A 57671-nucleotide genomic window follows, 5' to 3' on the forward strand; every position below is an offset into this window, starting at 1 on the left:
TTTATTAGTGATTTTTGTAAATCCTAAACCATTATAATAATCTTTAATGGCAGCTAATTTTAATTCTTTAGAAAACATAAAAGAACCCCTTAAGTTAGATTTCTCCAACTCAAGGGGTTCAGTTCAATCATCGAAATGATGATTCTTTTTTTATATACTTGACTTAGAGTTAACTCTAAATAGTACATTTATTCTTGAAGTTAGTAGAAAGGACCTTTTTTATGAGTAAATACAGCATTGGTGACTTTGCCAACAAAGTCGGTTTGACCACATACACATTGAGATACTATGAGAAACAAAAGTTAATTATCCCTAAGCGTGATGAAAACGATCGTCGCTATTACGATGATCAGGACGTAAAGTGGATTGGATTCATATTGCATCTTAAGGGAACAGGTATGTTAATGACTGAGATTCAGGAATATGTCGAGTTGCGTAAACAGGGTGATTCCACCATTGACCAACGAAAGCGATTACTGCAATCAGTCAGAAAGAGAAGTTTGGCTGAAATTAATGAACGCAAGTCCCATCTAAATATCTTATCTCATAAGATTGATTGGTATGACGGCAAACTAAATCATAAGGTCGACGAAAGCTTCGAAGAATATCTTAAACGATTTAGATAGGAGTTATCGCTAATGAACGAAGAAGTAAAGAACGGAATTATTTTTAATCGCGGACCTAAGAACGATGCATACGCACAATACTTCACTGGTCAAAGCTACTTACAAGGATTGATTAGTCCGGAAGAAGAAGTCAACGTTGGTGTGGGAAACGTGACCTTTGAACCAGGATGTCGTAACAATTGGCATATTCATCATGATGGATACCAACTACTATTGGTGATCGGAGGAAAGGGTTTATACCAAGAAGAAGGCAAACCAGCTAGATTATTACAACCTGGGGATGTCGTAGTCACTCATGATGGTGTCAAACACTGGCACGGAGCAACTGCCGACAGTTGGTTCTCACATGTCGCAATCACCGCTGGGACTCCGGAATGGTTAGAAGCTGTCAGTGATGAACAATACAGCCAAGCTAATAATGAAGGAAAGCGTGATTAATATGAAGAAACAAACAGCAGGAAGAGATAATCTAGGTGAATTTGCTCCTAAGTTTGCTGAAATTAACGATGATGTTTTATTCGGCCAGGTGTGGAGCAGAGAATCACAGTTATCTTTAAAACAACGAAGCATGATTACCATCAGTAGCTTAATTGCTGCTGGTAACTTTGAACAATTGGAAGCTCATCTTAAGATGGGAAAACAAAATGGAATTACTGAGGATGAAATTGCAGAAATGATCACACATTTATCCTTTTATGTCGGTTGGCCCAAAGCGTGGTCAGCGTTCAATATTGCTAAACAAGTATTCTAATAACTTTCGTGAATTACGGAATGATTATGAAAAAATAAATGCTAATATGAATTGATAACCGGTATGAAGCCGGTTATTTTTTTATTCTCATTTTTGCCGCTAAAAATATAAATAGTTATATCTTGATAATTTTAACGTTATTAATTAAGAGAAAAATTAGGGGATGCTCTTATTTGTATTAATTATAAATTAATCATTATTAAAAGATAATAAAACATTTAACATACTTAATTTTTTTAAAAAAGAAAATGCTAGTATGAAAATATTCGTATTATTTTCATTTATATTTTAGGGAGGATTTTTTCAAAATGAACAAACGGTTCAAAAATATGGCATTAGCAATTATTCCACTTTCGGTTATGGTAATGTCATATGCTTCAAATGATTATGCGAAAGCAGCAGTAAATAACAGTAATCATGGTTCAAAGAAGGATGATGTGAATAAGTCATCTAAGGATATTATTGGTGCAGCGGCCAAAATCCAATCAGAACTATCAAATTACTACAATGGAACATTAAGTTATGTTAAGGGTGACTTTATTAATGACTTAGCCCAAGCTATCAACTATGATCCAGAAACACAAGATGAATTTGCTAAGGAAATTCAAGCAGCTAAGGATTCTGTGACATTCGAACAGTCAACAGATAATTTTGATAAGAATTTGAATTATTTGGAATACATTTCTAAGTCACTTGATGAAGCAGCTAAGATGCTAAACGATGCCAAAGACGATGCTGTATACAATGAATTGAAAAATTCAATTGATGATGATTTAAACCAATTAAATGATTCTATTAACAATGCAGTTAAGAAGGCACAAGCAAATAACAACAAAGAAGCAGTAAAAATTATCGATTCAGAAGAACAAGATATCGATGGATACCTTGATAATCTTGATAAGGCAATTGAAGCTGCTGGACGTGTTCAAAAGGAATTTACTGATAAGGGTTACGACAAAGCGGAAATCAGCGCTTTGAGCGAATCCATTAATAACCATTTAGAAGTTTTGAACCATGTTATCGATGAAGCACAATTTGTAGCTGTTGGTACAGATGTTAAAGTAATTAATGATCAAGTTAACACTATTAAGGAAGCTATTAAGGATGCTGAAAAGCAAACAAATGACACAATGGCAAATGTTAGCTTTGACGACTTTAAGGATAAGCTAGATGAATTAAGTAATGAACTTAAGAAGGCTGAAGATAACACTAATGGCACAGTTGCTGAAAGTAGCTTGAAGGACTTTCAAGATACACTTAACGAATTAAATGATGCTCTTAAAAAGGCTGAAGATAACACTAACGGCACCATTGCTAAAGTAAGTCTAGATGACTTCAAAGATAAACTAAGCGAATTAAGCGATGGACTAAAAAAAGCTGAAGACAATACCAATGGCACAATAGCTCAAGTTAGTCTAGATGACTTTAAGGACAAACTAGATGAATTAAGCAATGCGCTAAAGAAGGCCGAAGATAGAACTAACGACACAGTAGCTCAAGTTAGTTTAGACGATTTCAAAGACAAATTAGATGAACTAAGTAATGCACTAAAGAAGGCTGAAGATAGAACTAACGAAACAGCAGCTCAAGTAAGTCTAGATGACTTTAAGGACAATTTAGATGAATTGAGCAATGCGCTAAAGAAGGCCGAAGACGACACTAACGACACTCTTGCTCAAGTTAGTTTAGATAACTTTAAAGACAAGTTAGATGAATTAAACAATGCACTTAAAGATGCTGAAAAGAAAACAAAAGAAACCATTAATGGTGTTGTAAACGCTGATCTTCAAGACGAAATGAATGACCAAATGGATGAGCTAAATAATTCAGTAAATGCATTGGCAGATGCCGTTCAAAAATATCAAGAACAAAATGATGCCAACCAAGCTAAGATGAACGATGCATTAATCCAAGATATTAATGATAATTTGGATCGTCTAAAGCGTATATTTGATCAAGACATTCAAACATCCAAAGAAATTAATGAAAAAAACGATGCCAAGATTTACGCATCTAACGTTGATGACATCAATGATGGATTGAACGCACTAATTGATGCTCAAGCTAAATCAAATAATGTAAACAGTAAGAATGATTCATTGTTAATTGACGGTGATGTTAAATCTATTAATGATTCCGCTGCTAATTTAGTTAACGTATTTAATGAAGTTAAACGCTCAAACCAAAAAGACTACAGTGCTCTAAGCAAGGGACAATTAAGTGATATTAATGCTAAAGTTAGCGAACTAGGTAAGGAAATTGCCAAAGTTGCTAAGGAAAATGACAAGAACACATCACACATGAGCAAGTCACACGTTAAATTGATTGACAAACATCTAAAGGCGCTAAGTAAGGCGGTCAAAGGATTCAAGATCGATAACAAGAATGATGTTCAAGACGGTTTAATTGCTATTGGTAAGCAAACAGCTAACTTTGAAAGCACATTAAATAACTACAAGGGTCATAGTAAGAAGGCTGACAAGCGAATTGATTCATTTGTACGAAGAATTAGTAATGCTACATCATCAATTGATGATGCTTTCTATGGCGCTATCAGTGACAATAACACTATTAAAGTTGATAACGATAAGCAAAACCAAACTAAGATTGCAAATGCTTTAAATGACTTATTACAAAAACTAACTGCTGCTAAATCAAATAATACTGATGTATTTGCGGTAATGAATGCTAATGGTATCAACAATGCATTGGATTCACTAAACAACACAGTTATTAATTTGAGTAACAACTCAAGCAGAAACGACAATAGTGTTATTGATGATAACCAAAGCTCAATTAGCAATGGTCTAAAAGCATTGAACGATTTAGTTTCACAAGCTGATGCTAATAACAAATCACACAACAGTGAAATGAAAAAAGATGCACAAAGCAACGTTAATGATGAATTAGATGCTCTAATTAGTAGTGTTGATGAATTCAAGAGCAATGATAGCAAGCATAATTACGATGCTTTATCAGACGCACTTGCTGGTTTGAAGAAGGCCGGATTAAGCGATGCTAAGGCAGTACAAAATGTTCAAAACATTGTTAAATCAATGAATGATAAGGTATCTAATGATGCCAAAATTGACTTAACTGGTGCTTCTGACGTTGATAACGACATCAAGGCATACCACGACACATTTGGCGATGCTGTTGAAAATGAATTAGATAAATTAGCAGCAGAAGAAGATGCCAAATTTGATCAAGGTATGTCAGAATTTGATAAGAAGCTTAATGAACAACAATCCGCTAAAGATAATTCAAATGATGGTAAGAAATTATCATTAAGAATGACAGCTTCAGATGACGATTCTGATGATTACCAAGAACGTCCATTAACTGGAATTCCAAGTGGTTACGAAAAACAATTCAACAAATACTTGATTGAAAACATTAAGAAGTCACCAGTAATTCAAAACATTGTTAAGAATCTTGAAACTAAGTTAGCAAATGTTAACTCAATGAAAGATAAGTTAGCTATTTTGGATAAGATGGATGCTGATAAAGTTATTTCATCAAAGGAATTAAGCGATGATTTATCACAATTATATGGATACGCCGATACACTTAAGAATGATGATGCTAACCAAAATTACACCACTACAACTGACTTTAGTGATTTAACTAAGCAAATTAATCAATTAAAGGCTGACTATGCTCAAGCATTACTTGAAGATGCAATGAACAACCAACCATCAGATGATTCAAAGGCAAACGATGACAAAAAGCCATCAGATGACCAAAAGGCCAACGATGACAAGAAGCCATCAGATGCTTCAAAGGCCAACGATGACAAGAAGCCATCAGACGATTCAAAGGCCAACGATGACAAGAAGCCATCAGATGACCAAAAGAACAATGATGACAAGAAACCATCAGATGATTCAAAGGCCAACGATGACAAGAAGCCATCAGATGACCAAAAGACCAACGATGACAAGAAGCCATCAGACGATTCAAAGGCCAACGATGACAAGAAGCCATCAGATGACCAAAAAGCCAATGATGACAAGAAGCCATCAGATGACCAAAAAGCTAACGATGACAAGAAGCCATCAGACGATTCAAAGGCCAACGATGACAAGAAGCCATCAGAAGATCAAAAGGCCAATGATGACAAGAAACCATCAGATGACCAAAAAGCTAACGATGACAAGAAACCATCAGATGACCAAAAGGCCAATGATGACAAGAAGCCATCAGATGACCAAAAAGCCAATGATGACAAGAAGCCATCAGACGACCAAAAGGGCAATGATGACAAGAAGCCATCAGATAATTCAAAGGCCAATGATGACAAGAAGCCATCAGATGACCAAAAGGCTAACGATGACAAGAAACCATCAGACAATCAAAAGAACAACGATGACAATACTGCTTCATCTACTAAGATTGATGGTGACAAGGGCAATGATTCAACTCTTACACCTGATGTAAAACCTGATCAACCTGCGGTTAACCCATCAACCAAGAACAATGCTGGTCAACCTAAGAAGCCAGGTAAGAAACCTGCCAAGAAGGCTCCTAAGGCTAAGAAAGTTTCAATTAAGAAATCAAAGAAGTCACTTGCTAAGCTAAACAAGAAGCTAAAGCACAAGAAGATGACTAAACGTGCTAAGAAGGCGCTATTAAAGAAGATTCACGCACTAAAGAACAAGATTAAGCGCGCCATCGTAAGCCGTGACAAGAAGAAACTTGCTAAGATCAACAAGAAGTTACACAGCAAGAAGATTTCTAAGAAGACTAGAAAACGTCTTCACAAGCAAGCAGCAGCTCTTCGTAAAGAAATTAAGAAGAACTACGTAAAGCCTGCTAAGAAGAGAGTTGCTAAAAAGACTGTTAAGAAACACGTTAAGAAGTCTTCAAAGAAGAGCAAAAAGACAACTAAGAAGTCAAAAAAAGTTTCAAAGAAGTCATCTAAGAAATCAAAAAAAGCTGCTAAAAAAGCTAAGAAGCACCAAAAGAAGTTAACAAAACGTGCTGCTAAAAAAGTAAAAGCCGACAAAAAGGCAATTGCTAAAATCAGCAAACAGTTAAAGAAAAAACACTTAACTAAGAAGCACAGACGTAGCTTAATCGCTAAACGTGCCCAACTAAGAAAAGCTGTTCGTAAGTTAACTAAGTAATCTAAAAAAGACACTATCAAACGATAGTGTCTTTTTTTGTATTCTTTTATTAACAACTTAATTTGACATTTTGGTTAACAATAGATATTATATTTAATTGTTAACTTGTTATAAATAAATGGTTAACAATAAGGAGAGAGATATGAAAACGAGAGACGTTACACAAATCGCGCTGATGACAGCGCTAATTATCGCACTGGCATTTGTACCAGCGATTCCAGTTGCAATTATTCCGGTGCCAATCGTGCTACAAAATTTTGGAATCATGTTAGCCGGCTTACTATTAGGTGGTAAGAAGGGGACCATTTCTGTCGCTATTCTAATGGTGATGGTTGCTGTTGGTTTACCTGTTTTAACTGGAGGTCACGGTGGTGCCGTTATTTTCATCGGACCATCCGGTGGATACTTATTATCATGGCTATTAATGCCTTCGTTAATGGCTCTATTTAACCAACTACTTAGCAGGGTTATTGATAAGAATAGTTTCTGGAATGTTTTAATTTCTACTATTATAGTAAGTATCATTATTTCATACACAATTGCGATTGTATGGATCAGTGTGCAAATGCACATCACATTGAAACAATCATTACTTGCTAACATGGTATTTATTCCGGGAGACATTATCAAGGCAGTTATTGCTGCGTTTGTTGCCAAACGATTATTACCAATCATTAATAAAAATGCTTAATATTTTTCCTTTCATGTGTTCACGTATATAATGGTGACAAAAGCAAAGGGGGATGTTTTCATGGATACATCAAAAATGATTAATCCTATGTTAGGTTGGAAGTTACGTCCACTTGTTGAACAAGTAACTTCAACTGATGATATTGAAGATATCAAGTTTAACTACATGTTAATGCCAAAGCCCGATACACCAGAACACGTAGCTGAATGGAAAAAAGTTTTAGCTGAATATGAAAATAAATAAAAGCAGTAGGCGAAATGCCTGCTGCTTTTATTAATATTATTTTGAATATTATTCTTTATTTGTTTATCAAGTACTTATAAATAATTAATAAAACAATCAATACTATAAACAAAATTGACATATATAGCGGTTTAATATTTCCAAACAAAGATTTGTAAATTGTTTTCTTGTTATTCATAAATATTATGATTGCTGGAATCAAAAGTGAAAAATATTCATAATCGTTACTGGCAAATAGTACTAAAATAAATATGAAAAATAAAACCAAAGAGATATTTTCTTTATTAAGACGTTTGATAATAAACAGCTCCTTTGAAAGTACAAATTATTTTAAACACCTATATTATAGTAGAAAAAAGTTTATAATAGATACATTAATTATTGAAAACGGAGGAAAATGAGGAAAATATGGATCCCGTATTAATTGTGCTTAGGGGAAACGCGGCGACTGGTAAGACCAGCGTCGCCTCATCTCTACAAGAAAGATTAGGAACCACCGACGTAATGTTGGTTCAACAAGATATCACTGAAGAACATGCCGATACGCAAATTCAAATGATTCAAAAGTTGATTAACTATGGTAAAAAGCATTTCCATTATGTCATCCTAGATGGGGTATTATCCAAGGATACTTATGGCGAAATGCTAAACGGATTAATTGAGGACTTCGGTAGTCAACAATTAGTTTATTACTTTAACGATTCCTTCGAACAAACAGTGAAGTATAACGAACAAAAAATTCAGCCACACGATATCGATAAACTAAAATCATGGTGGATTGATTCTGATTTGCTTTCCGATGAAGATGTTAAATTAGAAAACGGTGGCATTGAACAGTATAGTGATCAAATCATCGATGATATCAACGATTTACCGTTATTCTAGGGTTATATTAGATTGGATTTAAAAGAGAGGTATATTTGTAAATAATTAATATCTAATTAAAAATTATATAAATATGTTATATACCCTTGCTTATGGTTCGTTTTTATTTTATATTAATTCTTGTGTTTTTTTAGATCGTCATATATAATAAGAACAGTTGTTCGCATAAAGGCGATCAGTTAACTCATATTTATTATGTTAATGAGACCTCTCATCTCGTTAATAAATTTATATTTTCTTATCTCTCTCAAAAAAGACCGCGCTCTCTCAAGAAGGTCTTTTTTATTTTACATATTTATCTGGTAACGGGATGTTTAACGACTAGGTCATGCACTTGTTGCTTCGCATCGTCTAAGATGTTTTGATGACCAGGGTGGTTTAAGACATCCACAATGATGGTTGCTACCTTAGCAGCTTCTTCTTCATTGAAGTTACGGCTGGTGATGGTAGGGGTACCGATACGGATTCCTTCCATAGTATCACCATCTTCTAGTGGTAGTAGTTCTTTATTAGTAGCGATACCAACTGAGTAAAGTAGTTCGGCTGCTTGATCACCGGTTAAACCAACAGCATTTAAGTCCAATGTCATTTCATGGTTTTCGGTATCACCTGATACAACACGAATCTTTTCGTCTTGGTTGAAAACCTTAGCCATGGCCTTAGCGTTTTTGACTACGTTTTTGGCGTAGTAATGAAATTCTGGTTTTAATGCTTCACCTAATGCAACCGCCTTAGCAGCAATAACATGTTCCAAAGCACCGCTTTGTGAGATAGGAAAGACTGCGTAGTCTAACTTATCTGAATACTTGGCTTTGGCTAGGATCATACCACCACGTGGTCCACGTAATGTCTTGTGGGTAGTGGTAGTGACCACGTCGGCAACTTCAACTGGATTAGGGTGAACACCGGCAGCGACTAGACCGGCAATGTGGGCCATGTCGACCATTAGGATGGCACCGACTTCATCAGCAATCTTTCTAAATTCGTCCCAATAAATGATGTGACTGTATGCTGATGCACCAGCAATGATTAGTTTTGGTTTTACTTCTAGAGCAATTTGGCGAATGTTTTCAAAATCTAGTAATTCTGTTTTAGGGTCAACGCCATAGAAATGTGATTCGTAAAGTTGACCGGAGAAGTTATGTTTTTGACCGTGAGTGAAATGACCACCAGCATGTTCGCTCATTGCAAGAATTCTATCGCCTGGTTGTAAGAAGGCAGCATAGACAGCTTGGTTAGCTTGGCTTCCTGAGTGAGGGTGAACATTTGCATATTCTGCATGGAATAATTCTTCCGCACGTTTCTTGGCAATCTTGTCGATTTCATCGATTGCTTCGTTCCCGGTGTAGACACGTTTTCCGGGATATCCTACTGCGTATTTATTAGTTAATACAGAACCTTGAGCCGCGCAAACAGCCTTGGATGCAATGTTTTCTGATGCAATTAATTCAATTACGTTATCTTGGCGATCGTTTTCGTGTTCAATCGCTTTGAAAATTTCTGGATCTTCTTTTGAAAAATCGTACATAATTCATTCTCCTTTTTGGTAAATAAAAAACGCCCTTGTACTTTCGTACAAGGGCGTCGTAACACTGTTCCACCTTAGTTTTATATCAAGTTCACACTTGATACCTCTGGTTCTTAATGCGCATTAAGATTTCGATTCAATTGATAAATCTTGACTGCCTTCATTCAAGGACAAGGTATCTCGTTTCACTAAATCAGATACTCGCTTAACATGTCGATTTGAATTACTACTTTCAAGTTGCTTTTAAGAATAGACCAAAAAAATTTGACTGTCAACAATAAAATTTGAACTTTTTTCAAGGAACTACAAAAAAATGTTCGTATCAAGGGGAGTTAAATGCAAAGAAAAAAGGCGCCATTTGGGCGTCTTTTTTGTGTATGTGTTGGTTATTGATTTTTATTTTGACTGCGGGCAATTTCCTCTCGCTTGCGTTGATTTTCTGCCTTTAGTTGTTCTGTTCTTTGACGCATTTCTTCGTTTTGAACTCGGATTTGTTCAGTCATTTGACGAAATCTTTCGGTGCTTCTTTTTGTTTCTTCATTTGCTCTTCTGCGTTCATCACGATCGAAGAACAAGCTGATTAGCCAAATGATGAATAGACAACCGTAGACAATCATGTAACCGAATCCGAGAAAAATTCCCATTGCTAGCAAAGCGACAATTATATAACCCATAACCAAAACTCCTTAATATGTATTGTTAGCAAGTAATTGTACTAAGTGTATAATTACTTGCTGATTTTTTACTTGTGACGAGGGTATTGGTGTTCGATTTCGTAAACTACTTCTGGATCGTCACCAGTACGGAAGTCTTGATTTAAGTCGTCAATTAACTTCATTTCATGGTCTGATAATTCAAAATCATACAAGTCAGCATTTTCAGCAACTCTTTGTGGAGTACTGGACTTAGGAATGATTGTTACACCGTTTTGTAAGTGCCATCTCAAGATGATTTGAGCACTGGACTTGCCATGTGCTCTAGCGATTTCTTGGATGGTGTCATCGTTTAGCGTAGCACCACGACCCATTGGACTCCATGCTTGGGTAACGATTCCTTCGTCTTCGTTTGCCTTTAGCATTGATTTTTGGCTTAGGTAAGGGTGAACTTCGATTTGGTTTACGACTGGCATTTCGGTAGCCTTTGTCTTTAGTAAATCCAAGTGAGTTTGGTGGTAGTTACTTACCCCAATTGACTTGACCTTACCGGCTTTCTTGGCGTCTTCGAATGCACGCCAAGTTTCAAAGAAGTGTGAACGAACTGGCCAGTGAACTAGTAATAAGTCGATGTAGTCAGTTTGTAGTTTGGTAAGTGATTCATCAATCGCGTCTAAAGTTGATTGGTAACCTTGCTTTGGTTCTGGGATTTTAGTGGTAATAAATATTTCATTTCTGTTAATTTGTAGCTTTTTAATTGAATTACCTAGTAGTTCTTCATTATTATAGAATTGTGCAGTATCGAATAATCGATATCCAGCTTCATATGCGGACTTAATTGCTGCATCCATACTATCTTGATCAGCTAGTTTGTAGGTTCCAAAGCCTTCTACAGGCATTTGGTTTCCATCTCTTAGCTTGACGGTATCTTTAATTGAGTTAGGCATAACAATGGCCTCCTTTGATTATTTAAGTACCACGATTAATGATAGTCCATAAAAACAAGATAAATCAAATTTTTTACATGTTAGGGGTGTCTTTTTGCAATCACGAATTGACAGTCAAAAGGGACTGACTACCAAACAAGCCAAACGTCTATATGATCAAGGCTTGCATAACACCAAACGGAAGGGGTTTACCAAGACCATTCCACAAATTTTACAGGGAAATGCATTCACATTATTTAACTTTATCAATATCGTTTTGGCGGCAATGGTTTTCTATACCGGCGACTACAAAAATCTATTGTTCTTAGTGATTGCAGTTTCTAACACCATCATCGGAAGTATCCAAGAAATCAGATCCAAACGCCAACTAGATAAGATGGCCATTTTATCTCAAGGATTGATTAGAGTCGTGCGCGACGGCCAAATCAAAGAAGTCGAAGATGACCACATCGTCTTGGGGGACGTCTTATTAATCGGACACGGGGACCAAATTCCAATCGATGGGAAGGTCTTAACATCAGATTCTCTTCAAGTCGACGAATCTCAAATCACTGGTGAAACCAATTCGATTGAAAAGAATCACGGTGATTCAGTTACATCCGGTAGTGTCGTTTTAAGCGGTAGTGCTAGAATTGTGGCGACCGAAGTTGGTGAGGATACATTCGTTAATAGAATGGAATTCGAAGTTAGTCGTACCAAGAAGGATTCCGATAGCAAGATGTTAAAGACCATCAACAAGATTATTAAGTGGTTAACCTTTGTGATTGTGCCACTTGGTGCATTGTTGTTGTACACCAAGATTATGCGTGGGGATGACATCGACCAAGCGATGCTAGGAACCGTTGCTGCGATGATTGGAATGATTCCGGAAGGGCTTGTTCTATTGTCATCAGTGACATTGGCGGTTTCAGCTGCTAAGTTGGCACGCCACAAGGTCTTAGTGCGTGAACTACCAGCGATTGAAACTTTGGCGCGTGTTGATACCATCTGTTTGGATAAGACTGGGACCATTACTTCTGGAAAACTAAAGTTTGAAGATGTATTGCCTTTCAACAATCACTCCAAGGATGAATTAAAGCACGTCTTAGGTAGCTTGGTATATGCGTTTGAAGACGATAACGAAACATCTTCAGCTATCAAACAAGCAATCGCAAATCCTAACGTGAATGTCGTAAAGAGTTTTCCATTTTCTTCTGACAAGAAGTGGAGTGGGGTCGACACCGATGAAGGTAACTTCATCATGGGTGCTCCTCAGTTCATTATCGAAAACATGAGTAAAGAAGTCTCAGACACCATTAGCGATTATGCCAACCAAGGATACCGTGTCTTGGCATTGCTACAAAGTCACAAGGACTTAACTGAGGATTTAGATGATGCCCAATTACTAGGTTTAATCCTAATCAGTGATGAAATTAGACCGGACGCTAAGAGTACTCTTCAATATTTCGTTGAACAGGGAGTTAGTTTGAAGGTGATTTCAGGTGACGATCCCAAGACCGTTAGCGCAATTGCCAAACGAGTAGGGTTAAAGGACAGCGACAAGATTGTCGACATGACTGAAGTTCCGTTTGACGCCGACTACCAAGAATTGGTAAAGGACAACGCGGTCTTTGGTCGTGTGACACCACAACAAAAGAAACGCCTCATTCGTTCATATCAATTAAACGGTAATACCGTTGCGATGACCGGAGACGGGGTTAACGATATGTTGGCGATGAAACAAGCCAACTGTGGAATTGCGATGGCTTCCGGTAGTGAAAGCACCAAGGGAATTGCCGACTTCGTTTTGATTAATTCAAACTTCTCGGCAATGATCGATGTCCTAGCCGAAGGACGCCGTGTTATCAATAACATCGGTAGTGTGGCTTCGCTATACTTGATTAAGACAATGTTCTCATTGTCATTAACCATCTTGTTTATGTTTAGCATTCACAGCTATCCATTTCAACCAATTCAATTGACACCAATCAACACCTTTATGGTTGGATTGCCATCATTCCTATTGGCATTAGCACCTAACTATCAAAGGGTTACCAACCAGTTTAGTACCAAGATATACAACATTGCGTTGCCAGCAGCGATGACGATTGTTGGATACGTTGTGTTGATTATCTACATTGGAAAGGCCTTTGACTTTAACTTTGTCCAAAGAGCGACAATCAGTGTCTTGGTTACAGGATTCATCTACTGGATTGCCTTGTTTAAAGCATCACGTCCACTCAACAAGGTCAAGTTATCCATCATTGTGCCATCAATTGTGATATTTGCGGCCATCTTCTTATTCTTCCCATCGGTATTCTCACTGGTAGATGTATTTACGATGCCAATCTTCATTCCGGCAGCCCTAGTTGTTGTGACAGCTGTACCAGTGTTTATCGTAATGTCATCAGTTGTTCGTCGAATCTTGATTAAGATTAATCCAGAAAAATTTGATGACTCCATTTAAGCTAGTATATAAAACTACTTGATGTGATATAATAATGACATTGAGGTGATCTAATGAACAGCAAATATACCAAGTGGCAGGACCAAATGAAAGAAGTTACTTTACCAAAGTGGGAAGAACTTCCCAAGTTTGATTTATACATGGATCAGCTAGTGGCCGTTGTCAACGAGGCGATTGGACCACTAGGGATGGATACAGTAACTAAGTCCATGGTTAATAATTACGTAAAAAACAAGGCGACATTTGCGCCAGTTAAAAAGAAATATCAAACTGTCCATGTGGCAGACATTATAATTATCAGTTTATTGAAACCAGTCTTTTCAATTAAGGACATCAGACGTGGAATTGACGAAATTACTAAGCAACAATTTCCTAAACAAGCCTATGATGAATTCATTGAAATGTTGGTTCAAAAGCTACACCATATCGCAGACGGTAAGTCGGTCGCTAACAACGATTCAGAAATTGAACAACTATTAAGTTCAATCGCGGATACAATTGTTAACCGCTTGATTGCCAACGAAATCTTTGAAGATATGATTTATGAATAATAAAAAAGCATCCTACGTTTGTAGGATGCTTTTTGTTTAGATTATAATAATAAGAAAAATGGGGGATTGGCATGGAAACTATCGATAAGTTAAAACAATACGTCGAACAACAACTGGGTGATGACACTACCGGACACGACTACACCCACATTCAAAGAGTTGTTGCATTGGCCAAGACAATTAGTGAACAAACAGAAAATGCTGATTTATTAATTGTCTTAACTGCTGCATACTTGCACGACGTGATTGACGATAAGTTAGTCGATGATACATATGACAAACAAAAAGAGGTGCAATCCAAGTTAGTACAACTGGATTACACCTCAGCACAAATTGATGAAGTGATGGATATCATTACGCACATGTCTTACAGTGCAAATTTAAAACATCACTATGAATTATCGATTAATGGGCAGATCGTCCAAGACGCCGACCGACTAGATGCAATTGGCGCAATTGGCGTTGCCAGAGCTATGTACTTCGGAGGTCACTTTGGTGATACCATCTATGACCCCGAACAAATGCCTCGCAATGATATGGACAAAAGTCAATATCGTGAGCATACAACGGTCATTAATCATTTTTATGAAAAGTTATTCAAACTACCTGATTTAATGAATACGCCGGTTGCCAAAGAAATGGCGGACAGACGTAGTCAATATATGCACGATTTTGTGAGGGAATTTAAGGATGAATGGCAAGGCATTCACTAATTAGATACGTAATTACTTTACGATATCAACGAAGTGACCGTGAACTAAGTTAACTAAATCAGTTGCATCTAGTTCAACGGAGCGACCAACTTGTCCGGATGATACCAGAATTTGGCCTTGGCGCTTAGCTTCGTTATCAATATAGATAGGGTAGTGGAACTTTTCGTAGATTCCAACAGGTGTGTTTGCACCATGGACATACCCAGTGGTCTTTAATAGGTCCTTTAGCGGAACCATGTTGACCTTCTTGTTGCCAGATTCTTTGGCAAGTCTCTTTTCGTCTAAATGTTGATCCAAGGGCACCACGCCAACAACTGGACCAGTTTCCTTACCTTCAAGCACTAATGTCTTGTAGATACGATGTTGATCCATGTCTTCTTCGACTTCTAGTTGAGCGACGTTATTTTCGTCGTGTGTTGCGAATTGGTGTTGGATATAAGAAATGTTATTTTTATCAAGAATTTGTTCGACTAATGTCTTATGAACTTTATTTTTCTTCTTTTTTCCCATTTCAAAATCACCTCGGTAATTATTCTAGCATAGAATTGACAACCAATTAACGTTAATGTAGTATATACCAAAAATGATATATATCTAAAAAGGTATATTTTAAAAAGGGGAATATAATATGAATTGGTTATTAATTTTAATTACGTTTTTAGGGGTAAATCTAGACTTCTTTTTCATCCTACTTTTATTGTTGAAGAAACATAAATTAGGTTCAGTTATGATGGGGTATCTAATTGGATTATGGGTACTACTAATACTAAGCTTTAGTGTTGGTCAAATTTTAGACCGTTTTCTACCGGAATGGATACTAGGTTTGCTGGGAATCCTACCTATCTACATGGCCTTAAAGGATGAGGACGAAGACGCTAAAGAGGTGAATCACAAGTCACCAGTCGTGATTACACTAGTTACTTACCTATCAGTATGTGCTGGATGCAACCTGGCATTGTTCTTGCCGGTGCTATCTACTATTAGTGCGATTCAAATATTAGAAGTGATTGCGGTATTAACCGTTTTATCAATTCTGGTAATTTTGATTATCAAGTGGATTGGTAATATCAAACCAATCAATGATTTGATGGAAAAATACGGTGAGATTATGACAAAGGTGGTCTACATCGGTGTCGGAATCTACGTACTGTTTGATAGCGGCTTAATTGCCCATATTGTTTCTTGGTTTTAGGGGATGTTTAAATGCAGGATAAAATGAAAATCATTGAAGAGGTTGCAGCCATCTACAAAGTATTGAGTAATGAACGCAGAATTTTAATCATTACTTCCTTAATGGATGCGGACAAATCATTAAGTGTTAATCAGATTTGTGAGGAGACTAAGCTCGATCAACCGGTGGTTTCAAAACAACTAGGTATCCTATATAAGTATCAAATTGTTTGTAAGGAAAAAGTCGGGACCAGCGTGTTATACGGTGTCGACGATCCGCACGTAGTAGAGATGATTTCAGATATGGTTCAACACGTTAAACATGAGATGGTGGGTAAACCACATCCAAAGAATTTATTTTAATTTTGCAAAGTTAACGTGATAAATCTGTTATACTGATTTTTAGAAAATTAATCGCAAGGAGTAGAAAATGGCTGATTTAGTTTACAGGAGAGTGTCATCCGACTTGAAGCAAAAGATAGTCGATAACCAATTTCCTAACAAGCGCTTGCCCGACGAGCGAACATTAAGTGAGACATACCACGTAAGCCGCAGTTCAGTGAAACGGGCGTTGAAAGTGTTAGCTGATGACGGCATTATTTTCAAAAAACGTGGTTCAGGAACTTTTATTAATCCACTATTTATGAAGAATAAGACTATTTTTCATTACGAAGGTTCTAACCTAGGGATTACTGACAGTATGAAGAGTCAAGGGAAAGTTCCAAAGATTAAGCTATTGAGTTTCAAGGTTGTACCTGCCAGCAAGGAAATTCAACAAGACTTATTCTTAGCTGACGGAGATTTCGTGTATGAAATTCAACGACTTCGTTTGTTTGATGACAAACCGTTCATGATAGAAACAGGATACATTCCAATTAAGATTGCTCCTGAACTAACACAAGAGATTGTTGAAAAGTCGATCTTTAACTATGTTGAAGACACAATCAACAAGAGTGTCACACGTTCATTCCTATCAATTTTGGCTAGTCCATCGAATGAACAAGATCAAGAACTACTTAATTTAAAACCAACCGAACCAGTTGGTGTCATGGAAGGGATTTTCTTCCTAGATGACGGGACTCCATTTGAGGTCTCAAACATGCGTCTACACTATCAATATCTGCGTTACAATACTTTCGTTATGGTGTAGAAATTTAATACAAAAAAGTTATGAAAATCATTGGACTATTGTCGAAAAATCGTTCATAATAATGACGATGTAATAATGGTTTAATTGTAATGAATAAATTGGACCGTATCAATTTGCAAAAAGGTTGACTTTTTGTGAAAAGTCTTTATTATATTCATTGTAATTAAAATTATCGGGCGTAGTCTGATGATTTTTCCATTATTAATTTCAATAGTTTTTATTTTAAAAGGAGTGTTAATTAATGGCTCAAGATTTCGATTCCAAGCAATACTTGGAAGAATTAGATAAATACTGGCGTACTGCTAACTACTTATCAGTAGGTCAACTATATCTAAAAGATAACCCATTATTAAAGAGAGAATTAACATCAAGTGATGTTAAAGTTAAGCCTATCGGTCACTGGGGTACTATCGTATCTCAAAACTTTATTTACGCACATTTAAACCGTGTTATTAACAAGTATGACCTAAACATGTTCTACATTGAAGGTTCAGGTCACGGTGGCCAAGTTATGGTATCTAACTCATACATTGATGGTAGTTACTCAGACATTTACCCAAACATCTCACAAGATGAAAAGGGTATGGCTAAATTATTCAAACAATTCTCATTCCCTGGTGGAGTTGCATCACATGCTGCCCCTGAAACTCCAGGTTCAATTCATGAAGGTGGAGAATTAGGTTACTCACTAGCCCACGGTGTTGGTGCTATCTTTGATAACCCTGATGTAATTGCCGCTGTTGAAATTGGTGATGGTGAATTAGAAACTGGTCCTCTAGCTGCAAGTTGGTTCTCAGACAAGTTTATCAACCCAGTTAAAGATGGTGCCGTTCTACCAATCATTAACTTAAACGGTTTCAAGATTTCTAACCCAACTATCATGTCACGTATGTCAGACCAAGAAATTACTGACTACTTCAAGGGTATGGGCTGGAAAGCTTACTTCGTTGAAAACGAACAAGACTTCGATGATCACATGGCTTACCACGAAAAGATGGCTAAGGTTATGGACGAAGCTGTTCAAGAAATTAAAGACGTACAAAAGAATGCACGTGAAAACCAAACTGCTGACACTGCTACTGAACCAGTATGGCCAGTAATCGTTGTTAGAACTCCAAAGGGTTGGACTGGTCCTAAGTTTGACTTAGACGGCAACCCAATTGAAAACTCATTCCGTGCTCACCAAATCCCAGTTGATGTTTCATCAGACAAGATGGAACACGCTGACCTAATCGTTAACTGGTTGAAGTCATACAAACCAGAAGAACTATTTAACGATGACGGTACTATCAAGGATGACATTAAGGCTCTAGCACCTAAGGGTGACAGAAGAATGTCAGTTAACCCTATCACTAACGGTGGTATCGATCCTAAGCCACTTATCTTACCAGACGTTAAAGAATTTGCTGTTGACGTTAAGACTCCAGGTGAAACTGTAGCCCAAGATATGGCTGTATGGAGTAACTGGTTAGGTGCCGTTATGAAGGCTAACCCAGATAACTTCCGTGCATTTGGTCCTGATGAATCAATGTCAAACCGTCTATTCGGTGTGTTTGCTGAAACTAACCGTCAATGGATGGAAGAAATTATGGAACCAAATGACCAATACGTATCACCATCAGGTCGTTTAATCGATTCACAACTTTCAGAACACCAAGCTGAAGGTTGGTTAGAAGGTTACGTATTAACTGGTCGTCATGGTTTCTTCGCAACTTACGAATCATTCGGTCGTGTTGTTGACTCAATGTTAACTCAACACTTCAAGTGGTTACGTAAAGCTGCTGACCAACCATGGAGAAAGAAGTACCCATCATTGAACTTTGTTGATACTTCAACTGTATTCCAACAAGATCACAATGGTTACACTCACCAAGATCCAGGTATGTTAACTCACTTAGCTGAAAAGAAACCAGAATTCATTCGTGAATACTTACCAGCTGATGCTAACACATTATTAGCTGTTGGTAACGTTGCTTTCGCCAGCCAAGAAAAGATTAACTTAATCATTACTTCAAAACACCCACGTCCACAATGGTTCTCAATTGAAGAAGCTACTAACCTTGTAAACAATGGTTTAGGTTACATCGACTGGGCTTCAACTGACCAAGGTCAAGAACCTGACGTAGTTATTGCTGCTGCTGGTACTGAACCAACTTGGGAATCACTAGCTGCTATCTCATTACTACACGACGAATTCCCAGAAATGAAGATCAGATTCATCAACGTTGTTGACTTCTTGAAACTACGTTCACCTAAGGTTGACCCTCGTGGTTTAACTGATGAAGAATTTGACCGTCTATTCACTACTGACAAGCCAGTTGTATTCGCATTCCACGGATTCGAAGGTCTTGTTAAGGATGTATTCTTCGATCGTCACAACCACAACGTTCACGTTCACGGTTACCGTGAAAACGGTGATATCACTACACCATTCGACATGCGTGTATTGAACCAACTAGATCGTTACGACCTAGCTAAGGAAGTTGTAAACGACATTCCAGAATACTCTGTTAAGGGTGCATCATTCGTACAACGTATGAACGACATGGTTGACAAGCACAACGCTTACATCCGTGAAGTTGGTACTGACTTACCAGAAGTTAACGAATGGCAATGGAAACCATTAAAGTAATTAGATAATTTATCTGATTTACTTATGGTCAAACCATAAAGAAAAGAACCGTATCTTTTGATACGGTTCTTTTTGTTTACATAAATGTTTTAAACGAATCGGGAAGTGGTGACTTAATCTCGATTCGATCCATATAATAAGGTCTAACTAACGTTAACTTCCAAGAATGAAGTAACATATCATCATTATCTGAATTAGGGTTATACAAAGGATCGCCCACAATCGGGTGGCCAATGGATGCTAAATGGACCCTAAGTTGATGAGTTCGCCCAGTATGCAGCGATAATTCGACTAAAGAATTGTTGTCAGTGGTAGATTGCACCATGTAGTCGGTTTTAGCTTTAAGAGGTTTGATACCATCAATCTTTCGTTTACGTTTATCATTGGGGTCAAAGCCAATTGGCTTATCGATGGTTCCGGTTGGTGGAGTGATGATGCCATCGGTCCAGGCTAGGTAGTTTCGATGAATGACCTTATCCTTGATTAGTCGAACCAAGATAGGGACCACTGCAGGATTTTTGCCGATAATGATGGCTCCTGAGGTGAATTGATCCAAACGGTGAATCATAAATGCATGCTGATTGGTTTGATTGAGGTAGGCCTCGCAGAAGTTTAGTAGTGTGTTGGTCTCACCAGGTTGATTAGGGTGGGTCTTGAATCCGCTTGGCTTATTCACCACCAACAGATCTGCATCTTCGTATAAGATATCAGGTTTAATTGAACTATCTGGGATTAGATTTTGTACCGGCAACGAAAAATCATCTTCAACAAACGTAAGATGGATTTCATCACCGTTCTTAATCGCAAAATTCATGGGTAAATACTTATTGTTAACCAAGACCCGTTCATTGGTCCTCAAGGCAAAGATGAGGTGCTTAGGGATTAATAATTGCTTTTGTAAATATTCACGTAGTGATGTTTCTTCATTAAGTTTGGAAATAGTTAGTTTATATTCCCATTTTTGCATTTTTTCACCTCTTTTAGTCAAATGTGTTACTATATTCAGTCGAGTTGTGATAAGGTGTAAATAGTAATTTTAAACCGGAGGGCATTATGGATAAAAAGATTATCAGCCTTTGGAGTCTCTTATCACTAGTAATGTTTATTATATGTGATTTTTTAATGGGTGAAAATGCCCAAGATCTAATCAAGACAATTATCGTTGCCGCAGTATTATACCTACTTCTAATTATAGGTGGTTTACTTAAGTGGCGTCTAGCTTACCACTTCCTATTATTTGTTGTGGGTATCTATACTTTAGCGATGATTAGAATTGTATTTATCTTTGCGACCCAAAGCCATAGTGGTGTTTCAGTACTAGCAGTAGTATTTGCGGTGCTAGGAATTATTGTGAACTTATTGTGGTATCGAATCGCCGCAAAACAAATTAAAAGCGACTACGTAAGAATCGTTAAAAAGAACGTAAAAAAATAAGATAGGTGTTTTAATAATATGGAAATGGATGCACAAAAATTTATCGATGATGTTACTGCTGAAAGTTTTGAAACTTACTCAGCTGAAGTGTCTTTGGAAGACTTGAAGAAGGATGCTGAAAAGGCATTTCAACCATTGATGGAATTCATGGAAGAACAAGTAAACAGTGGCCGTTTGGCTTCTGCATTACTACAAGTGAAGGGTGAAGACATTAGTTTTTACCTACAAAACAATATCGTGAACTTACCATACAGATACATCAAGAATATCTCAAAGATGATGAGTGACGAAACTAACTGCCCACTAAACGTCTACATGTTCGTAGAATCACCTGATGTAAACCGTTCAAAGATGCGTATTGATGAATTATCATCACAAGATGACTTTACGGTCAACGCTGATTTAAGTGCTAAATTGGGTGCATGGACAAATGACCAACTTGCTGCAATCGAAGAAAATCAAAAGATTGAACAAGAAGCTGCCGAAAAGACAGACAAGAAAAAGCCAGCTGCTAAGAAGAAAACTGCTAAAAAGACTACCAAGAAAAAATAGTCTAAATCACTCTTATGTGTTATACTACTTGTTGCGATGAGTCGAGGAGATCGCGCAACTACGGTTGTATTCACAAGATGTGATTAAGCGATATTTTCGAAGGGGACACATTATGCGGACGTAATTCGCGTGTCTGATATGTTGGTGATGTGAACACCACTTATCCGTCTACTTAGTAGATGCCAAAAAGAGCGTAACTTCATTTGAAGTTACGCTCTTTTTTTATTTAACCAAGTATAGTTGATCTTCGATTAAATCGAATGGTTTGTGGTGACGGTTTAAGTTCTTAACGTCATCGTTTTCGACGAATTCAGCATTGGCCCAGAATTGCTTCGAATCTGTGGCACCGTATTTTTCACCAATGGTGATTAGTGGAATGTCCTTACCAGATTCACGGATGGCTGATAATAACTTCCAGTCGATATCGATACCATCAGGTGACCAGCACATGATGATGTAGTCAATGTCGTCCTTGTACTTATTGAAGGCATCGATTGCGTCCAATGATTCAACGTCGGTAACTAGATGTTTACCGGTTTCGTTTTCCTTCTTCCATGCAAGGTTATCGGTGCAAATGACATCAGCACCATTCTCACGTAATCCTTTTGAGATGTATCCATTTCCGGCCATCACTTCCAAGGCTTTTTTGCCATTTAAGAACTTGGCAATGTCATTGGTGAATGGGGCGGAGATGTATGCCCACATCCCGTATTGTTCTTCTAAGTAGTCACGGAATTCACGTAAGTCTTGATCTAGTTTTGGTAATTGATCAACGAATTGGTTCCAGACGGCGTCGCCCTTAGGGTCGCCCATTGGGTACTTTTCGTTCACGTAAGCGAAGATGGTGTCTTGGATGTCGTCGGGCAATAGCAATACCGGTAAATCTTGTGGTAATTGGTTTTGTTGTAATAAACGGTCTGCTTCTAAAACGTTATTGATTAGATATTTAATGTCAGAAAAATCATTGAATAAATCATAGTACTTCTTCATTCTTTCGATGTATGAAGGCTTATGAATGATTTTTTTATTTTTCTTCATTTTCTTAAGTAGTTTCTTTTTATCCATTGTCTAACTCCCTTGAGTTGCTTAATTATTATTTTATGGGAAAACCGAGATGAATGCAAAAAGAGGGTATTATGTCATATGATATAACATAATGTGCCATAAATTTGGATTTAAATTCAAATTAAAGACAATTAACCCTGTACTTATTTAATTTTAATGATATAATATGTTACATGATATAACATTATAAGGAAATGAAGGTAGATATTGATGGATTTAGCAAGTACGGGATTTGTTTTTATTTCAAGTATTTTAGTTCTGTTTATGACACCGGGTCTAGCATTCTTCTATGGGGGCCTAGTTTCAAAGAAAAACGTTGTTAACACTACCATGTCAGTATTCATTATGACTGGTTTAGCAGTTATTCTTTGGGTTGTATTTGGTTACAGCCTTTCATTCTCAGGTGATATAGGTGGATTTATTGGAAACCTAGCCCATCCATTTATGAATGGAATTGATCTTACATCACTTACACCAACTAAGATTCCAGTAAGCATTTACTCAATCTTTGAAATGATGTTTGCGGTTATTACTCCAGCGCTATTCGTTGGTGCGATTGTTGGTCGTATTCGTTTCAAGTTCTTATTATGGTTTGTAATACTATGGTCAATTATCATTTACTACCCAATGGTACACATGGTATGGTCACCAACTGGATTCTTAGCAAAGCTTGGTACTTTAGACTTTGCTGGTGGAACTGTCGTACATATTAATGCAGGGGTTACTGCGTTGGTATTATCCATTTACCTAGGTAAGCGTCTAAACTTTGGTAAAGAAACTAAGCACTACAACCTTTCATGGGTATTGTTAGGTACTACCATTCTTTGGATTGGTTGGTATGGTTTCAATGCCGGATCAGCTTTAGGTGTAAACAATGTCGCAATGCAAGCTACCATGACATCAACTGTTGCTGCCGCAACTTCAATGATGGTATGGATGCTATTAGATATGCACTTTGTTGGTAAGCCACAATTAGGTGGTATTTGTACTGGTACACTTTGTGGACTTGTTGGTATCACTCCAGCTGCTGGTTTCGTAACTATCGCCGGAGCTTTTGCAATCGGTATCGTTGCTACTCTAGTAAGTTACTTCTACGTAAACGTGCTAAAGGCTAAAGTAGGTGCAGATGACACACTTGATGCATTCGGTTGTCACGGTGTTTCAGGAATGGTCGGAAGTATCATGACTGGTCTATTTGCTACTAAGGCAGTAAACAGCTCAGTTGTAGACAATGGTCTATTCTACGGTGGTGGTTTCAAGTTATTCCTAACTCAAATCATCGCTACTTTAGTAACAATCATCTTCGTTGCAGTGGCTTGTGCAATTATTATTTCACTACTAAAACTAGTAATGCCAATGCGTGTAACTGAAGAAGAAGAAAGAGCCGGACTAGATATCGTAGAACACGGTGAAGCTGCCGATTACATGGTTTCATACGGTGAAACTGGCAAGGACCACAGTAAGGATATCGAAGTTAACGCTGATGAGTTTAAGGGGCAAATTAACCACTTAGATAATCCAAATCTACCAAAAGATTAAAAATATTATACCTTTCAAAAGACCGCGATAGCGGTCTTTTTTGCTTGTTGAATTAAAAATAAATTAGAAAAATATGATAAAAAGTGTTGACTTTTATTATTTACGGCATTAGTATTTAGTCAATCAAATAAATCAGACAACAAAAAGATCGGGAGAGTAACCCTTGAAGATAGTTCAGAAAGTCTACGGTAGCTGTGAGTAGATCGATTCGACAAAGGTGAAGATGGCCCGTTAATTGGCAGCGTCGATACTTAAACGCTGATGGGGTGGCAACCATTATTAATTGCACACGTTGATAGACGTTAGTGAGGGATGTAGTGTAAGCTGCATCCAAATTAGAATGGTACCGCGGAATCCGCTTCTAGTATTTATACTAGGAGCGGATTTTTTTATTTGATAAAAAATTCATTAAAACTTTAGAGGAGTGATTGATATGACACAAGTAGCAACTAAGCAAAAACATTTTGATATCGTAGGTAGTTTCTTAAGACCAGAGGAACTAAAGCAAGCAAGAGAAGACTTCAGCAACGAAAAGATTACTAAAGCAGAATTGACTGAGATTGAAAACAAGTTGATCAAAGATTTAGTTAAAAAAGAAATTGCTAACGGTTTAAAGATTGTTACTGACGGTGAATTCCGTCGTAGCTACTGGCATTTAGATACCTTCTGGGGTTTTGATGGAATCAAACATACCAAACAAGAACATGGTTACATCTTCCATGACGTTGAAACCAGAAATGACTCAGCTCAATTAGATGGCAAGATTAAGTTCAATCCTAATCATCCTGACTTATTAGCATTCAAGTACTTACAATCATTGATTGAAGACAATGATGAAGTGATTGCCAGACAAAGCATTCCATCACCAGCTCAATGTTACTTAGAACTAGTAAGAGGACCTGAAAATGTCGCCGCCTTACAAAAGGTATACGGAACTGACACCGACGCATTAATTCATGATTTAGGTTTGGCATACCACGATTTAATTCTTGCTTTATACGATGCTGGTTGTCGCGACGTTAAGTTAGACGACTGTACCTGGGGCTTACTTTCTGATCCAGATGGTTGGGCATTAGTAAAAGATGGTTTTGATAACCTCCAACAATTACTAGACTTAAACCTAAAATTCAACAACGAAGCCATTCGCGACTTACCTGAAGACTTACGTATCAGCACTCATGTATGTCGTGGTAACTACGCATCAACATGGGCATCAAAAGGTGGCTATGCTCCGGTTGCCAAAACACTATTTGGTAAGGAAAACGTTCAAGCATACTACCTAGAATTTGACGATGACCGTTCAGGAGACTTTGCACCACTTGCTGAAGTTTCAAAAGGAAAAGACGTTGTCTTAGGTCTAGTTACCAGCAAACGTCCAGAACTAGAAGATCAAAAAGTCTTAATCCAACGTGTAAACGAAGCTACCGAATATGTAGATTTAAAACACTTATCATTAAGTACTCAATGTGGATTTGCTTCAACTGAAGAAGGAAACCATCTAACGGAAGAACAACAATGGTCCAAGATTAGATTAGTAGTCGACACTGCTAAGAAGATCTGGGGCGAATAATAAACAAAACATACCAATGAATAGAAGAGTAGACTAATTACTTTGATAGAGAGCTGCGGATGGTGAAAAGCAGTAAGTTAATTTTTCTATAGATGGTCTAGGAGGTATCGTCCAGCAACGGATGCGGTCAATTGCCGATATTCAATTAATCGTAATTTACGATGAGTGGGTAATGAAAATTACCAAACTGGGTGGTACCACGCTAACGGCGTCCTTTGATTTTAATTAATCGAAGGATGCCGTTTTTTATTAGGAGGTGAAGATATGAGTAAGACCGACATTATCAGTTTTGAAAATGTCAATAAAACGTTCGAAACTGATGAAGGACAAAACGAGGTTTTGTCCGGTGTAAATTTAAAAATTGAACAAGGTAAGATTTTCGGTATCATCGGATATTCCGGAGCCGGTAAATCGACGTTAATTCGTTGTATTAACGGTTTGGAACTACCAACTTCAGGATCCATCAAATATCTTGATACGGTGGTCAATGAATTGAGCGAAAAGGGATTAATCAACTTGAGAAGTGAAATTAGTATGATTTTTCAACAGTTCAACTTGATGCCCCAAAGAACGATTGCTGAAAACGTCGCATTACCGATTAAGTACAAAAAAATCGGAAAGAAGCAAACGGCAGCTAAGGTTGACGAACTGCTATCATTGGTTGGTCTATCCGACAAAGCGGATGCATATCCAAATTCACTTTCCGGAGGCCAAAAGCAAAGAGTAGCGATTGCTAGAGCGTTGATTAATGACCCGAAGGTATTGCTTTGTGATGAAGCAACTAGTGCACTGGATCCAGAAACGACGGATTCAATCTTGGAAATCTTAAAAGAACTAAATCAAAAACTTAATATCACAGTCGTTGTGGTAACCCATGAAATGAAAGTAATTGAGCAAATCTGCGAAGATGTTGCTGTTCTACATAATGGTCGGATTGTTGAGACTGGAAATGTCTACGATGTTTTCTCTCATCCAAAAGAAGAGATTACAAAACGTTTCGTTAAGACAACCACCAACTTAAACGTTTCAAAGGGATTGTACCAAGCGCTAGGTTTACCTGAAGGTCACCGCTTAATTCGGGTGACTTACAACAATGAAAATACGATTGATCCAGTTATTTCATTGGTATCTAGAAAGTACAACGTCGACATCAGCATCTTGTTAGGTGATATCAAATTAATCCAAGGCAAGCTCATCGGTGGATTGATTATCTCCGTTGAAGGAAACGAGGAAGATATCGAAAATGCCTACAAGGAATTAAAACTAAACATTGGAATTGAAGTGGAGGTGATTAACGATGTTGAATAGTCTTTTTCCAAACGTTGGAACGAACTGGCCTGAATTCACCCAATCGATTGTCGAAACGATTGAAATGGTGATTTTATCCGGAATAATTTCATTAATTATCAGTTTGGTCATCGCAGTCATCTTGGTAGTCACCAAGCACGATGGAATTAAGCCCAACTTCATCATCTTTAATATCTTCGATAAATTAATCAATTTATTTAGAAGTATTCCATTCATCATTCTAATTGTTGCGTTAATTCCACTAACTACATTGATTTCTGGAACTGCCATCGGGGTAACCGGGACCATCTTCCCATTGGTTGTCGGAATTACACCATTCTTTGCCCGTCAGATTGAATCAGCGTTAAACGAAATTGATCCTGGTTTAATTGAAACCGGTAAGGCAATCGGCTTAAGCAACTTCCAAATTGTGAAGTCAATCTATCTACATGAAGGTATCATTAGTATCACTAGAATGACTACTACCACAATCGTTAGTCTAATCGGACTAACCGCCATCGTCGGCGTTGTTGGTGGAGGGGGCTTAGGAAACTTCGCCATTCAATATGGATACCAACAAAACCAATTCGATGTAACGATGGCCTGCATCATCGTACTACTAATCTTAGTCACAATTGTCCAAGTAATTGGAACATTAATTGCGGAACTATTAACCCGCTAAAGGAGCGTTTTATATGAGTCAAAAAAGTAGTCATAATAAAAAGAAAGTCGCTAGTTTATCAGCTATCTTAGTAGCGATTCTAGTCGTTGTATTAGGTTTCATTATCGTATCTGGTCACAACAAGTCAGGCGAAAGCGCCAAGGGCAAAAAGGTTGTCACCGTCGGAATTATTGGTAGTAACGATGTGCCAATCTGGAAACAAGTCAACAAGGAATTAGCAAGTAAACACATCTACGCTGACGTAAAAGTATTCAGTGACGGTGAAGCGTTAAACCAAGCAACCAATAGTGGTCAAATTGATATTAACTCTTTCCAACACTATGCATTCCTACATCAAGAAGTAAGTCAAAAGAACTACAAGCTTACCGCAATTGGTAACACTTATATCCAACCTTTGAACATCTATTCAAAGAAGATTAAGAACGTTAAGGATCTAAAGGAAGGCGACAAGATTGCCATTCCAAACAACCCAACTAACGCTGGTAGAGCATTGAAGGTATTAGAAAAGGCCGGCTTAATCAAGACTAATCCAGCTAAAGGTTACTCACCAACAGTATCCGATATCACAAGTAACCCTAAGAAGTTACAAATTATTGAAGTTGACCCAGCAGCCATCATCAAGTTATTACCTAACTTCGCAGCTGGTATTACCAATTCAAACTTCGTTCAAGCAAACCACTTGAACCCATCTAAGGATTCAATTTTTGCAATCGCACCAAACATCAACGATTCATACAACAAGCCATGGATTAACATCTTGGTAACTAAGACTTCAGAAGACAACAACAAGACCTATAAGGAGGTGGTTAACGCATACCATTCTAAAGCGGTATACGACCTAATCGAAAAGGAATACAAGGGCGTATCTTTACCAGCATTTAAATACTAATTCGTTTTTGAAAGGAAGATTATTATGGCAAAAGTAGAAACAAAGGTAGAAAGTTTTACATTAGATCACACAGCAGTAAAGGCACCTTACGTGCGTTTAATCACAGAAGAACATGGACCAAACGGTGACACAATCGCTAACTTTGATTTACGTCTAGTTCAACCAAATGAAGAAGCAATCCCAACTGCAGGATTACATACCATTGAACATTTACTTGCAGGACTATTACGTGACCGTTTAGACGGTGTTATCGACTGTTCACCATTCGGTTGTCGTACTGGTTTTCATTTAATCACCTGGGGTAACCCTGGAAACGATAAGGTAGCGTTAGCATTAAAGGACTCACTACGAGCAATCAGAGATGACATCGAATGGGAAGATGTCCAAGGTACTACTGCAGAAAGCTGTGGTAACTACCGTGATCATTCATTATTCTCAGCAAAGGAATGGTGCAAGACTATTTTGGACGAACAAATTAGTACTGAACCATACGAACGAAAAGTAATCTAAAACAAATGAGGTGAAAGATATGGATTTATGGCAATACTATTGGTTCCGCGCCGTCGCATTTATTGTGTTTTGGTTAGGTTATTTCTTATTGATGACATGGGCATATGTTGGCAGACCCCATATCTTTCATCGACTAAAAAACAAAAAATGAGTGCTATGTACAATTACGAAAAAAACTCCAGAAAATATTCTGGAGTTTTTTACATTTTATAATCATCAAAATTTAAATTAAGTTCTTCTTGGTATGCTTCTGGTTGTTCACCGTCTTCTAAGTATTGACGGTCCTTGCCATGAAGATAACCATTGATAAGTTGGTATACTTCGTATCGATCTTGTTGATCCAAAGTGTGGTTACCAAAGGTTAGTTCATTTTTCTCCATCAAGACGCTACCTAGATTGAAATGTTCAACAGAAGTTCTTCCTGTCAAATAATCCATGCTGACGTTGAAGTACAATGCCAGTTTTTTGATTTCGACATAAGAAGGTGAACGAATCCCACGTTCCCAATTACCAATTTGTGAAGGGGTATTTTTGTGTTCATCTTCTGGAAATCTTTCGTTTAGATTGTTTGCAAGTTGGTTCATACTGATATGTTGCCCTTTACGAAGAGCTCTTAATCGAATCGGAAACATTTACAACACCTCTACGCATATTATAACCGAAAATGCGTCAAATTGGCGGGTAGTTGCTTTTTATTTATTGAAACTCTATACTCGAATTATTAAATACTGAAATGGAGAGCACTATCTTGAAAAAGAAAACCAAAATCTTACTAGCGACCGTGATTACTTTAATCGTATTGACGGTAGTTGGTTTTGTGGGTGCGGGGATGTATTTTTACAACGTCGCCGTGGTTCCTTCGCACAAGACCTTTTTAAGTAACGATAAAATTAAGAAGAATTCACCACTATATCCAGGTACCAAGTGGTACTACAACGTTAAAAAGATTCACTGGACCCAGAAGTCTGCGACCGGAAACTTAAAGCTGGTGGCTAACTACATTCCAGCAGAGAAGAAGACTAACAAGACCGTGGTGATTGCCCACGGCTACATGGGTAGTAAGGAAAAGATGGCTCCTTATGCCTACATCTTCCATCAAATGGGTTACAACGTTTTAACTCCCGATGATAGGGGCCAAGGCCAAAGCGAGGGTAATTACGTTGGTTACGGTTGGCCAGATCGTCTCGACTACATTAAATGGATGAAAAAAGTCATCAAGTACCAAGGACCAAAGACTGAAATCGTGATGTTTGGTGTCAGCATGGGGGGAGCTACTACCATGATGGTATCCGGTGAAAAAGACGTGCCACACCAAGTTAAAGCATTTATTGAAGACTGTGGTTACACCAGTGTTTCCGATGAAATTAACTACGAAGCTGGTCAACTTTACAACATGCCAGCATTCCCACGTTGGCCATTGGTTCCAATCCTAAGTGGAATTACCCACATTAGAGCCGGATACAGCATGTACGAAGCTTCATCACTAAACCAAGTGAAGAAGAATCACCGTCCAATGCTATTCATTCATGGGGCCAACGATAAGTTCGTACCAACTCGCATGGTTTACCCACTATACAAGGCTAGCAAGGGACCAAAACAACTACTTGTTGTGAAAAATGCAGCCCATGCTGCTTCTTATCAAACTAATCCAAAGTTGTATGTTGATACAATTAAGGGATTTTTGAACAAATATTTTAAATAATATTAAAGGCGTTAGATGTTGAATCTAGCGCCTTTTTCGTAATTTTAAAAACTTTCAGTGTATCAAATAGGGGGTTAAATGTTATTATAGATAGTGTGTAATAACACCATCAAACAATACGTTTAATATTCGTTAAAAAAATAAATAAAAATAATCAGAAAGGAGGACGCTTTTTGATTGAACTAGCCGCATTAGTATTTTTAATCGCTGGTGCTTTATTAGGTTTTTGGGTTAGTGATATGCGCATCAAGGGTCAAGTTGACGCTGCCAAAAGTAAGGCTGCACAACATTTACAAAAGACCGCCGATGAGACTGCCGTAAAGGCTAAGCAAATCATTGCTGATGACAAAGAAGACATCATGCAATACCAAAAGATTGCAGACGATGAAATCGAGTCTCAAAAAGAAGAAAATATCACCCGTGAAAACCGTTTGAACCAACACGAAAAGTACTTGGAACAAATGAAGAACCGATTAACTAAATATACTAATGATTTAAATGAACGCAGCGATGAACAAGCTAAGGTCCAAGATGATATCGATGACGTCATGCACCAAGCCGAAGACATTTGGCAACAACGTGAATTGACACTTCAATCAATCAGTCATATCGATAAGAACTATGCTCGTCATGCTGTGTTGAATCATACCGAAAACGCTCTTCGTCGTGAAAAAGACATCGAAGTTAAGTACAACTTGTCCGAAAGCAAGGTTGCCGCTAACAAGATTGCTAATGACCTAGTAATTGAAGCTATTCAAAGAGGCCCTAGGGATGAACCTAGAAGTCACATTGAAAGAAACATTGCCTTGCCAAGTAGCGACATCAAATCCAAGTTAATTGGTAAGGACGAACAACATGTTCGTCTACTACAAACACTAACTGGAACTGATTTAATCTTTGATGAAGACTACCCATTACTACTTCACATTGTTACTCATGATCCAATTAGAAGAGAAATTGCTCGTACAACTATTGAAAGTCTGATCATTTCTCGTCACTTTACCAACAGCAACATCGAGTATCTGGTTAATACCACTACTCAAAAGGTTAACGCGGCTTTACGTGAAACCGGTGAAACAGTTGTTCACTCACTCCACGTTGGACGTGTTCATCCTGACTTGATGAAGATTATTGGTAAATTGAAGTTTAGAACTAGTTATGGTCAAAACGTTTTATACCACTCAATTGAAACTGCTCAATTGACCGGTGCCTTGGCTGCCGAATTAGGTTTGAATACCCAATTGGCAAAACGTGCTGGATTACTTCACGATATTGGTAAAGCCATTGACCACGAAGTTGGTGGAACCCACGTTGAATTAGGGGTCAAACTAACTGAGGCCTTTGGTGAAAACGAAGTCGTTGTTAATTCAATTGCTTCTCACCACGGTGACGTTGAACCAACTGATCCAATCGCTATTCTGGTTGCCACCGCCGACGCCATTTCTGGTGCTCGTCCAGGAGCTAGAAGTGAATCAATTGAAGAATACGTCAGTCGTCTACGTAACCTAGAAAACATTGCTAACCAACACAAGGGTGTTCGCGATAGCTATGCCATCCAAGCTGGACGTGAAATTAGAATTATTGTAAATCCTGAAATGTTAAATGATGATAACAGTAAGTTATTAACTAAGCACGTTAAGGATCAAATTCAAGATGAATTGACTTATCCAGGTAAGATTAAGGTTACTACCATTCGTGAACTAAAAGCTGTTCAATACGTTGGTAAGAATAAGAAACGCAATCATAATACAGTTAAAGAAGCTTAATGCTATTATTGTTAAACTAAAAAGAGTCCCAAAACATGAAGTTTTGGAACTCTTTTTTTATGGTCTGTAGATGACCTTAAAGTTATGATTGTTTTCAGCTTCAATGGTCTTGTGTTCTCTTAAGTAATCAGCGATTAATTGACTCATCATTCGATCATCTGACTTGATAATCTTGTCTTGAGAAAACATTTGGTAGTTTCCACCACCGACGGCACGATAGATGTTTAACACGATTTTTAATTCGGCGTCGTCATCGATTGGTTTGCCATGGTAGGTCAAATCTTCGATACGGTGACCAACTGGTTTAGCGACGTTAATCACGTAGTCGACACCTTCATACATATCGTAGTTGTAATGCTTTAGCTTAGGGAAAATGTAGTCATGGTTTACACCAATCTTACCGTTTTGGTAGTCAAAGTACTTGGCGCTAGTTTCCATGGCGGCCTTTAATTCGGCACCAGTAATCTTAAGCACGGATAGACTGTTAGGGTAAACGTAGTTAGTGATGATATTTCTCATTGTAATCGGATTTTCAAAACCGTGAGCTTCATCATTAAATAGGGCGGTTGCCGAAATGTCTACTCCCATAGTTTGCATCTGAATATTTTGAATGAACTGGATGAAACTGGTCTTGTTTAAACGGGCTTCAAAGGCGTTATCAAAGTCCATTGATCCTTCGATATGAGCCATTGGTTCATCTAACCACTTGTTGATTTGTTCTTGGATGTCATCCAACTTATTGGCGATTTCATGATCAACTTGGTACTTCTTAGTTGGAATTAATTCGACTTCACTGGATTGCACAAAATATTTACCATTGTCATCTTGTTGAACATCTAATTCGATGTGTCCAACGTATTGACCACGATGACCTGGTTGAATGATTGGGACGCCCAATAGGTGACCAGCAATCTTTCTGTGTTGGTGACCGGTGATAATGGCATCGACACCGTCAACATGTGCTAGGATATCGTATGTTTCGTTTTCACCATTTAAGACTTCGGTTGGGACACCTTCTTCATCACGTTCTATTCCGCCGTGATAAACGATGACGTTTAAATCGGTTTTTTCGCTCATTTCAGGGATGTATTTGGCGGCGGTGTCCTTGGCAGAAAGGAAGGTTAAACCGGCTAAATGGGAGTTCTTTTCCCACTTAGTGGTACCTTGAGTGGTTAGACCCAAGAATCCGACCTTTACACCATTAATATCTTTAATTTCATATGGATTACCAAATGGGTGATTACCGTCTTGATCAATAATATTGGCACAAATAAAATGGCGATTACACTCATTTATGGTGTTGTGTAGGTATGATAATCCGTAATTAAACTCATGATTTCCTAATACTCCAAAATCGTAATCAACGGCATTAAAGACGTCGTTAATTTGTTTTGGTGCGGATTGTTTTTTGATTTCAGCAATATAGTATGCCAATGCTGATCCTTGCAAGAAATCCCCGTTATCGATGGCTACGACGTTATCCAGCTTGGTTCTAAGATCCTTGATTGCTGTAGCGCAACGAAGCACCCCAAAGGGTTTATCGTCCTTTAAGTTCACATAGTTAGTGGGGAACAAAAAGCCGTGTGTATCACTTGTCTCTAAAAGATTTATTTTCATCGTGCCACCCCCGTATTGAATTATCATGATTCTTCCGTTTCTTTTGTTGTGTATATTTTATCACTTTTTTAAAAATGAAAAATTAAGATTTGATTAACATTTACCTTTTCTTAATAAAAATTTAAATTGATTTATCTTATAGGTATGTTAAGATGATTACAGTTAATTGTATTTACATTTAGTAAGTACTACTAACCTAACCATAATTGTTTTTATAAAAATTAAGCGATTAAGGGGTGATATAAATGTTGAATCTTTACGTAGCACCAAGTAGTGCATCCAGTCGTAAAGCTAGAGCCTGGTTAAAGGGCCACGATATTGCTTTCCGCGAAAGAAATATCAATTCTAACCCATTGAATGCGGACGAAGTAAAACAAATCTTACGTCTTACTGAAAATGGGAGCGAAGACATCATTTCAACAAGATCCAAAATTTTCAAAAAGCTAAACATCGATTTTGATAGCTTGTCACTATCAGACTTGGTAGATTTAGTTGTCAAGTATCCAGACCTTATCAAACGTCCTATTGTGTTTGATGACAAACGTTTGGAAGTTGGGTACAATGAGGAAGAAATTCGTCGTTTCTTACCCCGTTCCATTCGTGAAACTGAACTAAAAGAATTAGAATCACAGTTGGAAGCTTAATATTTTAGAGTGACGGCATTACTTTGTAATGTCGTTTTTTTATTCACTCAAAAGGAGTCACATTATGATAAAAATGATTGCGCTGGATCTAGACAATACACTATTGAATTCAGCCAAAGAAATTAGTGATGAAAATGTTTCAACACTACAAAAATTACATAAAAAGGGAATCGCCGTTGTCCTATGTACCGGTCGCCCGATTAATGCGGTCTGGCCATATGTAAAACAACTTGGTCTAACCGAGGCAAATGATTACACCATCACATTCAATGGTGGCATGGTGATTCGAAATCACGATCAAAAGGTGCTAAACCAAAAGGGACTAACCCTAGCAGATTTTTCCTTAATTCATCAATACGCATTTGATAACGACTTACCATTGGACATTCTAGACTTTGAAAAGGTCTACGAATTAACCGATTTGGTTAAATCAACCTATAAGGAAGTCTTGAATTCACCACTTGAATTCGTTCCAATTGATTTCAAGGAATTAGAGAACAAACCATACAGTAAGGCCATCATGTCAGAACAAATTGCGGCATTGGATAATGCACGTGCTAATTTTCCAGCAGAAATTACTGACCATTATAAAATCGTCCGTTCTCAGCCCAAAATCATGGAATTTTTGCCATTAAACATGAGTAAGGCTTACTGTTTAAATATTTTGTTAAAGCACTTAGGATTGGATTTTTCCAACCTGATGGCATTTGGTGATGCGGAAAATGATTACGAAATGATTGAAGCTGCCAATGTCGGTGTTGCGATGGGCAATGCCTCTGATGAAATCAAGGAGATTGCCACAGATGTTACCGTCGACCACGATGACGATGGGGTAGCGGTATTTCTACACAAATACTTTAATGAATAAATAAAAAAGGACTTAAACGAGAAGTTTAAGTCCTTTTTGTTTACTTGTTGTTTGCGAATAAGTAGTTCAAGTATTCCATAAATGTCTTTAGGTAACGCTTTTCATCTACTTGGATAGCAACACTAGCAGTAGGATTTGGATCGTCTAGGTGAGCAGTATCACCGGTAGTACGTCCGTAGTTTAATTCACCAGTGTGAACCAATAGGTCTAGGTCCAATGTTTTAACGAAGCTTGGGTCACAAGCAACACCAACGGCTAATGGGTCGTGTAGTGAACAACCACCTAGGTGTGGGTACATTTCAGCGTAAATATCGATGTAGTAGTCAACGATATCAGCGAATTTTTCACCTGCAACAGTGCCTAAGTCACGCCATTGTTGAGTTTCTTTTTTAGTTAGAAGAGTTCTTAATGTAACGTCTAGACCAACCATAGTATCGTGTAGTGGGCTTCTGAATACTTCGTTGGCAGCAGTAGCATCTTGGTTGATGTTTGCTTCGGCAGCATCAGAAACATTACCAGGAACAGTCAAAGCACCACCCATTAGAGTAACGTTACCGATTAAATCGGCAATTGATGGGTCCTTACGTAATGCTAAGGCTAGGTTGGTAAGTGGACCAGTAGGGATGATTGTTAAATCCTTACCGTACTTGTGAGCGGCTTCGATGATGAAGTCGACACCTGATTGTTCTTCCACTTGGCGGCTACTTGCTGGTAATTCAACTTCACCAACACCGTTAACACCATGAATATGAGCTGAAACTTCCATTACTTCGAAACTGTCAGTTTCTAGTGAATGTGGTTCACCTTCAAATACTGGTACGTCAGTAGCACCTAATAGGTCTAGAATTTCTAGTGAGTTCTTAGCGGCTTGTTCTACCAATACGTTTCCGTATGAGTTCACAACACCTACTAAATCGGCGTTAGGGGCAGCGACAGCATAGGCGATAGCCATTGCGTCATCGACACCTGTATCAACGTCTAAGATAATTTTTTGCTTTGCCATAATGAAAAACCCTCCCAATATTAATTCCCCTCACGGATCTTTGCCCGTGAACATTTTTCATTAACTTTAATTATATGGGCTTTCCATCCAAAATAAAAGGGGATACTAAGAAGTTTTTAAGGAAATGACATATAAATACGAACAAATTTAACGAAAATGAGAAATTTGTTAATAAAAAAATCTCGACTTCTAAACGAAATCGAGATTTTGGTTGCTAGTTTCTAAATAGGAATTCAGCAATTGTTTTATCCAATGTTGGGTTTTCGTGCAACATTGAATGTTCAGCAGAAATTGGATCTCCACGGTATAGGTAGAATGTGTAGCTCTTAACGTAAGGCTTAACTAGTTTACCCATTGGTTTAACGATATCCACGGCTTCTTCACCATCAGTACCAACGTTGTAGATTTCTCCTGCGATGTTAAAAATCTTTAAGTTACGTGGTAAGTTCTTAGCACGTTTATCACCAGCAGGGTAGTCGTTGGCGATACTTACGAACTTGTTAATCTTAGGAGCTTCCTTTTGGTTAGGGTTTCTAACCATATATTCGTAGGCGATTTGACCACCTGATGAATGTCCTAAGAAGTTAACTGATTTAATGTGGTAAGTCTTGTATAGGTAAGTCATCACATTCTTCATTTGTTTAGCTTCTTTGATTGGGTGAGTGTTGTCTTCAAAGATTAATTGAACTAATGGGTTGTCAGCTGAAATCTTCTTGACATATTTCTTCATGGTAGTAACCTTACCATTGCTAGAAATATGAATACGAAGAGCACGCTTAGCAATGCCATGATCGTTGAATTGATTAATGAAGTCATCGGTTGAAACGGCGTTACCACCATAACCGGGGATGAAGATAGTTGCAGTTCTTGTCTTGTCTACCTTCACATCATTTAGGACACGACCTCTAAAAATCCATGAGGTAGTGATGAATAGGGCAATTGCTTCAATAATCAAAACAATCCCAATGATAATTTTTCTGCGTTTGCTGTGCATAATTGTTCTTCCTTTGCTAAAGTATAATTATAAGATACATAATATATTAAATAACACCAAAATAAAAGGAGTTAAAATAAAATGTCAGATGAAATCTATGATATTACGATAATTGGAGGAGGTCCCGTTGGAATGTTTGCCGGTTTTTATGCCGGACTACGTACCGCCAAATTTCAAATCATCGAAAGTCTTTCAGAACTAGGGGGACAAGTAAATGCATTATATCCAGAAAAAACGATTCTAGATATCCCAGCCTATCCTGCGATTTCAGGTCGTGATTTAGTGGCTAACTTGAAGAAACAACTTGCCACCATGGATGGTGACATTAAGTTGAATCAAACAGTAGTCAACGTTGAAAAAATTGACGACGTTTTTAAGGTTACCACAAATAAGGGAATTACCAAAACTAAAGCCATCATTATTGCGGTTGGTAACGGGGCATTTAACCCACGTAAACTAAGCGCTGATGGTGTCGAAACAATCTCAGACCAACAACTAGTATACACCGCTTCGGACTTAGATGCCTTTAAAAATAAAAAAGTTTTAGTCGCAGGTGGTGGTGATTCAGCAATCGATCAAGCACTAATGCTAGAAGATATTGCCGATGAAGTCTACTTATTGCATCGTCGAAACGAGTTTAGAGGGCTAGAACACACCGTTAACCTATTGAAGCAATCAAGCGTTAAATTAGTGACTCCTTACTTAATTAAGTCATTAGAAAACGTGGACAATAACCAAGTTAGAGTCCACGCTAAGAAGATGAAGACAGATGATGAATTCATCGATATTGATGTTGATAAGATTCTAGTAAATTACGGTTTCATTTCTAACAATAAAGACATGCAAGGCTGGAATGTAGATATCGAAGAAGACCACCATGCCACAAAGGTTGATGGCAATCTTCAAACTAATATCAAGAACATTTACGCCGTGGGTGACCAAGCCAAATACGATGGTAAACAAACTATCATCGCGACTGGATTCGGTGAAGTTCCAATCACAATCAATGCGATTATGAACGACCTATACCCAGGCAATCGAGCACCAATTCACAGTACTCAATTATCATAAAAAACTATTTTTTCTTAGCGTCCTTTGATGGGGTGCTGTTTTTTTTGACCGTCTTTTCAAGGCTTTGAACTTCCTTAGTTAAAGCTTGAATTTGTTTGGTTAATTGATCGATTTTATCGTCTGTTTCGTCCTTATCACCATGGGTGAAGAAGTCGGTAATCGTAGAGGTCAACAAACCAATAAAACCAATTCCACCGAACATTAGGAATGCGGCAATTAGCTTTCCACCAGCGGTTTGCGGCGAAATATCACCATAACCAACGGTAGTGGCGGTTGTAATTGCCCACCATAATGAGGTGGATAAATCATGTTGTTCGAAGTGTGAATAAATCAAAGCACTGAAGATTAAAATCACGATACTGATTGAAAATAGGTAGATAAAACCAGTGTCGTAAATGAAACGGTGGATTCCACCGGTCACTTTTCCGTCCCAACCAAACTTCCAAAATAGGTTGTAGTGACGGACGATTCTAATCACACGGTATAGACGAAATACCACGAAGATCGGATGGGCTGGAATTAATGAAATTAAGTCCAACGATGTTTCTAATAAGAATTGCTTGTGGTTTTTGGCCAATAGAAAGCCGGATATGTAATCAATAATGTAAAAGATCCAGATACCATAGTAGATGTTGCCTAGAATACCATGATAGATGTTGATAACGCCGAAGTAGTCTAGACCGACCATCACAACGGATGCGACGGCGATAAAAATAATAAACAGACTATAAATCAATTCGACGGTTTTATTTTTAAATTGTTTCATTATTTCAACTCACTTTTTCTCTATCTCTTAATCCAATTATAATCATTTTACCTTTAAGTTAGTTTAAAGCAAATAAAAAACGACCAATCTTTCAATTGGTCGTTTTCTTTTAGTTATCTTCGTTGTTGTTCTTGGAGATTCGAGATGATCCACCCGAATGGTTTAATTCTGGTGCATCGGTCTTGTATAGGGATTGAGTGGATTTCTTCTTTAGCTTGTCATACAAACTAGTAGATTTCTTACCCAATTCTGTTTCAGCCCCAAGTTCCTTTTGGAAACCATCTTGGTAATTGTAATCCTTAGGATTTACCGGAGTGAATCCGCTAGGGGTGTAGAAACGAAGTAAGTTTTGTTCGTTCAATTCATCAGAGAATGATAACTCAGTGTTAACACGAGCTTGCATCTTATTGAAGACTTTTCTTTGATGAGGGGTAGGGTGAATTACCTTACCGGTCTTGTTGCTGTAAATAGTACCACTGATGGATGTGTACTTAGTACTTACCCAATCACGGTTTCTAAATGCAACGACAGTGTCATGTTTCTTGGAGAATAAGTCGGTTCCAAATTGAATGTATTGCTTGGTGTTGACACCCAATAGGTGAAGTAGAGTAGGTAAGACGTCGATTTCACCACCGTAGGTTTTGTCGATGTAACCATGCTTCATGCCAGGGATGTTAAACATCAATGGAACACGTTGTAGTTGTGCGTTATCAAAGTCAGTCCAGTCATTAGGGTTCTTACCCAATGCTCTAGCAAGGCTTAGGTTTTCTGAGTTAGAAATACCATAGTGGTCACCATATAGCATGATGATTGAATTCTTCAACAACCCTGATTTTTGTAGGTATGCGTAGAATTCTTGGATGGCTTGATCTAGGTAATGAGCAGTCTTGAAGTAGTTATCAACCTTGGTATCACCGGTGTTAGTAGTCTTAAAGTTACTGTCTTCGCTATCGATTGAGTAAGGGAAGTGGTTAGTAACAGTGATGTACTTGGCGTAGAAAGGTTGTTGTAATCTTTCAAGGTACTTAACGGAATCTCTGAATAATAGCTTATCCTTCAAACCGTAACCAAGTGCTTTATCGCCGGAAGTATCGTAGTAGCTTTCGTCGAAGAAGTATTGGTAACCCATGTTCTTGTAAACATTGTTTCTGTTCCAGAAACTAGCAACGTTTCCGTGGAATACTGCCGAAGTGTATCCCTTATCTTGTTTCAAAATAGCAGGAGCTGCTTGGAAGACGTTGTCACTTCCGAATTGGGTAAACATTGAACCTTGAGGTAATCCATAGGTGCTGGTTTCTAGCATGTTTTCAGCGTCGGATGTCTTTCCTTGTCCCACTTGGTGGAAGAAGTTAGAAAAGGCAATTGTCGACTTACTATGGTAGAGACTGTTCAAGAATGGAGTGACTTCTTGGCCGTTGACCTTCTTATCGATTAGGAATTGTTGGAAACTTTCCAAGTGAATGATAATTACGTTTCTACCCTTGGCTAATCCAAACATCGATTTTTCAGGGGCGGCGTAATGCTTGTTGATGAACTTTCGCACGTCATTCATTTCTGACTTGGTAGCCATTGCACGCAAGTCCTTAGTGTGTTGAGTGGAGATGGCGTCATAGACTGTAAATGAATCAACGCCAAGATACTTAACGATGTATGTACGGTCGAAAGTTCTAGTTAGAAGTTGTGGTCTGGCCATTTCACCAAATGATAGGTTGGCGGTGAATATTAACACGGCAACCGAAGTAATGGCGAATGCGCCCTTACCACCAAACTTCTTGTTATCGATGCGAATTACTTTAAATAATAGTAGAAGTAATACTAAAACGATATCTAACCAGTAGAAGACATCATGTGGCATGGTAAGTGCAAGTGATGATCCGCTAAGTCCTTGGTTAACCTTTGAGTAACCGGTCATGGTACTTACTGTCATGAAGTCGGTAAATTCACGGTAATAAATAACGTTTAAATATAGTAGTAAAGTGTTTAACCCATCGATCAATAGGATAATAGGGTAAAATAATCGACTTGATTTAATGTACATTGCAAGTCCAAACAAAAGCATGGTAGTTGCGATTGGATTGATGAATGCTATGAAGTATTCAAACGGATTTGCAAGTCCTAATTGGAAATCAGTGAAATATGCGTATATAGTTTTAGCCCAAAATAAAACAACTAGTAGAATGAAGAATCCAAACCTAGTGGACATTTTAGAGCGCAGATAATTTATCGCTTTCAAAATGAAGAGCTCCTTTGATATAATTCATACTTAATATTAACAGACCGAAGTCAAAAAGGCATGTTTTTTTCGTGTCATAAAAACATCACCACAATATGTGGCGAAATAAAAAATATCTATCACCATATATAGTTGCAAAATTATGCAAATGTTGTAAAATAAAGTTAAATCAGTAGGAGGATGACGGCATTGCTAAAAGGTAATACTAAAAAATTAAATGTTCAGTTAAGTGATGGACAAATAATTGAATTCATGCCAGAGATGGTCCATAGTGACTTGCTAGCTTTGACTAGTAACCAAGAGATTATCAATCGTACTGAAAGATTAATCTTAGTCCAATTGAGTTCCTACACTATCATTAAACTACACGAACTACAAATGATAATTTATAAGACGCTAGATAAATTACGCTACCATAAGATTGCGTCTAAATACTATAATACTGAATTAAGTTAGGCAGAATATTGTCTAACTTTTTTTATTAGTGATATTCTATTATTACCAGTTAAAAAAGGGGATGAATGTTATCACATTTAATCTATACGTTGTCCGTCACGGACAAACATACTTTAACATTTACAATCGTTTGCAAGGGTGGAGTAATTCACCTTTGACCGATAAAGGAATTACGGGTGCAAAAAAGACTGCTGATAAGCTAGCCAATACCCATTTTGCGGCAGCTTATTGCAGTGACACCACCAGAGCCATGCATACCGCAAAGATCATCTTAGATGGTAACAAGGCCGATTCAGTCAAAGAACCAACCATTTCTAAATACCTAAGAGAAGAATTCTACGGATACTACGAAGGAAATGATATGGATCAAACCTGGTACGTTGCTGGAGCACCTCATGGTTTGCCAACATTCAAAGACATTGTTACCAAGTATTCAATCGGTAAAGCTAAGGACTTCTTAAAGGAATCCGATCCTTTCCACCAAGCTGAAAGCAACGAAGAATACTGGAAACGTTGGGACCAAGGATTAGACCTAATCAGAAATGATAAGAACATCCACGATGGCGATAACGTCCTATTAATTAGTCACGGAAACGCGGTATTGAGTTTGGTTGAACGTTTTGGTGAAGGTAAATACGACGTCACTGAACGCCCAGCTAATGGCAGTCTTACTAAGATGAAAGTAAGCGACGATCAAGTTAAGATTACAGATTACAACGTTCAATAAAAGAATATAAAAAAAGACGATTACATTTTGTAATCGTCTTTTTTGGATTTTAAGAGATGAAATTAAGCTACTCGACCGTAAGCTACTACGTGCCACCATGGAGCATGGATGCTTTCACGGATAACACCACGGTTTTGAGCATCAATCATTTTGCCTCCACCGATGTACATACCAACGTGGTAAATGCTATTCTTTGATGAACCAATGAATACTAGATCACCTTTTTGAAGTTGCTTCTTACCAACTTTTTTAGAGTAGTGGTATTGTTGTTGCGCAGTTCTAGGTAAATTAACACCTAGACCGTGTCTGTATATGTATTTTGTAAAACCAGAACAATCAAAAGTACGTGAACCTTCTGAACCGTAAACGTAACGGTCACCTAATTTTGACTTAGCAACACTGTATACTGAAGTAAATTGGGTATTAGTATCAGCGTGGGCTGTGTTGTTGTTACTTGCAGCGGCACCTGCAAATAGTAGTGAAGTAAACGCGGCTGCGGTTATAGCAATTTTAGTAATCATTTTTTTCATCTCTCAAAATCCTCTCTCTTATAAAAAATCTCTCTCGTTTTTTCTCTATCTCAATATATTTCATATGATAAGGGATTAATATTTCAAGAATGTAACAAAGTAGTTTCAAATTAATTAAAACTTTGCAATTTTAATGTAATCTTTATAATTTTAGTGTTTAATATTTACTGTACCCAATTAAAGTAATGAAAGGGTTCCAAATTTGTGGTAAATTTATTATGTAGATTACACGAAAGGAACCGTTGAAATGTCGGGCTTAAAGAAATTATTTCCCGAAAAAATAGACCTTAATCGTCTAATTTTTAAAATCGGGGAAGTCAGCAAGATGATGGACGTGTCAACACGTCAACTTCGTTACTGGGAACAAAAAGGTTACATTACCTCAATTAGAGACGATAAGAGTAGATCTCGCGTTTTTAATATGGAAAACTTAAATAAAGTAACATTAATTAAGCATTACTTAGATAAGGGATTCACCCTTACAGCTGCCAATGAGACAGCTTCTGAAAACATCGCTAAGATGCGCTATTTAAGAAGGTTTATGATGAATGCCTTTGAAGACGTTGAGACAATCGATGGTCAGCCAGTTGTCAACCTAGGTTACTTTAATGAAGAAAAAACTTCCATATTATATGCCGCAGTTGATGAGAATGACGAAATAAAATATCGTGTTGTCGATATAAAAAAGAAGGATAAATGATGAGAAAAAAGAAAATGAGTTTAACTAAGAAGATTGTCTGGTTAGTTGTAATTGTGATTGTATTATTTGGTGGATATAAGGTTGCAAAGCAAGTGCACAGTACAATCCGAGAAAATCAAATTCAAAAATCTGATCAACAAAGAATTGAAGAAGCACAAGAACAAGCTGCTAAGAAGCGTCATGAGTTTGCCGAAACAATCGCTAAACCAGCCGTTCAAGTATGGAACAAACAACACGTTGTGTTACCAAGTGTTGTGATTGCCCAAGCTATCCAAGAATCTAACTGGGGTCAATCAGAACTATACAAGAAGGCATACAACATCTTCGGTGTGAAGGGAACATACAAGGGAAAATCAATTCAATACTACACTGATGAATACGTAAGTAACGATACACCAGTAGCTAAGGGTGTTAAGGTTGTTCGTGAAGGTGACAAGAAGAAGATTTCAATTCCTGCTACTTTCAGAAAGTACCCAAGCGTCTATGATGCGGTTGAAAACCACAGTACTGTGACAGCACTTAACTTCATTAAGCAAAAAAATGTTATGAGCTATGAACAACAAGCTAAGATGCTACAAAAGAATGGTTACGCAACCGATCCTAACTACGCAAAGAACTTAATTGCATTGATTAAGCAATACAATTTAGCTAAGTACGATGATCAAATTAGTAAATAAAAAATTTAATAGTTAAAACTATATTTTCAAAAATTTATCTTATATAATAGTAGAAAAATAGAAGAGGAGACTTTAGGTGATACCATTATTAAGTAAATTATATGGTCCGTTTTTCGATTTGAATAACTGGCATAACGTAATCTTTTCGGAGGATGCATGGGTTGTTATTTTATCCCTAGTATTAATCGAATGTTTACTGTCAGTTGATAATGCGGTGGTTTTAGCCACGCAGGCTCAAGTTTTACCAACTAAGAAGGAACAAGAAGAATCATTATTCTATGGTCTTTGGGGTTCTTACATCTTTAGATTTATCATTATTGGATTAGGGGTATTTCTAATCCATATCTGGGAATTAAAGGTTGTTGGTGGATTATATCTTTTCTACTTAGTCTATGCGCACTTCGCTCATTCTGACAAACAGAAAAAATCCATGTTCAAGCAATCTGCCAACGAATCCAATCGTAAGCGTTTTTGGATGACAGTATTACAAATTGAATTTATGGATATTGTCTTCTCCGTTGATTCCGTATTAGCTGCTTTAGCAATTTCTGATAATCCAGTGATTGTATTACTAGGTGGATTAATCGGGATCCTATGTATGAGAGGAATTGCCGAAATCATCATGTTAGTGATGAAGAAGGTCCCAGAGTTAAAGACAATGGCATACTTCTTAATCGCAGTGATCGCTTTGAAGCTAATCCTTTCAATTCCAATGATTGATATTGAAATTGAACCACTTCACTTTGGTTTAATCGTATTGGTTACATTTATCGTAACCTTCATCATTCATTTTATTCGCAAAGCAAAGAGGTAATCTAATGGCAACAACAATCACAAGGGAAAATCTTGCACAAGAAACAGATAACAAGATAACCGTCATTGATTTCTGGGCACCATGGTGTGGTCCTTGTAAGATTATGGATCCAGTGCTTGAAGCAATGGAAGAAGAATTCGGTGACCGCATTCACTTTGGTAAGATGAACGTCGACAATAATGAAGACGTGGCAAAACAATACAAGGTGATGGGACTACCAAGCATCGTTTTATTTAAAAATGGTAAGGCAGTCGAAAAGGTGACTGGAGTATATCCAAAGGAAAAGATGGCGCATTATCTAAACCGTAAACTAGAAGAAATGTAAATTTTAGTTGACGGATTAAATCTGTAGTGCTAATCTTAATTTAATCAAATAAAGCAAAACAATTATTCCAAACTAAGTAACGAATTAGCTGGGTGTCAGGAAGTCGGTGGTTGCTGCGAACCGATTAGGCTAATTTCGCTGAAATACATTGGATAGTGTCTACCCAAGAACGGCAACTAGAGTCGTTATTTCTAGAGAGTGAGTGACCACTACGTGTGGTTACTAATTTGGGTGGTACCACGGTAAAAATACAAATAAGTCGTCCCTGTTGTTTTAGACAACAGGGACTTTTTTTATGGAAAGAAGACGAGAAGATGAGAATTGCTAACTGCGGAGGATTAATCCGATATCAAAATGAATAAAAGACTACATATATAATAGAAGAAAAAATTAACGTTATTTTGAGGAGAGATATTATGCAAGAAGAAAAGAAACCGACAGTCACTCTGGCTGAGGGAATTATTATTTTAGTTGTAATGATGGCAATTATGTCATTCGGTGTTATTGGTTTAGGAATTTCACCAGAAGTACCAATCCTAACTGGAATTATGCTTTTGGTATTCTGGGGTCGTTTCAAAGGTTTCAAATGGGATGACATCGACGAAGGATTCATCACTGGAATTAAAAATGGAATTGTTCCATTATTTATCTTCCTGTTAATTGGTTCACTAATTGGTGTTTGGATTGCCTCAGGGGTAATTCCTTCGCTAATGGTTTTTGGTTTCCATTTGATTAACATCAACTGGTTTCTACCATCAATCTTTCTAGTATGTGCCTTAGTTGGTACATTCATCGGTAGTGCATTCACCGTTATTTCTACTTTAGGGATTGCTTTCATGGGAATCGGTATCACTATGGGCATGAACCCAGCCATGATTGCAGGTGCCGTTATCTCAGGTGCGGTCTTCGGTGATAAGTCATCACCACTATCAGCAACTGTTAACCTAGCTGCTGCGGTATCAGGCGCCGACTTGATTGCTCACATCAAGAACTTGATGTGGTCAACAATTCCTGCCATGATTGGTTCATTCATCATCTTCGTGTTCTTAAACCACAGTGATGGTAAAGCTAACCTATCAAACGTCGACAAGACAGTAAACGTATTGAACAGCAATTTCCACATTTCATTCTTAGCAATTATTCCAATCGCACTACTACTTATCTGTGCATGGAGTCATATTCCAACAATTCCCACATTATTCATTAACATCATTGTTTCAATCGGATTAATGGGAATCCAAGATCACAAGCTTTCACTACTAAAGATTAACGACCTAATCACTAGTGGTTTCGTATCAAAGACTGGTAACAAGTCAGTTGACCTTCTTCTATCAAGAGGGGGTATCAGTTCAATGATGGGAACTCTAGCATTGATTATGATTGCCTTAGCATTTGGTGGACTATTGATGCACCTAGGTATCATCGATGCCGTTGTTCAACCACTTACTAAGCATCTAAACAGTGACGCTAAGTTAATCATTGCCGTAATCTTTACAGCCATCGGGGTAAACGTCTTCGTTGGTGAACAATTCCTATCAGAAATTCTACCTGCAAACGCATTTAAGAAGGTCTTCCACCAAGCTGGGTTAGCACCAGTTGCACTAAGTCGTGCGATTGAAGATGGTGGTACCGTAATTAACTACTTGATTCCATGGGGTGTTGCCGGAGCATTTATTTCAGCAACATTAGGTGTGCCTGCAAGTCACTTTGCACCATTCCTATTCCTAAGTATCTTGTCACCAGTGTTCTCAATTCTAAGTGCAGTCACAGGAATTGCTATTAAGCACAATAAAGATTAACTAATGTTTAGAATAATTTAATACTATTAAGAAAAAGTTAAAAAGCCTATCATAAAGCGATTTGTGGTAGGTTTTTTGTTTGCGATTTTTACGTTGCACATCACTTCAAATGAAACATATTTGAGTGGTTTTGAAAAAAATTCAAAATTTTTTTGCGAAAATTGATCAAAAAATGCCTATATATTGTACACGATTATTAAAACTAGAAAGCCGTGTTATTAGTCATTTTGTTCATTTATATTTCAACAAGTTACAGTAATGTTACTATATTACAAACTAAGCAGTGAACGTAACATGTATGTAATACTCATGTAATATTAAGCAGATAGAATATGCATTCGTTGTTGAAAGACAACAAACGCAATTTTTTATTTTTTAATTTTATATAGGAGTGTTTCAGTTATTAGATATAAATTTCATGTTTTATTTCTTGTAATCGCAATCTCGTTCGCGGGATTACTTTCTATTTACCGAAATGCTACTGTAGATACCAACGCGAATACAGTAGTGACTGTGAAGTCTGGCGATACACTAGAAAACTTGTCAGATAAGTACAATGTTTTCATGTCTGTTTTAGAGCATGCTAATGGCAAGTATAGTGATGATGATTTATTAGCTGGCGATCAAATCGTGATTCCAGATAATAATAATGATGCAAAAGACGATAAGAAGGTTCAAAAGCAACACTCGACTAAGTCAAATAAACATCATTCTACTTCTAAGAAACAAAATCAATCACAATCCAGTGCTCAATCAGAATGGAACAAAGCAAATGCCGAAGCAAAGGCATGGATTTCTTTCCATGAATCTACCGATTCATACACCGCACAAAACGGTCGTTACTATGGTAGATATCAATTAGATAGTAGTTACCTTAACGGTGATTACTCACCAGCTAATCAAGAACGTGTCGCAGAACAATATGTTGCTAACCGATATGGTTCTTGGGTAAACGCCAAACAACATTGGGTTGCCAATAACTGGTATTAAAAAGAGACGTTGAAAGTTTTACTTTCAACGCCTTTTTTTTATCCATTTTTTGATCAATTTGGGGTTTGCAATCCCTTTTTGAGAAGTTTTTTTGGTACTTTTTTGCCAGATTAGAAACAATTTTAGAATAATTTAAGCTGTATGTAACGTTTAAAATGGCTCAACGACGGGCATAATGCTACTTTTGATGTCATATTGTTACAGCGTAACGACAATGTTACGAAAAAGCCAAATCTTTTAACGTGCATGATATAGGCATGTAATGGATACGATGTAGTATATATCACAGTTAATCAAATCGATTAACACTTTCGACGATACAGAAATACAGAATTATAGATTTTTATAGGAGTGAATTATTATCGTTAAATTAAATAGTATGAAGTCAATGTTATTTGCTACTGCCGCAGTAGCTGGATTATTTGTAGCTGGTGGTGCTAACGCCAACGCAGATCAAACTGCTAACGCATCTGCACAACAACCACAACAACAAGCTAAGGCAACAGTTAATAAGACTGTGACTGTTCAAAGTGGTGATACTCTATGGGGATTATCACAAAAATACAACGTTTCATTAAGTTCACTTAGAGCAGTTAACAACCGTGTTAACACAGACTTAATCTACGTAGGTGAAAAACTAACTTTACCTTCAAGTGCAACTGTATCTACTGATCAAAACACTGTTGCTTCAACAACAACTAACCAAAGTACTACTAACCAACAATCAGTAGCCCAAACTCAACAACAATCACAAACACAAACTCAAAGCACAACCAACTACAGTCAACCACAAGCTCAAACACAAAGCTCAAGCAACTACAGTCAATCACAAACTCAAAGCACAACTAACTACAGCCAATCACAAAGCTCAAGCTACACTGGCTCAAACAGTTCTGCTAAGGATTGGATTGCTAACCGTGAATCTGGTGGTTCATACACTGCCTCAAACGGTCAATACTATGGTAAGTACCAACTAGGTGCTGCTATGCTACACGGTGACTACTCAGCTGCTAACCAAGAAAGAGTTGCTGACCAATATGTTGCTGCACGTTACGGTTCATGGGATAACGCTAAGTCATTCTGGTTACAACACGGTTGGTACTAAGATCTTAGCCGATTTATTCAATCGATATTTATATCTACAAAAAGACGCCTTTACTGGCGTCTTTTTTTATTGTCTGACAAAGCTTTCATGACAGGGTTATTGAATTTGTTTTTATAAAAACATTAAATAATGGCTTGTTATATTTTTTAAGTATGATATATTATAAACAATATAAAAAGAGATTCGCCTTTAAGTATTGACCAGAGAGTCAGACAAGGCCTATGCGTAGAAACTATACGCCATCAGTGTAAACAACAGACATTGAAGGACTTTTCTGACACGGTCAGGGAAGTCCTTTTTTATTATCTTGGTTTCAATTAAGCAACTCCAGAGAGGGTGCATTGGAATATACGCAATCAGACCATTCCAAGCACCCACTCCATCGAGTTGGGTGCTTTTTTAGGAGGATGGATACATGCAAACACACTTTTTAGATCTTAATCAGTTAAATGATGACGAAATAATGGGACTAATCAAGCTAGCCATTCAATACCGTGACGGCAAACTAGTACAGCTAAAGCGTCCGGTCTACTTCGCTAACATGTTCTATGAAAACAGTACGCGAACTCACACATCGTTTGAAATGGCTGAACGAAAGTTAGGCATCACACCAATTAACATCGACCCTAAGAATAGTTCGGTGCAAAAGGGTGAAACCTTATCAGATACAGTCAAAACGTTACAAGCCATCGGGACCGACGGGGTGATCATCAGACATAAGACCACCGGATGGTACGAACCACTCATCGACGACGAAAGAATCCACACATCATTGGTTAACGCCGGTGACGGTAGCGGACAACATCCATCACAAAGTTTGCTAGATTTACTTACCATCTACGATGAATTCAAGAAGTTCAAGGGTTTAAAGATTGCCATCGTTGGCGACTTGCTTCACTCCAGAGTCGCAAGATCAAACGCTGAAATCTTGAAACGAATTGGCGCCAAGCTATACTTCGCTGGACCAGATGAATGGTACCCAAGTGACTTCGACAACTTCGGTGAGTTTACCAACATCGATACCATCGTCGGAAAAGTCGACGTCATGATGATGCTAAGGGTGCAATTAGAAAGACTAAACGAAGATGCGCGAGAAAGTTTTACCGCCGTCGAATACGCCAACATCTTTGGCCTAACCGAAGAACGCGGCAACAAGATGAAGAGGAAAGCCATCATCATGCATCCGGCACCGGTCAATCGCAACATCGAAATTGCCGACGCACTTGTTGAAGCACCACAATCTCGAATCTTTCGACAAATGCAAAACGGGGTGTTCGCCAGAATGGCCATCCTAACATCAATCCTAAAGAGTAAAGACCTAATTGCGGAGGACGAATATGAAGACATTAATTAAGAACGTGTATGTAGACAACCAATTACAATCCATCCTAATCGAAGATAATAAAATCAAGGCTATCGGAACCAACCTAGGTGACAAGTTCAATCAAGTGATTGACGGAAAAGGTGCAACTGCACTGCCTGGACTAGTCGACGTCCACGTCCACTTCAGAGATCCGGGACTAACCTACAAGGAAACCACAGAGACCGGAAGTAAGGCCTCAGCGCACGGTGGTTTCACCAGCGTCTGTGTGATGCCAAATGTCAAACCGGTCGTGGACACACCACACGAGTTACAAGAACAATTAAGTCTAAACCAACGCGAGAGTGTTGTGCATGCCTACCAATACGCAGCAATCTCCAAACAATTAATCGCATACAAGCCAACCGACTTCACTCAAATGGCTGAGATGGGCGCCATCGCGTTTACCAACGACGGCCACGGAGTCCAAAACGCTGAAACAATGTATTTAGCCATGAAGGAAGCTCAAAAGTTAAACAAACCATTGGTTGCCCACGTCGAAGACGACTCACTAATCAATGGTGGGGTGATGAATGCGGGTGCCAAGGCTGACGAACTAGGACTTCCAGGGATGTCACCACTTTCAGAATCATCACAACTAGCCAGAGACTTAGTCCTAGCCAAGGACACCGGCGTCCACTACCATGTTGCTCATATCTCAACTAAGGAATCAGTCGAATTAGTCAGAATGGCTAAACAACGCGGGGTCAACGTTACCGCCGAAGTTTCACCACATCATTTACTACTAGATGACTCAATGATTGAGAGTGACAACCCAATGATGAAGATGAACCCACCGCTAAGAAATCCAGAAGACAGACACGCATTAATCGCTGGTTTAATGGACGGCACAATCGATATGGTAGCAACCGACCATGCGCCACACAGTGAGAAGGAAAAATCAGGATCCATGAAAGATGCCGCATTCGGAATTGTCGGTATCGAAACAGCATTCAGCCTAATGTACACCAGCTTTGTTAAATCAGGATTGGTTGACCTAAAGACATTAGTCAAATGGATGAGTAAGAATCCAGCTGACATCTTCCACTTACCTGCGGGTAGGTTAGAAGAGGGCCAACCAGCTGACTTAACCTTGATGGACCTAAATGATGAATATGAAATCGACGCCAATGACTTCTTGTCAAAAGGTAAGAACTCACCGTTCATCGGTCAAAAGGTATATGGAAAGACAAAACTAACATTAGTAGACGGCAACGTCGCATATCAAGATGGGAGCGTGGAATAGATGCAAGCACGATACTTAGTATTAAAGAATGGCTCAACTTACGAAGGAATCGGATTTGGTTCCAAGAAGGTAGTTCACGGTGAATTGGTATTCTCAACAGGGATGACCGGTTACCAAGAAAGCATGACCGATGCAAGTTACGATGGTCAAATGCTAGTGTTTACCTACCCACTAATCGGAAACTACGGGGTGAACAGAGACGACATGGAAAGTTTGCAACCATCAGTTGCAGCCATCGTCGTAAACGAAATTGCTAGACTGGTTGGAAACTGGCGTAGCAACATGACACTAACTCAATACGCTGAACTAGAAGACCTTCCAGGAATTTCACAAATCGATACTAGAGCACTAACCCAAGAATTAAGAGACGAAGGTTCAATGGAAGCTGTTATCGTCGACGACTTAAAACCAGAAACAATAAAAGCAGCATTTGACCAACCACTAGAAAGCACATCAGCACAAAGCGCTTCAACTAGCAGCGTCTACCAAGCACCTAATACTGGTTTGCGTGTCGCTCTAATCGACTTTGGACTAAAGGACTCCATCCTACGTTCACTAGCGCAACGTAACTTAAACGTGACAGTCTTCCCATCAACCAGCACTGCGGAAGAAATTCTAGCTAGTCATCCAGATGGAATTCTACTATCAAACGGACCTGGGGATCCAAAGGAACTAGAATACGTTCTACCAGTCATTCGCGAACTAGAAGAACAACTACCAATCCTAGGAATTTGTCTAGGTCACCAACTATTCGCTTTAGCCAACGGTGCTAACACCTACAAGATGAAGTTTGGCCACCGTGGTTTCAACCACGCGATTGCAGAAGCCGGGAAAAAACAAACTTACTTCACTTCGCAAAACCATGGATACGCGGTGGACGCTGAATCAATTCCATCAACTGAACTAGAAATTACCCAAACAGAAATCAACGACGGAACTGTCGAAGGAGTCCGTTTGAAGAATCGACCAGCATTCTCAGTCCAATATCATCCAGATGCATCACCTGGACCACATGATGCTGAATACGTCTTTGACGACTTTGTAAAAGCAATGCAAGACAACCAGAAAGCGGGGATTTAAGATGGCAAAACGAACTGACATTAACAAGATTTTAGTAATTGGATCCGGACCAATCATCATCGGGCAAGCTGCTGAATTTGACTACTCAGGCTCACAAGCTTGTCTAGCATTGAAAGAAGAAGGATACGAAGTAATCCTAATCAACTCTAATCCAGCGACTATCATGACCGACACAACCATCGCCGACAAGATTTTCGTTGAACCAATCACATTGGAATTCATCAGTAAAATCATCCGCCAAGAATTACCGGACGCCATCCTACCAACACTAGGTGGGCAAACTGGTTTGAATATGGCCAAAGAACTAGCCGACAGTAACATCCTAGATGAGTACAACGTCGAACTACTAGGAACCAAGCTAGACGCCATCGAAGAAGCCGAAGACAGACTTCGTTTCAAGAACTTGATGGAAGAAATCGGTGAACCAGTGCCAGAATCAAAGACGGTCGAAAACATGGCAGACGCGATTGCCTTCGCCGAAGAAATCGGCTTTCCACTAGTAATTCGTCCAGCCTACACACTAGGTGGAACCGGTGGTGGATTCGCGCACAACATGGCCGAATTCGAAGAAATCATGGAAAACGGATTACGTCTATCACCAATCAACCAAGTCCTAGTCGAACGCTCAATCGCCGGATACAAGGAAATCGAAATGGAAGTAATGCGAGACCAAATCGATAACGCGATGATTGTCTGCTCAATGGAAAACGTCGATCCAGTCGGGGTCCATACCGGAGACTCAATTGTTGCCGCACCGGTGCAAACTTTATCTGACCGCGAATACGAAATGTTAAGAGACGCCGCACTGAAGATTATCAGAGCTCTTCATATTGAAGGGGGCTGTAACGTGCAAATGGCATTAAGCCCAACTTCAATGAAGTACTACATCATCGAAGTGAACCCCCGTGTCTCACGTTCATCCGCGCTAGCATCTAAGGCAACCGGATACCCGATCGCCAAGATTGCCGCCAAGATTGCCGTCGGAATTAACCTAAACGAAATCAAGAACCCGGTAACTCAAATCACACTCGCTCAATTCGAACCAGCCTTGGACTACGTCGTAACCAAGATTCCACGCTGGCCATTCGATAAGTTCCCACAAGCTGATAACCACCTAGGAACCCAAATGAAGGCTACCGGTGAGGTCATGGCCATCGGTCGAAACTTCGAAGAATCTTTATTAAAGTCAGTTCGTTCTTTGGAAATCGACCAACGCTACTTTGACCCAGCCGAATACGAAAACGTCGATACATCAGATATGCTACAAGACATTGAAGACCCAACCGACGATCGACTATTCATGATTGCCGAATTGATTAGAAGAGGGGCAACGATTGAACAAATCAATGCCCGCACTAAAATCAACTTGTTCTTCCTAGATAAAATCCAACACATCGTTGAAATTGAAACAGAGTTAGCAAACGACCAATCACTTACTATGTTGAAGATGGCCAAACGTTACGGTTTCTCAGACGAATGGATCGCTAAAATTTGGAACACCGACGAAAAGACAGTCCGTCAAATGCGTAAGGATAACGCCATCACACCAGTTTACAAGATGGTGGATACATCAGCTGGGGAGATTAAGGCGGCTACCCCATACTTTTACAGCACTTGGGGCCAACATAGTGAATCAGAAGTATCAGACAAAAAGTCAGTCCTAGTACTAGGTTCGGGACCAATTAGAATCGGTCAAGGGGTCGAATTCGACTACGCTACAGTTCACGGTGTGCAAACCTTACAACAACTGGGTTATGAAGCTATCATCATGAACTCCAACCCAGAAACGGTATCAACCGACTTCTCAATGTCAGACAAACTATACTTCGAACCACTAACCATCGAAGACGTACTAAACGTGATCGATATTGAAAAACCTGAAGGTGTTATCGTCCAATTCGGTGGTCAAACCGCCATCAACCTGGCAGAACCACTCCATGAAGAGGGCGTGAAGGTCTTAGGAACAACCGTCGAAGACATCAACCGCGCCGAAGATCGTCACGACTTCGACCAAGTCATCAAGCAATTAAAACTACCTCAACCACAAGGTGACACCGCCACAAACATCGATGAAGCCGTAAAGATTGCTAATCAAATTGGTTACCCAGTCATGATTAGACCTTCATACGTATTAGGTGGAAAAGCGATGGAAATCGTCCACGATGACGAAGAACTACACCGCTACATGACTAAGGCGGTCCACGCATCCAACGACCACCCGGTTCTAATCGACCAATACTTATTAGGTTCAGAAGCAGAAGTCGACGTTGTCTCAGACGGAGAAACTGTGGTCATTCCGGGAATTCTAGAACACATCGAAAGAGCCGGAATTCACTCAGGGGACTCAATGGGAGTATACCCACCACAAATCATGTCACAAACTGTTCAAGACCAAATCGAAACCGCAGCGGTTGAACTAGCCAAGGCACTAAACACCAAGGGATTGATGAACGTCCAATTCGTCATTAAAGACGACGTGGCATACGTCATCGAAGTTAACCCAAGAGCATCTCGAACAGTACCATTCATGTCCAAGGTGGCTCACGACCCAATGGCTGACCTAGCAACTCGCATCATGGCCGGTGAAAAACTAGCCGACCTAGGCTACAAGTCAGGAGTGGTCACACCAGCCAACCGCATTAGTGTGAAATCACCGGTGTTTAGTTTCTCAAAACTACCACTAGTCGATAACACACTAGGACCTGAAATGAAGTCCACCGGTGAAGCGATGGGTTCAGATACCAGCTACGCCAAGGCACTATACAAATCATTTATCGCATCCGGAATTACCATTCCAACATCAGGCAACGTTTTATTCACTGTTTGTGATGAAGACAAACAAGAAGCACTAGAACTAGCCAAACGTTTCAGAAGATTAGGGTTCCAAATTAAAGCGACTGCAAACACTCACCGCTTCTTCCAAGACAACGGACTAGACAACACACTAATCCACAAGTTCTCAGAAGACGATGACAATAACCCGGTCAGCGAATTAAACAAGCAACACCTAAAACTAGTCGTTAACACCATCGACTCTACCGAAGCAACATTCGATGATGAAGCACAAATCAGAGCCGCAGCGATTGAAAACGCAGTGCCATTGTTCACCGCATTAGACACAGTCGCATCATTGTTAACAGTACTAGAAGATCAAACACTAACCGTCAACGCGCTTTAGGAGGAATTCAAATGTCAGTAGACTTATCAGCACAAATCGCCAACATGTCAGTAAAGAACATATTTTTAAACGCGTCAGGAATTCATTGTCAGACCGAAGAAGAACTAAACGAACTAATGAACGAACCAGTATCAGGAGCAATGGTAACAAAGAGTATGACGCCTAAGAGTCGTTTTGGGAATCCACTACCTAGATACTACCGCCTAGCAAATGGTTCGATTAACTCAATGGGATTACCTAACCAAGGGTTTGATTACTACATGGATTACTTGAAGAATCATGACCAAAAAAAGCCAATCATCGTATCGGTGGCAGGAATGTCCAAAGAAGAAGACTTGGAAATGCTACACCAATTACAAGATAACGACGACTATCAA

General features: G+C 38.4%; 54 protein-coding genes (1 of these 54 running past the window's edge). 41 read left to right on the forward strand and 13 right to left on the reverse strand.

Annotated elements, in window-relative coordinates; all coding sequences use genetic code 11:
* The first annotated feature begins 221 nt into the window (after positions 1-221).
* The 7 genes from ACOMA7_RS02245 to ACOMA7_RS02275 all read left to right on the forward strand — a co-directional run bounded on the left by ACOMA7_RS02245 (position 222) and on the right by ACOMA7_RS02275 (position 8325).
* Complete coding sequence (locus ACOMA7_RS02245) at positions 222-626, forward strand: MerR family transcriptional regulator (protein ID WP_414827286.1); 405 nt, start codon at positions 222-224, stop codon at positions 624-626.
* 12 nt (positions 627-638) lie between these two features.
* Positions 639-1064: a cupin domain-containing protein gene (locus ACOMA7_RS02250; protein WP_421391666.1), complete on the forward strand. Its 426-nt coding sequence runs from the start codon at positions 639-641 to the stop codon at positions 1062-1064.
* A 1-nt stretch (position 1065) separates the two neighbouring features.
* Complete coding sequence (locus ACOMA7_RS02255; protein WP_054607815.1) at positions 1066-1377, forward strand: carboxymuconolactone decarboxylase family protein; 312 nt, start codon at positions 1066-1068, stop codon at positions 1375-1377.
* A 308-nt stretch (positions 1378-1685) separates the two neighbouring features.
* Positions 1686-6506, forward strand: coding sequence for a hypothetical protein (locus ACOMA7_RS02260; RefSeq protein ID WP_421391669.1), 4821 nt, complete (start codon positions 1686-1688; stop codon positions 6504-6506).
* Positions 6507-6648: 142 nt separating this feature from the next.
* Positions 6649-7197 carry a biotin transporter BioY gene (locus ACOMA7_RS02265; protein WP_301945924.1) on the forward strand — a complete coding sequence of 183 codons (549 nt, stop codon included), beginning with the start codon at positions 6649-6651 and terminating at the stop codon, positions 7195-7197.
* A gap of 60 nt (positions 7198-7257) precedes the next feature.
* Entirely contained in the window at positions 7258-7440 is a 183-nt protein-coding gene (locus tag ACOMA7_RS02270) for a hypothetical protein (protein ID WP_034530997.1), read from the forward strand.
* 408 nt (positions 7441-7848) lie between these two features.
* On the forward strand, positions 7849-8325 hold the full coding sequence (locus tag ACOMA7_RS02275; RefSeq protein ID WP_301945923.1) for a P-loop NTPase family protein: 477 nt from the start codon (positions 7849-7851) through the stop codon (positions 8323-8325).
* A gap of 295 nt (positions 8326-8620) precedes the next feature.
* On the opposite strand, the gene ACOMA7_RS02280 is transcribed toward ACOMA7_RS02275, so the two are convergent.
* The 3 genes from ACOMA7_RS02280 to ACOMA7_RS02290 all read right to left on the reverse strand — a co-directional run bounded on the left by ACOMA7_RS02280 (position 8621) and on the right by ACOMA7_RS02290 (position 11453).
* Complete coding sequence (locus ACOMA7_RS02280) at positions 8621-9853, reverse strand: serine hydroxymethyltransferase (protein ID WP_421391673.1); 1233 nt, start codon at positions 9851-9853, stop codon at positions 8621-8623.
* Between the two features lie 386 nt (positions 9854-10239).
* Positions 10240-10527: a hypothetical protein gene (locus tag ACOMA7_RS02285; RefSeq protein ID WP_054607820.1), complete on the reverse strand. Its 288-nt coding sequence runs from the start codon at positions 10525-10527 to the stop codon at positions 10240-10242.
* A 68-nt stretch (positions 10528-10595) separates the two neighbouring features.
* Entirely contained in the window at positions 10596-11453 is an 858-nt protein-coding gene (locus tag ACOMA7_RS02290) for an aldo/keto reductase (RefSeq protein ID WP_421391675.1), read from the reverse strand.
* Between the two features lie 94 nt (positions 11454-11547).
* Between ACOMA7_RS02290 and ACOMA7_RS02295 the strand changes: the two genes are divergently transcribed.
* From ACOMA7_RS02295 to ACOMA7_RS02305, 3 genes are all read left to right on the forward strand, one after another.
* Entirely contained in the window at positions 11548-13899 is a 2352-nt protein-coding gene (locus ACOMA7_RS02295; RefSeq protein ID WP_054607822.1) for an HAD-IC family P-type ATPase, read from the forward strand.
* Positions 13900-13952: 53 nt separating this feature from the next.
* Positions 13953-14450, forward strand: coding sequence for a DUF1836 domain-containing protein (locus tag ACOMA7_RS02300; protein ID WP_034530989.1), 498 nt, complete (start codon positions 13953-13955; stop codon positions 14448-14450).
* 71 nt (positions 14451-14521) lie between these two features.
* Positions 14522-15163 carry an HD domain-containing protein gene (locus ACOMA7_RS02305; protein ID WP_421391679.1) on the forward strand — a complete coding sequence of 214 codons (642 nt, stop codon included), beginning with the start codon at positions 14522-14524 and terminating at the stop codon, positions 15161-15163.
* Between the two features lie 12 nt (positions 15164-15175).
* Here the strand turns inward: ACOMA7_RS02305 and ACOMA7_RS02310 are convergent, their stop codons facing one another.
* Positions 15176-15673 carry an aminoacyl-tRNA deacylase gene (locus ACOMA7_RS02310; RefSeq protein ID WP_034530987.1) on the reverse strand — a complete coding sequence of 166 codons (498 nt, stop codon included), beginning with the start codon at positions 15671-15673 and terminating at the stop codon, positions 15176-15178.
* Positions 15674-15791: 118 nt separating this feature from the next.
* On the opposite strand from ACOMA7_RS02310, the gene ACOMA7_RS02315 reads away from it, so the two are divergent.
* From ACOMA7_RS02315 to ACOMA7_RS02330, 4 genes are all read left to right on the forward strand, one after another.
* Positions 15792-16355, forward strand: coding sequence for a cadmium resistance transporter (locus ACOMA7_RS02315; RefSeq protein ID WP_301945917.1), 564 nt, complete (start codon positions 15792-15794; stop codon positions 16353-16355).
* 11 nt (positions 16356-16366) lie between these two features.
* Positions 16367-16696, forward strand: a complete 330-nt coding sequence (locus tag ACOMA7_RS02320) for an ArsR/SmtB family transcription factor (protein ID WP_421391682.1) — start codon at positions 16367-16369, stop codon at positions 16694-16696.
* Positions 16697-16763: 67 nt separating this feature from the next.
* Entirely contained in the window at positions 16764-17483 is a 720-nt protein-coding gene (locus ACOMA7_RS02325) for a GntR family transcriptional regulator (protein WP_053796204.1), read from the forward strand.
* Between the two features lie 241 nt (positions 17484-17724).
* Positions 17725-20115 carry a phosphoketolase family protein gene (locus tag ACOMA7_RS02330; RefSeq protein ID WP_301945915.1) on the forward strand — a complete coding sequence of 797 codons (2391 nt, stop codon included), beginning with the start codon at positions 17725-17727 and terminating at the stop codon, positions 20113-20115.
* A gap of 76 nt (positions 20116-20191) precedes the next feature.
* Here ACOMA7_RS02330 and ACOMA7_RS02335 read toward each other — a convergent pair whose 3' ends face one another.
* Positions 20192-21082, reverse strand: a complete 891-nt coding sequence (locus ACOMA7_RS02335) for an RluA family pseudouridine synthase (RefSeq protein ID WP_421391686.1) — start codon at positions 21080-21082, stop codon at positions 20192-20194.
* A gap of 86 nt (positions 21083-21168) precedes the next feature.
* On the opposite strand from ACOMA7_RS02335, the gene ACOMA7_RS02340 reads away from it, so the two are divergent.
* A complete protein-coding gene (locus tag ACOMA7_RS02340) occupies positions 21169-21549 on the forward strand; it encodes a hypothetical protein (RefSeq protein WP_053791403.1) in 381 nt (126 codons plus the stop codon).
* An 18-nt stretch (positions 21550-21567) separates the two neighbouring features.
* On the forward strand, positions 21568-22101 hold the full coding sequence (locus tag ACOMA7_RS02345; RefSeq protein ID WP_421391690.1) for a hypothetical protein: 534 nt from the start codon (positions 21568-21570) through the stop codon (positions 22099-22101).
* A 222-nt stretch (positions 22102-22323) separates the two neighbouring features.
* Here ACOMA7_RS02345 and ACOMA7_RS02350 read toward each other — a convergent pair whose 3' ends face one another.
* The gene (locus ACOMA7_RS02350; protein WP_421391692.1) at positions 22324-23166 is read right to left on the reverse strand and encodes a class I SAM-dependent methyltransferase; all 843 of its coding nucleotides are present in this window, start codon (positions 23164-23166) and stop codon (positions 22324-22326) included.
* Between the two features lie 210 nt (positions 23167-23376).
* On the opposite strand from ACOMA7_RS02350, the gene ACOMA7_RS02355 reads away from it, so the two are divergent.
* The 6 genes from ACOMA7_RS02355 to ACOMA7_RS02380 all read left to right on the forward strand — a co-directional run bounded on the left by ACOMA7_RS02355 (position 23377) and on the right by ACOMA7_RS02380 (position 29643).
* Positions 23377-24705 carry an ammonium transporter gene (locus ACOMA7_RS02355; protein WP_034530975.1) on the forward strand — a complete coding sequence of 443 codons (1329 nt, stop codon included), beginning with the start codon at positions 23377-23379 and terminating at the stop codon, positions 24703-24705.
* Positions 24706-25138: 433 nt separating this feature from the next.
* The gene (locus ACOMA7_RS02360) at positions 25139-26275 is read left to right on the forward strand and encodes a 5-methyltetrahydropteroyltriglutamate--homocysteine S-methyltransferase (protein ID WP_421391695.1); all 1137 of its coding nucleotides are present in this window, start codon (positions 25139-25141) and stop codon (positions 26273-26275) included.
* Between the two features lie 264 nt (positions 26276-26539).
* Entirely contained in the window at positions 26540-27583 is a 1044-nt protein-coding gene (locus ACOMA7_RS02365; RefSeq protein ID WP_421391698.1) for a methionine ABC transporter ATP-binding protein, read from the forward strand.
* Positions 27573-28244 carry a methionine ABC transporter permease gene (locus ACOMA7_RS02370; protein WP_053791411.1) on the forward strand — a complete coding sequence of 224 codons (672 nt, stop codon included), beginning with the start codon at positions 27573-27575 and terminating at the stop codon, positions 28242-28244. The genes ACOMA7_RS02365 and ACOMA7_RS02370 overlap by 11 nt, the downstream gene beginning before the upstream one ends.
* Positions 28245-28257: 13 nt before the next feature.
* Positions 28258-29133: a MetQ/NlpA family ABC transporter substrate-binding protein gene (locus ACOMA7_RS02375; protein WP_421391702.1), complete on the forward strand. Its 876-nt coding sequence runs from the start codon at positions 28258-28260 to the stop codon at positions 29131-29133.
* 24 nt (positions 29134-29157) lie between these two features.
* Positions 29158-29643 carry an S-ribosylhomocysteine lyase gene (locus ACOMA7_RS02380; RefSeq protein ID WP_053796214.1) on the forward strand — a complete coding sequence of 162 codons (486 nt, stop codon included), beginning with the start codon at positions 29158-29160 and terminating at the stop codon, positions 29641-29643.
* A gap of 200 nt (positions 29644-29843) precedes the next feature.
* Here the strand turns inward: ACOMA7_RS02380 and ACOMA7_RS02385 are convergent, their stop codons facing one another.
* On the reverse strand, positions 29844-30275 hold the full coding sequence (locus tag ACOMA7_RS02385) for a helix-turn-helix domain-containing protein (RefSeq protein ID WP_034530974.1): 432 nt from the start codon (positions 30273-30275) through the stop codon (positions 29844-29846).
* Positions 30276-30391: 116 nt separating this feature from the next.
* On the opposite strand from ACOMA7_RS02385, the gene ACOMA7_RS02390 reads away from it, so the two are divergent.
* Both ACOMA7_RS02390 and rny read left to right on the forward strand, forming a co-directional pair.
* Complete coding sequence (locus ACOMA7_RS02390) at positions 30392-31345, forward strand: alpha/beta hydrolase (RefSeq protein ID WP_054607841.1); 954 nt, start codon at positions 30392-30394, stop codon at positions 31343-31345.
* A gap of 173 nt (positions 31346-31518) precedes the next feature.
* The gene (gene rny / locus ACOMA7_RS02395; protein ID WP_054607842.1) at positions 31519-33111 is read left to right on the forward strand and encodes a ribonuclease Y; all 1593 of its coding nucleotides are present in this window, start codon (positions 31519-31521) and stop codon (positions 33109-33111) included.
* 57 nt (positions 33112-33168) lie between these two features.
* Here the strand turns inward: rny and ACOMA7_RS02400 are convergent, their stop codons facing one another.
* Entirely contained in the window at positions 33169-34728 is a 1560-nt protein-coding gene (locus ACOMA7_RS02400; protein WP_421391707.1) for a bifunctional metallophosphatase/5'-nucleotidase, read from the reverse strand.
* Between the two features lie 245 nt (positions 34729-34973).
* Between ACOMA7_RS02400 and spx the strand changes: the two genes are divergently transcribed.
* The gene (gene spx / locus ACOMA7_RS02405; RefSeq protein ID WP_034534086.1) at positions 34974-35372 is read left to right on the forward strand and encodes a transcriptional regulator Spx; all 399 of its coding nucleotides are present in this window, start codon (positions 34974-34976) and stop codon (positions 35370-35372) included.
* A gap of 64 nt (positions 35373-35436) precedes the next feature.
* Complete coding sequence (locus tag ACOMA7_RS02410) at positions 35437-36240, forward strand: Cof-type HAD-IIB family hydrolase (RefSeq protein WP_421391709.1); 804 nt, start codon at positions 35437-35439, stop codon at positions 36238-36240.
* Between the two features lie 40 nt (positions 36241-36280).
* Here the strand turns inward: ACOMA7_RS02410 and ACOMA7_RS02415 are convergent, their stop codons facing one another.
* Positions 36281-37243 (reverse strand): nucleoside hydrolase, encoded by a 963-nt coding sequence (locus ACOMA7_RS02415; protein ID WP_421391712.1) that lies wholly within the window; start codon positions 37241-37243, stop codon positions 36281-36283.
* A gap of 214 nt (positions 37244-37457) precedes the next feature.
* Positions 37458-38237 (reverse strand): alpha/beta hydrolase, encoded by a 780-nt coding sequence (locus tag ACOMA7_RS02420; protein ID WP_054605332.1) that lies wholly within the window; start codon positions 38235-38237, stop codon positions 37458-37460.
* An 81-nt stretch (positions 38238-38318) separates the two neighbouring features.
* Here ACOMA7_RS02420 and ACOMA7_RS02425 point away from each other — a divergent pair, with 81 nt between their 5' ends.
* Positions 38319-39308 carry an NAD(P)/FAD-dependent oxidoreductase gene (locus ACOMA7_RS02425; protein WP_054607845.1) on the forward strand — a complete coding sequence of 330 codons (990 nt, stop codon included), beginning with the start codon at positions 38319-38321 and terminating at the stop codon, positions 39306-39308.
* A gap of 4 nt (positions 39309-39312) precedes the next feature.
* Here ACOMA7_RS02425 and ACOMA7_RS02430 read toward each other — a convergent pair whose 3' ends face one another.
* Positions 39313-40074 carry an ion channel gene (locus ACOMA7_RS02430; protein WP_301945902.1) on the reverse strand — a complete coding sequence of 254 codons (762 nt, stop codon included), beginning with the start codon at positions 40072-40074 and terminating at the stop codon, positions 39313-39315.
* A 109-nt stretch (positions 40075-40183) separates the two neighbouring features.
* Entirely contained in the window at positions 40184-42298 is a 2115-nt protein-coding gene (locus ACOMA7_RS02435) for an LTA synthase family protein (protein ID WP_421391805.1), read from the reverse strand.
* 198 nt (positions 42299-42496) lie between these two features.
* Here ACOMA7_RS02435 and ACOMA7_RS02440 point away from each other — a divergent pair, with 198 nt between their 5' ends.
* Entirely contained in the window at positions 42497-42763 is a 267-nt protein-coding gene (locus ACOMA7_RS02440) for a hypothetical protein (RefSeq protein ID WP_034530962.1), read from the forward strand.
* Between the two features lie 61 nt (positions 42764-42824).
* Positions 42825-43490: a histidine phosphatase family protein gene (locus ACOMA7_RS02445; RefSeq protein WP_054607848.1), complete on the forward strand. Its 666-nt coding sequence runs from the start codon at positions 42825-42827 to the stop codon at positions 43488-43490.
* Between the two features lie 62 nt (positions 43491-43552).
* Here ACOMA7_RS02445 and ACOMA7_RS02450 read toward each other — a convergent pair whose 3' ends face one another.
* Positions 43553-44011: a C40 family peptidase gene (locus ACOMA7_RS02450; protein WP_337589037.1), complete on the reverse strand. Its 459-nt coding sequence runs from the start codon at positions 44009-44011 to the stop codon at positions 43553-43555.
* Positions 44012-44267: 256 nt separating this feature from the next.
* Here ACOMA7_RS02450 and ACOMA7_RS02455 point away from each other — a divergent pair, with 256 nt between their 5' ends.
* The 12 genes from ACOMA7_RS02455 to ACOMA7_RS02510 all read left to right on the forward strand — a co-directional run.
* Complete coding sequence (locus ACOMA7_RS02455; protein ID WP_054607850.1) at positions 44268-44720, forward strand: MerR family transcriptional regulator; 453 nt, start codon at positions 44268-44270, stop codon at positions 44718-44720.
* Entirely contained in the window at positions 44720-45397 is a 678-nt protein-coding gene (locus tag ACOMA7_RS02460) for a glycoside hydrolase family 73 protein (protein WP_054607851.1), read from the forward strand. Before ACOMA7_RS02455 ends, ACOMA7_RS02460 begins: the two co-directional genes overlap by 1 nt.
* 79 nt (positions 45398-45476) lie before the next feature.
* A complete protein-coding gene (locus ACOMA7_RS02465) occupies positions 45477-46211 on the forward strand; it encodes a TerC family protein (protein WP_421391807.1) in 735 nt (244 codons plus the stop codon).
* Positions 46212-46215: 4 nt separating this feature from the next.
* The gene (trxA, locus tag ACOMA7_RS02470) at positions 46216-46536 is read left to right on the forward strand and encodes a thioredoxin (RefSeq protein WP_054607852.1); all 321 of its coding nucleotides are present in this window, start codon (positions 46216-46218) and stop codon (positions 46534-46536) included.
* Positions 46537-46949: 413 nt separating this feature from the next.
* On the forward strand, positions 46950-48335 hold the full coding sequence (gene nhaC, locus ACOMA7_RS02475; RefSeq protein ID WP_421391810.1) for a Na+/H+ antiporter NhaC: 1386 nt from the start codon (positions 46950-46952) through the stop codon (positions 48333-48335).
* 441 nt (positions 48336-48776) lie between these two features.
* Positions 48777-49325: an aggregation-promoting factor gene (gene apf / locus ACOMA7_RS02480; RefSeq protein WP_476855494.1), complete on the forward strand. Its 549-nt coding sequence runs from the start codon at positions 48777-48779 to the stop codon at positions 49323-49325.
* Positions 49326-49713: 388 nt separating this feature from the next.
* A complete protein-coding gene (gene apf, locus ACOMA7_RS02485) occupies positions 49714-50430 on the forward strand; it encodes an aggregation-promoting factor (RefSeq protein ID WP_421391721.1) in 717 nt (238 codons plus the stop codon).
* Between the two features lie 415 nt (positions 50431-50845).
* Positions 50846-51784, forward strand: coding sequence for an aspartate carbamoyltransferase catalytic subunit (locus tag ACOMA7_RS02490; protein ID WP_421391723.1), 939 nt, complete (start codon positions 50846-50848; stop codon positions 51782-51784).
* A complete protein-coding gene (locus tag ACOMA7_RS02495) occupies positions 51768-53036 on the forward strand; it encodes a dihydroorotase (RefSeq protein ID WP_421391725.1) in 1269 nt (422 codons plus the stop codon). The genes ACOMA7_RS02490 and ACOMA7_RS02495 overlap by 17 nt, the downstream gene beginning before the upstream one ends.
* A complete protein-coding gene (locus ACOMA7_RS02500) occupies positions 53037-54116 on the forward strand; it encodes a carbamoyl phosphate synthase small subunit (protein ID WP_421391728.1) in 1080 nt (359 codons plus the stop codon).
* A gap of 1 nt (position 54117) precedes the next feature.
* Positions 54118-57294, forward strand: a complete 3177-nt coding sequence (carB, locus tag ACOMA7_RS02505) for a carbamoyl-phosphate synthase large subunit (RefSeq protein WP_421391731.1) — start codon at positions 54118-54120, stop codon at positions 57292-57294.
* Between the two features lie 11 nt (positions 57295-57305).
* Positions 57306-57671, forward strand: partial view of a dihydroorotate oxidase gene (locus ACOMA7_RS02510; protein ID WP_421391734.1) — the start only. Its footprint extends 579 nt past the window's final position; the window shows 366 of its 945 coding nt (coding positions 1-366); it begins with the start codon at positions 57306-57308; its stop codon lies off the right edge, out of view.

It is taken from the genome of Apilactobacillus intestinapis (assembly GCF_049166695.1).
Lineage (GTDB): Bacteria > Bacillota > Bacilli > Lactobacillales > Lactobacillaceae > Apilactobacillus > Apilactobacillus kunkeei_C.

Bases quoted from the DNA above. Each gene is read 5' to 3' on its own strand.
- ACOMA7_RS02245 (WP_414827286.1), top strand. From the start codon at position 222: ATGAGTAAATACAGCATTGGTGACTTTGCCAACAAAGTCGGTTTGACC.
- ACOMA7_RS02250 (WP_421391666.1), top strand. From the start codon at position 639: ATGAACGAAGAAGTAAAGAACGGAATTATTTTTAATCGCGGACCTAAG.
- ACOMA7_RS02255 (WP_054607815.1), top strand. From the start codon at position 1,066: ATGAAGAAACAAACAGCAGGAAGAGATAATCTAGGTGAATTTGCTCCT.
- ACOMA7_RS02260 (WP_421391669.1), top strand. From the start codon at position 1,686: ATGAACAAACGGTTCAAAAATATGGCATTAGCAATTATTCCACTTTCG.
- ACOMA7_RS02265 (WP_301945924.1), top strand. From the start codon at position 6,649: ATGAAAACGAGAGACGTTACACAAATCGCGCTGATGACAGCGCTAATT.
- ACOMA7_RS02270 (WP_034530997.1), top strand. From the start codon at position 7,258: ATGGATACATCAAAAATGATTAATCCTATGTTAGGTTGGAAGTTACGT.
- ACOMA7_RS02275 (WP_301945923.1), top strand. From the start codon at position 7,849: ATGGATCCCGTATTAATTGTGCTTAGGGGAAACGCGGCGACTGGTAAG.
- ACOMA7_RS02280 (WP_421391673.1), bottom strand. From the start codon at position 9,853: ATGTACGATTTTTCAAAAGAAGATCCAGAAATTTTCAAAGCGATTGAA.
- ACOMA7_RS02285 (WP_054607820.1), bottom strand. From the start codon at position 10,527: ATGGGTTATATAATTGTCGCTTTGCTAGCAATGGGAATTTTTCTCGGA.
- ACOMA7_RS02290 (WP_421391675.1), bottom strand. From the start codon at position 11,453: ATGCCTAACTCAATTAAAGATACCGTCAAGCTAAGAGATGGAAACCAA.
- ACOMA7_RS02300 (WP_034530989.1), top strand. From the start codon at position 13,953: ATGAACAGCAAATATACCAAGTGGCAGGACCAAATGAAAGAAGTTACT.
- ACOMA7_RS02305 (WP_421391679.1), top strand. From the start codon at position 14,522: ATGGAAACTATCGATAAGTTAAAACAATACGTCGAACAACAACTGGGT.
- ACOMA7_RS02310 (WP_034530987.1), bottom strand. From the start codon at position 15,673: ATGGGAAAAAAGAAGAAAAATAAAGTTCATAAGACATTAGTCGAACAA.
- ACOMA7_RS02315 (WP_301945917.1), top strand. From the start codon at position 15,792: ATGAATTGGTTATTAATTTTAATTACGTTTTTAGGGGTAAATCTAGAC.
- ACOMA7_RS02320 (WP_421391682.1), top strand. From the start codon at position 16,367: ATGCAGGATAAAATGAAAATCATTGAAGAGGTTGCAGCCATCTACAAA.
- ACOMA7_RS02325 (WP_053796204.1), top strand. From the start codon at position 16,764: ATGGCTGATTTAGTTTACAGGAGAGTGTCATCCGACTTGAAGCAAAAG.
- ACOMA7_RS02330 (WP_301945915.1), top strand. From the start codon at position 17,725: ATGGCTCAAGATTTCGATTCCAAGCAATACTTGGAAGAATTAGATAAA.
- ACOMA7_RS02335 (WP_421391686.1), bottom strand. From the start codon at position 21,082: ATGCAAAAATGGGAATATAAACTAACTATTTCCAAACTTAATGAAGAA.
- ACOMA7_RS02340 (WP_053791403.1), top strand. From the start codon at position 21,169: ATGGATAAAAAGATTATCAGCCTTTGGAGTCTCTTATCACTAGTAATG.
- ACOMA7_RS02345 (WP_421391690.1), top strand. From the start codon at position 21,568: ATGGAAATGGATGCACAAAAATTTATCGATGATGTTACTGCTGAAAGT.
- ACOMA7_RS02350 (WP_421391692.1), bottom strand. From the start codon at position 23,166: ATGGATAAAAAGAAACTACTTAAGAAAATGAAGAAAAATAAAAAAATC.
- ACOMA7_RS02355 (WP_034530975.1), top strand. From the start codon at position 23,377: ATGGATTTAGCAAGTACGGGATTTGTTTTTATTTCAAGTATTTTAGTT.
- ACOMA7_RS02360 (WP_421391695.1), top strand. From the start codon at position 25,139: ATGACACAAGTAGCAACTAAGCAAAAACATTTTGATATCGTAGGTAGT.
- ACOMA7_RS02365 (WP_421391698.1), top strand. From the start codon at position 26,540: ATGAGTAAGACCGACATTATCAGTTTTGAAAATGTCAATAAAACGTTC.
- ACOMA7_RS02370 (WP_053791411.1), top strand. From the start codon at position 27,573: ATGTTGAATAGTCTTTTTCCAAACGTTGGAACGAACTGGCCTGAATTC.
- ACOMA7_RS02375 (WP_421391702.1), top strand. From the start codon at position 28,258: ATGAGTCAAAAAAGTAGTCATAATAAAAAGAAAGTCGCTAGTTTATCA.
- ACOMA7_RS02380 (WP_053796214.1), top strand. From the start codon at position 29,158: ATGGCAAAAGTAGAAACAAAGGTAGAAAGTTTTACATTAGATCACACA.
- ACOMA7_RS02385 (WP_034530974.1), bottom strand. From the start codon at position 30,275: ATGTTTCCGATTCGATTAAGAGCTCTTCGTAAAGGGCAACATATCAGT.
- ACOMA7_RS02400 (WP_421391707.1), bottom strand. From the start codon at position 34,728: ATGAAAATAAATCTTTTAGAGACAAGTGATACACACGGCTTTTTGTTC.
- spx (WP_034534086.1), top strand. From the start codon at position 34,974: ATGTTGAATCTTTACGTAGCACCAAGTAGTGCATCCAGTCGTAAAGCT.
- ACOMA7_RS02410 (WP_421391709.1), top strand. From the start codon at position 35,437: ATGATAAAAATGATTGCGCTGGATCTAGACAATACACTATTGAATTCA.
- ACOMA7_RS02415 (WP_421391712.1), bottom strand. From the start codon at position 37,243: ATGGCAAAGCAAAAAATTATCTTAGACGTTGATACAGGTGTCGATGAC.
- ACOMA7_RS02420 (WP_054605332.1), bottom strand. From the start codon at position 38,237: ATGCACAGCAAACGCAGAAAAATTATCATTGGGATTGTTTTGATTATT.
- ACOMA7_RS02425 (WP_054607845.1), top strand. From the start codon at position 38,319: ATGTCAGATGAAATCTATGATATTACGATAATTGGAGGAGGTCCCGTT.
- ACOMA7_RS02430 (WP_301945902.1), bottom strand. From the start codon at position 40,074: ATGAAACAATTTAAAAATAAAACCGTCGAATTGATTTATAGTCTGTTT.
- ACOMA7_RS02445 (WP_054607848.1), top strand. From the start codon at position 42,825: ATGAATGTTATCACATTTAATCTATACGTTGTCCGTCACGGACAAACA.
- ACOMA7_RS02450 (WP_337589037.1), bottom strand. From the start codon at position 44,011: ATGATTACTAAAATTGCTATAACCGCAGCCGCGTTTACTTCACTACTA.
- ACOMA7_RS02455 (WP_054607850.1), top strand. From the start codon at position 44,268: ATGTCGGGCTTAAAGAAATTATTTCCCGAAAAAATAGACCTTAATCGT.
- ACOMA7_RS02460 (WP_054607851.1), top strand. From the start codon at position 44,720: ATGAGAAAAAAGAAAATGAGTTTAACTAAGAAGATTGTCTGGTTAGTT.
- trxA (WP_054607852.1), top strand. From the start codon at position 46,216: ATGGCAACAACAATCACAAGGGAAAATCTTGCACAAGAAACAGATAAC.
- apf (WP_421391721.1), top strand. From the start codon at position 49,714: ATGTTATTTGCTACTGCCGCAGTAGCTGGATTATTTGTAGCTGGTGGT.
- ACOMA7_RS02490 (WP_421391723.1), top strand. From the start codon at position 50,846: ATGCAAACACACTTTTTAGATCTTAATCAGTTAAATGATGACGAAATA.
- ACOMA7_RS02495 (WP_421391725.1), top strand. From the start codon at position 51,768: ATGAAGACATTAATTAAGAACGTGTATGTAGACAACCAATTACAATCC.
- ACOMA7_RS02500 (WP_421391728.1), top strand. From the start codon at position 53,037: ATGCAAGCACGATACTTAGTATTAAAGAATGGCTCAACTTACGAAGGA.
- carB (WP_421391731.1), top strand. From the start codon at position 54,118: ATGGCAAAACGAACTGACATTAACAAGATTTTAGTAATTGGATCCGGA.